Source organism: Nocardia sp. No.11 (genome assembly GCF_038752175.1).
Taxonomy (GTDB): Bacteria; Actinomycetota; Actinomycetes; order Mycobacteriales; family Mycobacteriaceae; genus Nocardia; species Nocardia canadensis.
The window spans coordinates 1-56,942 of record NZ_JBCGFB010000020.1 but is presented as its reverse complement, the minus strand read 5'-3'; the positions used below and the strand labels follow the sequence as shown (position 1 = coordinate 56,942).

The following is a 56,942-nucleotide window of genomic DNA, read 5'->3' as shown; positions in this document are numbered from 1 at the left end:
GATGCCGAAGCCGAGCCCGGCCACGCCCATCGCGGCGGCGATCCACGGATCGTGCAACGTCCCCGACAGCGCCTGGCGGGTCAGCAGGATGCCACCCGCGCCGAGCAAGCACCCGAGGATCATCGGCACCCGCGCGCCGCGACGCGACACCCAGTAGCCCGCCACCAGGGAGCCGATCACGATCGCGACGGCCATCGGGACGAAGATCGCGGCGGTGCGCGCGGCCGAATACGACTGCATCACTTGCAGATACAGCGCGGTAAAGAAGAAGATCGAGAAGATGCCGAAATAGACCGCGAAGGCGACCACCAGCGCACCGCGCACGGCCCGCAGGCGCAAATAGCGGAAGTCGAGCATCGGTGCGCGCGCCCGCTTCTCGACGACGACGAACGCGGCGAACGCGATCGCCCCCAGCGCGAACAGACCCAGCACCGACGGTGCCGTGTAACCCCGATCCTGGCCGACGGTCGCGGCGTAGATCACCGCGCCGAACGCCGTGGCGCCGAGCACCGCGCCGGCCCAGTCGACCGGCGCCTGCTGCGGGTCCGCGCTCTCCGGCACCGACCACCACGCGACGACCATCGCCACCGCGCCGATCACCAGGTTGAACCAGAAGATCGAACGCCACCCGTACAGATCGACCAGCACACCGCCGAGCACCGGCCCCGCCGCCAGCGCCAGCCCCGACACCGCCGCCCACACACCGAGCGCCTTGGCTCGCGCGCGCTCACCCGGGAAGATGTGGCGCAGCACCGACAGGGTGCCCGGCTCCGACGCCGCGGCACCGAGTCCCATGATCGCGCGGCCCGCGATGAGCAGCGCGACGCTGCTCGCGAGCGCGGAGACCACCGATCCGGCGCAGAAGATCACCAACCCGACGATCATGACCTTCTTGCGTCCCCACCGGTCACCGAGCGATCCGCCCGCCAACATCAGCCCGGCGAAGACCACCGTGTAGGCGTTGACCACCCACTGCAGCAGGGTCACATCGGTACTCAACTCACGTCGGATATCGCCGAGCGCAACGCTGACCACGGTGGTGTCCAAGAAGGTCACGAATACCACTGCCACGACTGCTGCCAGAGCGACTCCCGGCCGCGCCGGTGTCCCCGGCGCCGTCCCCATCGGTCTCACGGGCACAGGTTACTGGCGAGTTCCCCCGGACGCCGACCCAACCTCGCCGACGGAGCGAACACACCGGACTTCGACGGTTCCCGTTGGGCGAGCCGACGTCTCGCCGTCACCAGTCGTAGGTCGGCGGGCCGGTCCGGCGTCCAGGTGGCGGCCGAGGCGGTGCTCAGCCGCAGGCGCTCGGTGCGCGGCCGGGCACGGAAGAAGCCGACGAGGCCGAACCCGATCAGCGTGACATCGGCCGACGTAAACTCTTGGGCGAACCGCTCTTCCGCCTCCAGCAGCGCTCGTCCCTCCCCGCAGCACACATCGATCCAGGTGACCGCGGCGTCCTGGTCGGCGCGCAGCCGCTGCGCCGACCACCGGTACGGATCGAAGCCGAGTGCCCTGGCATAGCTGTTGACCCCGACAGCCCGCGCCCGCGATTCATCGCGTTGTTCGCCACCACCGACGACAGTTCCAGCGCGGCGTCATCGAGCAGGCGGGGTGCGGATTCCGTGGTCACCCCGCCATTGTGCCGCTTCCCGCCGACGACTCGTTCAGCCCGACAGCCGCCCGCACCAGACCCTTGAATCCCTCTTCATCGAGCGCGTCCCCCTCCCGCAGATCGATCACCCGCCGGGTGTTCCCGTCCAGCCCGGAGTTGAAAACCCCACGCGGATCAGGCAATCGAGCCCCTTTGGCGAAGGTGACCTTCACGATCTGCTGGTACGTCTCCCCCGTACACACCATCCCGTCGTGATACCACACCGGCACCCCACGCCACTTCCACTCCTCGACGATCCCCGGGTCCGCCTCGTGCACCAGTGCCCGAATCCGCGCCAGCACCTCCCCCCGCCAATCCCCCAACTCCGCGATCCGCTCATCGATCCGTCGCCCAGCCGAACCCTGATCACCCGTCACCGCCATCACCCCGGTCGCTCTCGTCGTTGTCGCAGGTCCGATCCCCGAGTATCCCCCGACCTCCAGCAGAACCCGGTCGGTCCCGCTCGAGCATGTCGACCGGGATAGTCACCTCGACCGGTTCGTCGAGCAGGAGAACTCTGCGATGGACGGTGCGTGCTCGGCAGCGTCGTCCGGACCAATCACGGCCGTGGTGAGACACACCGAGCGGGCGTTGACAAGGTGTCCTGGCTCACACGCATAGCCACGAAGGAGTCTCCATGCGTCTGCTGAAATCCCGTCCGCCCGCGATCCTCGGATCGATCATCGCGGCAGGGGCCCTCATCGCCGCCGGCAGCGGTAGCGCCGCCGCCGCGCCGCACACCGGTGAAGTGTTCCTCACCTTCGTTCGCCACGCCGAGTCCGCGGGCAACACCTCCGGCCTGATCGACACGTCGGTGCCGGGCCCCGGCCTGACCAGGGCTACCTCGCCGCCCCGATCCAGTGGCTGCAGGGCAACCGCGGCGACAAGCGGGCCGTGGTCTTCTCCCACGGCGGCGCCATCATGATCTGGGCCCTCATGTCCGTCAACAACCCGGACATGAGCAAGCTGCGGACCGACCCCCTGCACAACACCGGCCGGGTAGTCGTCAAGGGCAGCCCCGCCAAGGGCGGGAAGCTCGTCTCCTGGGACGGCCATTCCGTCTCCTGAGCCGAACAAGCAGCGGCGGGATCGCGCCGAGAACCGGTCGCGATCCCGTCGCCGAGGTAGTCGTCCAGGCGCTGACCTAACCGACGCCGACGGAGCCGACGACGTTTCACGGCGCGGCGGGCTCCCCGGGGGCAGCGGCGATATGACCGAGCTTCGCCGGATTGAAGACCCAGTAGAGCCGGTCGATCGTCTCGTCGTCGGCCGCACCGACCCCGAGCCAGGCGATGGGGGCTCCGTCGCGGCTGATCACCACCGACGCGCGACCGTTGGCGTCGACCCAGTCGATGGCGACCCCCGTCCAGAAGTGTGAGGCGAAGGCGGCCACGTACTTCGCCACGCGTGTCCGGCCGAATACCGGAATGCGCGAGGCATTGCGCACCGCGCCTCCGCCGTCGGAGTAGCTGGCGACATCGGTGGCGAACAGCGCCTCGAGTTCGTCGAATTCACCGGCGCGCGCGGCATTCAAGAAGGCAGCGAGCAGCCGTCGCTGATGCACGGCGTCGACTGATACCCGCCGATCGGACTCGATGGCCTGGCGTGCCCGGCTCACCAGCTTCCGGGCGGCTGGTTCCTTGATTTCGAGCACTTCGGCGATGCGGCCGTAAGGGTAGTCGAAAGCTTCCCGCAGGACGAATGCCGCCCGCTCGGTCGGTGTCATCTTCTCCAAGACGAGCAGGACCGCGGTCTCCAACGCCGCGGCGCGCTCCGCGCCGAGCGAGGGATCAGCAGTGGTGTCCACCGGCTCGGGCAGCCACGGACCGATATAGGTTTCCCGGCGCACCCGCGCCGTCTGCGTGGCATTGATCGCCTGCCGGGTGGTCATGGTGACGAGGAACGCCGCCACGTCACGCACAGAATCGCGGTCGGCGTAGGACTGCCATTTCACCCAGACGTCCTGGACGATGTCCTCGGCGTCGGCGACACTGCCGAGCATTCGGTAGGCGATACCGAACAGCCGACCCTTGTGCGCGGAGAAATCATCGACGGCTTTGTCCAGGTCGATACCCGTGGGTCCACTCATCGCGCGGTCGTTCCGGCGCCACCGGCAATCGCGTGATTCATATCCCCCGCCTCGATTCGGCCACCGTCGTCCACGACATTACTCGAGCCGGCCGTACGCCGGTGGCGAGTGCACCCACCCGACGCCGTCATTCGACCAATTTGCCTTCCGTCGACACCTCTCGCATGAGCCGGGCGATGTCGTCGGGGATCGCGGGGATCTCCTCGCGTTCGAGCTTGCCGGGACCGGACCACACGAGGTTCACCCGCAGCGCCGGATCCAGGTCGGGGTAATCGGACCGATTGTGGCAGCCACGTGTTTCGCGTCGCTCCAGCGCGGCTTCCAAGGTGGCGCGCGCCGCGAGCACCGAGGACTTCAGATCGAAGGCGTGCGCCAGATCCTGGAACCCGGCGGCGTCGGGATGCACGCCGATATTCGTCATGCGATCCTCGACCTCGTCGAGTTCGGCCAAGCCTGCCCGAATCCCGGTCTCGTCGCGCACCACGCCCGCGTGCTCGGTCATGGTGTCGCGCACGGCGCGTTGCAGGGCCCGTACGTTCTCCTGTCCGTCGACGGCCAGCAGCTCATCGATCTCGGCGCGGGCCTCGACGAGCGCACTGTGGGACCGACGCTGTGCGACCAGCTCGGCCGAGTACCGCGCCGCCGCCTCGCCGACGATCCGGCCGTAGACGAGCAGTTCGATCAGCGAGTTGCCGCCGAGCCGGTTGGCGCCGTGCAGACCACTCGATGCCTCGCCGATCGCGTAGAGACCCTCGACGCCGGTACCGTGATCTTCGGAGCGAACCCACACTCCGCCCATGGAATAGTGCGCCGTCGGCGCGATTTCGATCGGATCGCGAGTGATGTCGAGCATTTGCAGCTCCAACATCGTCTGGTAGACGCGCGGCAGTCGCCGCATGATCGTTTCGCGGGGCAGATGCGAAACATCCAGCCAGACAGCACCGTTCGGTGTTCCTCGACCTTCCTTGATTTCGGTATAGGCGGCCAGTGCGACCCGGTCGCGGGTCGAGAGCTCCATGCGTTCGGCGTCGTAGCGCCGCATGAATCGCTCTCCCGTGGCGTTGCGAAGAATGCCGCCCTCTCCCCGTGCCGCTTCCGATACCAGTGTCCCGGCCGCGTTCTCGGGTTCGATGAGCCCGGACGGGTGGAACTGCACGAGCTCCGGGTCCCGAATCCGGCCGCCCGCGAGTAGGGCGAGCCGGAACGAATCACCGGTGTTCTCGTCACGTCGAGAGGAGGTACGACGCCAGATGCGGGTGTGCCCACCGGCGGCGAGGATTACCGCGTCGGCCCGGACCACGGAGCGCTCGCCACTGTCGAGATCGAAACCGTAGGCGCCGAAAACCACGTTGTCCCGCACCAGAATTCGGGTCACGTAGCAGGTGTCGATGATCTGGATGCCGAGCTGCGCGGCCCGGTTCACCAGGGTCCGCTGGATCTCGAGGCCGGTGTAGTCACCGGCGAACGCGGTGCGCCGGTAGGTGTGCGCGCCGAAGAATCGCAGCGCGATCCGGCCGTCGGATTCGCGAGCGAACGGCATCCCCCAACGCTCGAGGTCCTCGATTCCGCGCGCGGCGTTCTCGGCGACCACCTGGACGGTATCGGGCCGCGCCAGCAGGTAGCTTTCGGTGATCGTGTCCGCCGCGTGCTGCTGCCAGCTGTCCTCGACGTCCATGGTCGCCAGCGCGGCATTGATGCCGCCGGCGGCGAGGGTGGTGTGCGCGTCCGCCTTCGGCCGCTTTCCTACCACCAGCACGTCGATGCCGCGCTCGGCCAGTTCGATCGCCGCACGGAGGCCGGATCCGCCGGTGCCGACGACGAGCACCGACGTCGCGATCTGACGTTCGTCGGATGTGAGCATCGCTTCGTTCCCTTCGACGGGTAGTTCGCGCGGGCGGGGCGATCGCCGCCCGCGCGAACAGTTCAGTTGCTGGTCAGCCACTCCGACAGCCGTGTCTGCGCCAGCTGCGCATCGCTGCCGGGCAGCAGCTCGCGCTGCGGCACCGCCCCGAAATACCGGGCCTCGGGATCGGTGACCACCGTGCGCGCATCCGATCGCGCGCTCAGCACGGTGCGGATCCATTCGTCGAGGGCGATGACCACCGGGCCGCCGACCTCGATGGTCCCGTTCTTCGGCTCGCCCGCCGCCGTCCGTCCGACAGCGGCAGCCACATCGTCCGCGGCCATCGGTTGCATACTGGAACCCGGCAACCGCACCTGACCGTCGACGGTCGCGGAATCCGCGATACCACGGGCGAATTCGAAGAATTGCGTGGCGCGCACGATCGAGTACGGCAGACCCGATCCCTCGATCAGCTCTTCCTGCGCCACCTTCGCCCGCAGATACCCGGAATCCGGCAATCGATCCGACCCCACCACCGACAGCGCGACGTAATGCCCGACACCGGCCGCGGCAGCGGCCTCGAGCAGGTTCGTCGTGGAGGTCCGGAAGAACTCCATCACGTCGTTGTCGGCGAACGACGGCGAGTTGGAGACGTCGATCACCACGTTCGCGTCCTGCAGTACTTCTTCGACTCCCTCACCGGTGAGCGAGTTCACGCCGGTATTGGGTGCGGCCGCAACCGCCTGGTGCCCGTGCTCACCGAGTCGTGCGACGAGCTTGGAACCGATCAGGCCGGTGCCGCCGATAACGACGATCTTCATGCTCATTCCTTTCGTTCGGACGTTGTGCGGGGCCAGCGACACTCCGCTGTATCAAGGACAGGGCAGGCGGTGATTCTGTGACAGTGCTGGTGCCGAGGCCGTTCGATCACGCTCGATCCTGCGGCGCGACGTACTCGAAGGTCGGCCCCGCAGTGGTGTGGCCGTCACCGCTGGGCATCGTCATGAGCGCTTGCGCCTGGGCCTTCAACGCGTACATCGTCCCGACCGCCTCCCGCATCTGCGACGGGCTGCCGTTGAAGGTGTCCTCCAGCAGATACAACAGCAGGCAGTAGGTGTTGTTGAATTCCACCTGCGCGCGGCGGACCGCGCTGCCCTCCGGATAGTCGGCCGTGCGGGGGTTGGGGCGCATCGGCAGCACTTTGCCGGGATCGAACAGGATCGGTGCACCGGTGGGCCCGGACTGCGGCGTATCACCGAGCTGGAACCGCTTACCTTCCTTCAGTTCGACGAAGCGGTAGTAGTGAGCGACCTCGTCGCGATCGGGATGGAAGACGTCCTTCTCGCCGTCCCACACCTCGGTCCGCGCCGCGCCTTCGCCCTGCTCGACGATCTCGGCCAGCGCCGTCAGCGCCGACTTCAGATCGTGTACCGGAACGACCTGTCCGCCGCCACTGGTGAAGTGCATCTCGTTGAGCTGCCGAGCGGGGTCGCCGCAGAAGACGACCTCCTCGCCGAGGGTGTCGACCAGCGTGACGAGACCGAGTTCGACGGCCGCGTAGAACTGCCCGATCGTGTGATAGCCGTCGGATTCGGGCAGCGCGTCCGCCGAGGCGGGCCGTTCGATGTTCAGGAACAATTCGAGGGCTTCGGAACCGAACGGCGCGAGCTGTATCTGTACCGATCGATCGCCGTGCGGCAGCGGATGCGGATAGGCGGGCAGCAATTCGGGCGCGTCGAGCCTGGGCTCGCCCCCTACCGCGTTGAGCAGATTCGCCGCCAGTGCCAAGTGCAGCATCTCCTCGACGAACACGCTGCTGATGACTTGTGCCGCTTCGGCATTGGCGCCCGGCTCCAGCGAATACAGCGCGCACATGTACGGCGGTATCGTCGCGTGCTCGAGCTCGATCGCCCACTGTAGATGCCGACGCAGATCGTCCATCGTCTCGATGGCGTGCCCCGTGCTGATGTCCATGCTCGAACCTCGTCTCGACAGGTGTACCTGCGGTGTCGAGAACTAGGACAGTGCGTCCGGGAGAACTGTGACAAGAACGGGCGACTCGCCGCCGCCGAACCACGACCCAACCACAACGTGGCGTGACCGCGGGTCGGACACAACGAAACAGGTCAGGCCCGGTCTGTGACCGGGCCTGACCTGTTTCTCGAGTGGAGCTAAGGGGACTCGAACCCCTGACCCCCACACTGCCAGTGTGGTGCGCTACCAGCTGCGCCATAGCCCCGTGTTCTGTTGTTTCAGCCGCTCTCGCTGCTGCCTGAATGAAGTTACACCATGCCTCTCGGCGACAACAAATCGGCTGGTAGACGGCGGAAAAGTGGGGTTCTGGGCGGGGCGGGAGTGGCGGGCGTGGGGGGCGGGGAGGGTGGGGACGGAGTAGAATGTGCCGAACCTCACGTGGGGTCAGGGGGCGAGGGTCACGACCCAGTTCGCGTCGGTCCAGTCGATCTTGGTGGTGCCGTCGTAGATGGCGGGGGTGGCGGCCTTGTTGCCGGTGCGGGCGTCGAGGTCGTCGAGGTTCTTCTTGGCGGCGGCGCGGGCGGCGTCGAGCTGGGTGCCGTTGGTGATGCAGGGGCCGACCGACTCGGGGGCGCCGGACTCGACGGCCAGGGTGGCCAGGGCGGGGTTGCTCAGGTCGTCGCCGCCCTCCTCGGGCTGCTTGGTGGTGAACAGCGCCTCGTGGAACTTGCTGTAGGTGGGGCCCGAACCGGCCTGGGCGACACAGAGATTCGCGGCGAACGCGCGGGTGGAGTAGTCCTTGCTCTTGGACTGGGGGTCGAGGAACGTCACGAAGTGGTAGTTCACCGCCAGTTTGCCCTCGTCGATCTTCTGGGCGAGTTCCTGGCCGAAGGTCGTCTCCATGACGCCGCAGGCGGGGCAGATCGGGTCCTCGAAGATGTCGATCGTCTTCGTCGCGTCGGGCTTGCCCAGGCGGATGACACCCTCCGGCGTGGTCGTGACCTGCACGGCGGCGTCGCGCACGGCACCGTAGCCGTCGTTGCGGACCTCGGTGGGCGCCTGCTTGGTCCACTTGAACGCGGCGAACACGAGGAGCCCGATCACGACGACAGCCACCGCGGCCAAGGCGTAGGTGGTGTTGCTGGAAACGGGACGGGGATTGTGCTGGGAACCGACGCTACTCACCCGTCCACAATGCCTCGAGTGCTCGGCGATGTGCCGCCGGGGCGGTCGATCGTGCCGCTGAACTGGGGATCTATCGAGTCGGCGTGTCGGAGTCGAGCGGCTTGCGCAGCGGAACCAGCCCCGCGCGCACCACCGGCACGCCGTCGGGACAGCCATCACAGCTGCATTGCGGGTCCAGGCCGTCGCCGGCGTGGTCGAGATGCTCCGGGTCCTCGGGGTGGCGGATGCGTGACGGCTCGGGCGTCAGCACCCAGACCGTCGCCGAGACCGCGAGCACACCGCCGGTGACGGCCATGCCCACCCCGAACGAGGTGTGCTCGGCGATCCAGCCGATCCCGATCGGCCCGAGCACCGTGCCCAGGTCTGCCGCCATCTGGAACGCCGCCAGCACCGGTCCACCGCGCGAGCGGGTGCCGAGGACATCGGCCAGCGCCGCCTGCTGGGCGGGGCTGAACATGCCGGACCCGACCCCGGCCACGAACGAGGCCACCAGGAACCAGGGCAGCGACGGCGCGAACCCGAGCACCCCGGTGCCGAGCGCGCAGATCGCCGACCCGGCGATCAGGAACGGTTTGCGGCCGAACCGGTCCGACAAGCGGCCCGAGACGAACAGCACGGCCGCGTTGCCCGCCGCGAAGACCGTCAGCGCCACGCCCGCCATGCCGGATTCCTGGTGCAGGGTCTCCACGACCAGCAGCGGGACGAAGGCCATGCGCACGCCGAACACCGCGATGCCGCCGGCGAAGCTCGACAGCAGGATCGCGCGGTAGGCGGGTTCGGACCACGCGTGCCGGAAGGTGAACGCCGGTGCCGCCGCGCTCTCCTCGGCCGCCAGCACCGGCGACTCCCGCAGACCGAGGAAAACGATGAGGCACACGATCAGCAGGGCGGCGGCGTAGATGAGGAAGGGCGCGCGCAGCCCGAGCCCGGCCAAGGCGCCGCCGACCAGCGGGCCGAGCAGCGAGCCGATCAGGAAGCTGGTGGAGTACACCCCGGAGACCCGGCCGCGCGCGGCGGGCGGGGACACCCGGATGATCAGTGCCATCGACGACACCGTGAACATCGTCGAGCCGACGCCGCCGAGCGAACGCAGCACCAGCAGTTGCCAATACGTCTGCGCCAGCGCGCACGCACCCGTCGACAGCGCGACGATCAGGATGCCCGCCAGGTACACCCTGCGCTCGCCCAGCTTCTGCACCAGCCGCCCGCTGGCCGGCGCGAACAGCAGCCGCATCAGGGCGAACGCGCTGACGATCGCCGAAGCCGCCGCGATGCCGACGCCGAACTCGCGCGCGTACTGCGGCAGCACCGGGGCGACCAGCCCGAAGCCGAGCGCGATGACGAACGCCGCCGCGATCAGGACCCAGATCTCGGCGGGTAGCCGGACCTTGGCGGGTGCGCTCACTCGCTCAGCGCCTGGGTCACCATCTCCTCGGCGGCGGCCTGCACCTGGGTGAGGTGCTCGGCGCCGAGGAAGGACTCGGCGTAGATCTTGTACTTGTCCTCGGTGCCCGACGGGCGGGCCGCGAACCAGGCGTTCTCGGTGGTCACCTTCAGCCCGCCCAGCGACGCGCCGTTGCCGCGCGCGGTGGTGAGGATGCCGGTGATCTCCTCACCCGCGATCTCGGTGCCGGTGATGGCCTCCGGGGTCAGCGCGGCGAGCTTGGCCTTCTGCGGGCCGGTGGCCGCGGCGTCGATGCGGGCATAGGCGGGGCTGCCGTACTGGCGCTCGAGCTCGCCGTAGCGGGCCGACGGGGTCTGCCCGGTGACGGCGGCGATCTCGGCGGCCAGCAGCGCCAGCAGGATGCCGTCCTTGTCGGTGGTCCACACGGTGCCGTCCATCCGCAGGAACGACGCGCCCGCGCTCTCCTCACCGCCGAACGCCAGGCTGCCGCTGAACAATCCGGGCACGAACCACTTGAAGCCGACCGGGACCTCGTAGACGTCGCGGCCGAGCACATTGACGACCCGGTCGATCATCGACGAGCTCACCACCGTCTTGCCGATCTTGGTCAGCGCGTCCCACCACATCCGGTTGGCGACCAGGTATTCGATCGCCACCGCCAGGAAGTGGTTGGGGTTCATCAGGCCACCGTCGGGGGTGACGATGCCGTGCCGGTCGGCGTCGGCGTCGTTGCCGGTGGAGATGTCGTAGTCGTCCTTGATGCCGACCAGCGCCGCCATCGCGTGCCGGGAGGACGGGTCCATCCGGATCTGGCCGTCGCTGTCGAGGGTCATGAAGCGCCAGGTCGGGTCGACGAACGGGTTGACCACCTCGAGTTCGAGATCGAACCGCTGCCCGATCTCCTCCCAGTAGTCGACGCTCGCGCCGCCCATCGGGTCGGCGCCCATCCGGATGCCCGCGCCCCGGATCGCGTCCAGGTTCAACGCGTTCGGCAGGTCGGCGACGTAGTGGTCGAGGTAGTCGTAGCGCTCGACGTGGGTGCTCAGTGCCTGCACCAGCGGCACCCGCTTGACCTCGGCCAGGCCGCCGCGCAGCAGTTCGTTGGCGCGCGCGGCGATGGCGTCGGTGGCCTTGGTGTCGGCCGGGCCGCCGTGCGGCGGGTTGTATTTGAAGCCGCCGTCGCGCGGCGGGTTGTGCGACGGGGTGACCACGATGCCGTCGGCCTGGTGCTTGGTGCCGCCCCGATTGTGGCGCAGCACAGCGTGACTGAGTGCCGGGGTCGGGGTGTAGCGGTCGCGCGCGTCGACCACCGCGGTGACGTCGTTGCCCGCGAGCACCTCGAGCGCGGTGGTCCAGGCCGGCTCCGACAGCGCGTGGGTGTCGCGCGCCAGGTAGACCGGGCCGGTGATCCCGCGGGTGGCGCGATACTCGACGATCGCCTGGGTGATCGCCATGATGTGCGCCTCGTTGAACGCGCAATCCTCGCTCGAGCCGCGGTGTCCCGAGGTGCCGAACACGACCTGCTGGCTCGGTTCGGCCGGATCGGGCACCCGGCTGTAGTACGCGGTGACCAGGTGGGCGATGTCCACCAGGTCGGTCGGGCGGGCGGGCCGTCCGGCGCGATCGTGGGCCATGGTGGGTGTTCCCTTCCGTGTCGGCTGCGCGCGGCTGGTCATGAGGATCATGCGCACAACCACTGGGTAAGGGACGCGGCGGCGTATACCGCGGCCAGGCTCGCCGCGACACTGATCACGACGTTGCCCACGGCATACACGTAGGCGCCCTCGGTCACCAGACGGATCGTCTCGTAACCGAACGTGCTGAACGTGGTCAGCGCACCACAGCAGCCGGTTCCCGCGAAGGCGAGCAGCGTACTGCCCGCACTCGCGCCGATCAGACCGCCGAGCAACGCCGAACCGACAATGTTAACGGCAAGCGTGCCCCACGGCAGCCCAGTGGGAAAGCGCGCGGACACCGACCGATCGACCAGGTAACGCGCCGGTGCGCCGAGCATTCCGCCCGCCAGGACCAGTGCCGTCGTCATGCCCGGCCTCCCCGTCCCCGCGCCCACATCTCGATCATCGGATGGCACCTTCCGTCGTCGGATTCATGTGGTCCGCCCCGCCACCCACCTGGTCGCGCCCATGGCCACGACGACAGCGCCGAGCCCGGCGAGCATCGACAGCCCGAGATAGGCCACCGCCGTGGCCGCCGCGCCGGCGTCGATCAGTCTACGAAGCTCGAGGGCGAAGGTGGAGAAAGTCGTGAACCCGCCCAGCACACCGATTCCCAGGAACGGGCGCACCAGCTTCGGCGCCGCCCACAGTTCGGTGACCGTCACCATCAGCACACCGATGGCGAAGCAGCCGACCACGTTGACCGCCAGCGTCGACCACGGGAACTCCCCCGGCCGGACCGGCCACCACTGCGCGACGCCGAAACGCGCGGTCGCACCGAGGCCACCACCCACCGAGATCGCCGCCAGGACGGCCGGATCGAGCGCCGGGGGCCGCGATGCCATGCGCTGCCCTCCCCTGCCGATCCGATGATGGTCGTTGCTCATGGTATCGAGAAGCACCGACAGCCGGACGGGCGGTCGCCCGCAACGACGGCGCGAGCGCGGACTCGGGCAAACTTCCAGCACCCACGCGGCGGCACCCGCCGGGNGAAGCACCGACAGCCGGACGGGCGGTCGCCCGCAACGACGGCGCGAGCGCGGACTCGGGCAAACTTCCAGCACCCACGCGGCGGCACCCGCCGGGAACGCGAAACACGACGGCCCGGACCGATCTCGGTCCGGGCCGTCGTGGCGTTTCCGGCAGGTCAGTGCGCGAGCACCGGCTCGCCTTCGGCGGGCGCGGGCACCGTGTTCGGCATGAGCAGACCGATCACGATCGCGCCCAGCACGAACGTCGCTGTCGCCCACCAGAAGCTGGTGGTGTAGCTCTCGATCGCGCCCTGCGCCATGGTCAGCGGGCCCGGCTGGTGCGAGGACACGTAGTCGGTCATCGCCGAGGCCGCGATCGTGCTCAGCAGCGCGGTGCCGATGGAACCGCCGACCTGCTGGCTGGTGTTGACCATCGCCGAGGCCACGCCCGCGTCGTCGTGGTGCACACCGGCGGTCGCGCCCTGGAACGCCACCGACATCGCGCCACCGAGGCCGAGGCCCAGCAGGATCAGCGCGGGCAGGATGTGGGTGACGTAGCCGGTGTCGAGACCGATCCGGGTCAGCCACAGCATGCCCGCCGCGGCGACCAGGAAGCCGCCGCTGATGACGACCTTCGGCCCGACCTTCGGCAGCAGCAGCGAGGGCGCGGTGGTCGAGGAAGCCACCATGCCCGCGACCATCGGCAGGAACGCGACGCCGGTCATGATCGGCGAGTAGCCCAGGGTCAGCTGCATGTAGTAGGTGAGGAACAGGAAGATCGCGAACATCCCGATGCCCATGATGAACACGGTCAGGTAGGACGCGCCACGAGTGCGGTCGGCCACGATGCGCAGCGGCAGCAGCGGATGCGCGACCCGGGTCTCGATCCAGGCGAACGCGGCCAGCAGCACGGTGCCACCGATCAGGAAGGCCAGGGTCGACGGCGCGGTCCAGCCCTCGGTCTCGGCCTGCGAGAAGCCGTAGACGATGCCGAACAGCGCGGCGGTGACGGCGATCGTGCCCGGCCAGTCGAGCTTGGGCCGGGTGGTCGAGACGTGCTTGGCCAGCAACAGCACGGCACCGACCAGGGCGACCGCGGCGAAGATCAGGTTGACGTACATCGCCCAGCGCCACGACGCCCATTCGGTGAGCGCGCCGCCGAGCAGCAGGCCGATGGCGCCGCCGGCACCGGCGACCGCGCCGAAGATGCCGAAGGCCTTGGCCCGCTCACCGGGTTCGGTGAAGGTGACCGTCAGCAGCGACAGTGCGGCGGGGGCGAGCAGCGCGCCGAAGACACCCTGGCCGACACGGGCCGCGACGAGCATCTCGAAGCTGGTGGCCGCGCCACCGATGGCCGAGGCCAGCGCGAAGCCGATCAGGCCGATGATGAAGGTGTTGCGGCGGCCGAACAGGTCGCTGAGCCTGCCGCCGAGCAGCAGGAGGCTGCCGAAGGCCAGGGCGTAGCCGGTGATGACCCACTGCCGGTCACCGTCGCCGAAGCCGAGGTCGGCCTGGGCCGCGGGCAGGGCGATGTTCACGATCGTCGCGTCCAGCACGACCATCAGCTGGGCGATGCCGAGAACGGCAAGCACCCACCAGCGCAGGGCGTGGGACCCGCGGCGGCCGGTGTCCGCGGCCGCGGGACTCTTCGTCCCGGTCTCGAGTGTGGTGGTCATAACTCCCCTTGTAGGTCGGCTGGGTTCGGTGCGAGTGGCATAATCGGAGATACCGCCTCCGCTTCATTCGAAGCTACCAGATTAACGGAGAAACCACCTCCGCTTAATCCCGTCGATTGGTAGGATGTACCTGTGAATCACGCCACCACGACCGCCTCACCGCCCCGCCGACTGCGTGCCGACGCCGCCCGCAATCAGGCGCGCATCGTCGCGGCCGCGCGTGAACTATTCGCCGATCACGGCCTGGAGATCACCCTCGACGACGTCGCCGAGCGCGCCGGCGTCGGCGTCGGCACCGTCTACCGGCGCTTCGCGAACAAGAAGGAACTGATCGCCGAGGTCTTCGACCAGCACATGGTCGACTTCGCCGACGCCGCCGACGCGGCGATGAACAACCCCGATCCATGGCTGGGCCTGGTGGAGTTCTTCGAGGACGCCTGCAGGCACCTGGCGACCAACCGCGGCTTCGGCGAGGTGATGCTCGAACTCGAGGAGGACCCGGCCCGCTTCGCCGAACTGCGCGACCGGATCCGCCCCTCGGTCACCGCGATCATCGATCGCGCCCGCGACGCGGGTGCCGTGCACCCCGACGTCACCACCACCGATTTCTTCGCGCTGATCCACATGGTGAACGCCTTCGCCGAGTTCGCCGGCCCGGTGAATTCCGAAGTGTGGCAGCGCTATATGGCGATCACCCTCAATGGCGTGCGCACCGACGCGGTACCGCGCAGGCCGCTGCTCGTGGCCCCGCTGACCGATGACGAGGTCGAGCGCGCCAAGGCGGCCGGCTGCCTCGGCCGACGCCGCTGAGCAGTACTTCTTCCCGCGACGAGTAGCGCGCGTCACAGTCCATCCTCTACAGTTGGACACATGACCAAGAGCACCTGGGTGAACTGGGCGGGCGAGCAGCGCTGCTCACCCGCCGTCGTCGCCGCACCACGCGACGTCGAGGAACTGGCCGAGATCGTCACCGCGTCCGCCGCCGCGGGCCGGACCGTGCGCGTCGCGGGATCGGGCCATTCGTTCACCGATGCCGTGCTCACCGACGGCACCCTGCTCGATCTCGGCGGCCTGGACCGCGTGCTCGACGTCGACACCGCCACCGGCCGCGTCCGGGTCGAAGCGGGCCTGACCCTGCACGCGGCGAGCCCGCTGCTGCACTCGCACGGCCTGGCCTTCCCCAACCTGGGCGATATCGACACCCAGACCATCGCGGGCGCGACCGCCACCGGCACCCACGGCACCGGCGCCAAGCTGCGCAATATCTCCGCCGCGCTGCACTCGGTGCAGATCCTGCGTGCCGACGGCACCACGGTCGAGCTCGACGAGGAGACCGATCCCGACGGCTGGCGCGCGGCGCGGGTCAGCATCGGCGCGCTCGGCATCGTCACCGCGGTCACCCTGCAGCTGGAGCCGTCGTTCGTGCTCGACCTCGTCGAGCGACCGGTCCCGATCGCCGACGTGCTCGCGAATCTCGACGAATTCGCCGACGGCAGCGATCATTTCGAGTTCTTCGCCTTCGCGCACGCCGAGGTGGCGATGACCAAGTCGAGCAACCGCAGCGTCGAGCCCGAGCAGCCGCGCGGCAAGGCGGGCGCCTGGCTCAACGACGTCCTGCTCTCGAATCATCTGTACGACACCATGTGCAAACTGGGCAGACGGGTCCCCGCCACAGTCCCGGCGATCCACCGGCTCGCGACCAAGGCGGGCAGCAACAATCGCAAGATCGACCGGTCCTACCGCGTCTTCGCGACCCCGCGCCTGGTGAAGTTCAACGAGATGGAATACGCCATCCCGCGCGAGCACGCGCGGGCCGCGATCGGCGAGATCCTCGACGTGACCAAGCGATTCGGCACCCCGATGCCGATCGAGGTGCGCTGGGTGGCCCCCGACGACGCGCTGCTGTCCCCCGCCGGCGGACGCGAGACCTGCTACATCGCCGTGCACCAGTACGAGGGCATGGTGTGGGAACCGTATTTCCGCGCGTGCGAAGCGGTGTTCGACCGGTACCAGGGCAGGCCGCACTGGGGTAAGCGGCACTTCCAGACCGCCGAGACGCTGCGCACCCGCTACCCCGAATGGGACCGGTTCGCCGAGGTGCGCCGCCGGTTCGATCCCACCGGCGTGTTCGCCAACGACTACGTGAACCGGGTGCTCGGCCCGCTGAGCTGACGCGGCCGAGGCGGACATCCGCCGGACAACAGTGTCGCCGGTCGGCCCCACACCCACCGTGACGGATGGAATGATGGTCGGCGATACCCGAAGCGCCACAAGCACTTCGCCCCTGCGCCGAAAGGGCGACCATGGCCCACACTCCCAGCGTGTTGTTCGTCTGCGTCCACAATGCGGGTAGATCGCAGATGGCGGCAGGTTTCCTACGGGCGATGGCGGGCGACCGGATCGACGTCCGGACCGCGGGCAGCGACCCGGCGGCGGCGCTGAACCCCGCCGCCGTCGCGGTGATGGCCGAGATCGGCATCGACATCGCCGGGGAACGGCCCAAGCCCCTCACCGACGACGCCGTCGGCCTGTCCGATGTGGTGGTCACCATGGGCTGCGGCGAGGTGTGTCCGTACTTCCCGGGGATCAGCTACCGGGACTGGGTGCTCGCCGATCCGGCCGGGCAGCCGATCGAGGTGGTCCGCAGTATTCGCGATCACCTGCGGATCCTGATCGGCAATCTCATCGCCGAACTGGTGCCGGTGCCTGCCCGCTGAGATCGTCGGCGGCGACGTCCGATTCGTTCAAGACGACTCCCCACGACGGTGTCTACGCTGCGGATATGACTCCTCAGCTCGATGTCGTCTCGATCGTCGTCTCCGATATGGCCGCCTCGGTGGCCTTCTACCGCAAACTGGGGCTCGTGTTCCCCGAGGGCGCCGAGTCCGAGGTCCACGCCGAGGCCCACGTCGGCAATGGCCTGCGGCTGGCATTGGACACCGAACAGGTGATCGCCTCGTTCACGCCCGGCTGGCAGCCGCCGACCAGCTCCGGCCGCAGCGGCATCGCGTTCCGCTGCGCCGACCCGGCCGAGGTCGACAAGCTCTGGGCCGAACTCGTCGACGCCGGCTACCACGGTGAACTCGCGCCGTGGGACGCCGTCTGGGGCCAGCGCTACGCCACGCTCGCCGACCCCGACGGCCAGGGCATCGACCTCTACGCCCCGTTGCCCAGCGAATAGGCCGACCAGCCGCCCGGGTCGCGCCGACGCTGCTGATAGCGGCCCAGGATCTCGCGGACCTCGTCGCTGACCGGTGGTTCGCCGGTCAGCCTGGTCCACAGGTGGGTGTCGTGGTCGGCGAGCCTCACCGGCCCGGTCGCGGCGACATCGACGACGAAGGTGAACTGGCGGGTGCGCGCGCCACCACCGGACAGATAGTCGAATTCGCCCAGGTAGTCACTGATCCCGGTGACCTCGAGACCGGTCTCCTCGAAGACCTCGCGCGCCACCGCGTCGTCGAGCGACTCCCCCGGCTCCACGACCCCACTCGGCAGTTCCCAGCGACCACTCAGCGAATCCGATCGTCGGCGGCGGAGGATGAGCACCCGGTTGTGGCGGACGACGACCGCTCCGACGACAAGTCGACGGACTTCGTCTCTTTCGGCCTCGATACGGAGCGTGGAGTACACGGATACGTCGATCATCGGGTTCACATCCTCTCGTCGGTGGTTCGGACTTGCCTGGCACATACGACGGGGCGTGCCCTCTGAGCGTAACTCGCCGGTACGACCTTGCCGAATGAGACTTTCCGGGCGCGGACGGCGCGATCACCCCGCCTGCAGCGCGCGAACTGAACATCCGGCCAGGTCACGGACCTCCCGGGACAGATGCGCCTGGTCGGCGAACCCGGTGATCGCGGCGGTCTCGGCCGCCGGAACACCAGCGCGCACCGCCGCCAGCGCCCGCTGGAACCGCAGAATACGGGCCAGCGTCTTGGGTCCGTAGCCGAAAGCGGCCAGTGAGCGCCGGTGCAGCAAACGCGCGGACATCCCCGCCGCGGCCGCCGTCCGCGCCACCGACGCGCCCGCGGCGATGGAGTCGACGATCCCGGCGAGCGCCGGATCGGGCGGTGCCGTCTCGGCGGCGAATCGCAACGCGATCGATTCCAAGGCCGCAACGCGGTCGGGCGCGTTGTCCACCCGGTCGACCAGGGTGCGGACCCGGCGGCCGGGGAACAGCTCGGCGAGGTCGACCCGTCGATCGAGCAGTTCGACGGCGGGAGTGCCGAGCAGCGCGGGCGCGATACCCGGCGCGAACCGGATACCGACGAACTCCGCGGCCCTGGCGGTGGGCACGTGGACGGCGCGACTGTCCGGACCGGCCACCATCAGCGTGCCCTCGGTCCAGATCAGGTCCATGCAGCCGTCGGGGAACACCGTGACCGGGCCGCTCGGGGCGGTCACCGCGCGCGTCCAGACCACGGCCCGATCCAGCCGCGCGGCGCGTTCCCGGTACTCCGTCACGCTTCGACGGTAACCCCGGCCACCGACGAACCGCTCCGCCGCGCGCCCGCCGTCGATACCCTGACGGCGTCGGGACAGTGAGGTCCCGTTTCGCGAAAGGACGCGGCCCATGCCCGCAGACGACTTGGTCGACACCGTCAACAGCGCCATCGAGGTGGCCGTGCCCGTGGCCGCGACCATGGGCGTCCGGGCGCTCGAGGCGCGGCGCGGTTACGCCGTCACCACCGTGCCGAGCGAGGGCAACGGCAATCACTTCGGCGCCATCTACGCGGGCGTGCAGTTCACCGTCGCCGAGGTGCTCGGCGGTGCGATCACCGCGGGCAGTTTCGACACCTCGGCGTTCTATCCGCTGGTGAAGTCGTTCGACATCTCGTTCCGGGCGATGGCCCGCAGCGATCTGCGCGCGGAGGCCACCCTGAGCGAGGACGAGATCGCGCGCGTCAGCGCCGAGGCCGCGGCCAACGGCAAAGCCGATTTCGTGCTCGAGGCCGTCGTCACCGATGCCGCGGGCACCACGGTCGCCACCTCACGCGGGCTCTACCAGCTGCGAGCCTTCGGGCGCTGAACTCGTAGGGTCGCGGCATGACCGTGCTGCGCTCTGTCCTGCTGTTCCTGCTGGCCGCCGTCGCCGAGATCGGCGGCGCCTGGCTGATCTGGCAGGGTGTGCGCGAGCACCGGGGCGTGGCATGGATCGGCGCGGGCGTGCTGGCGCTCGGCCTCTACGGCTTCGTCGCGACCCTGCAACCCGACGCCCACTTCGGCCGCATCCTGGCGGCCTACGGCGGAGTGTTCGTCGCGGGATCGCTGCTGTGGGCGATGGCGCTGGACGGGTTCCGGCCCGACCGCTGGGATGTCCTCGGCGCGCTGGTCTGCCTGGTCGGGGTCGCCATCATCATGTACGTGCCGCGCGCGGCGAGCTAGGCGTGTCCCCGCGGCCGACCAGGCCTGACTGCCGCCCGGCGCGGAATCGGTCGTAAGATCTGGCGGCACAACGTTTCGGCTCGGCGGAGGGGTGGCTCCATGCAACCGGCAGGATCAGTGCAGCGGCCGCGCGTCGCGGGCTTTCCCGGCCCCGACATCGACGACGAACCCGACGTCTGGTCGGGCGCGGCGATCGACGACGACCGGATCAGAGCACTCGCCGTCGGCGCCTACTACGGGCGCAGCTGGGGCGCGTACTGCGACGGCGTCGCGTTCCTGCCCGAGGAGGACGACAGCACCTCGACCCGGCGCGAGACCGCGATCGAGGGCCTGCACGAATCGTGGGGCGTCGACAACGCCGACGACGCGCGCGACACCATCCGCAGGCTGCTCGCCGGCATGCACGCGCCGCTGTTCGAGCTGGTCCACCCGCTGGCGGTGGCCGCGGCCACCGAGGCCGGCCGGGTCGACCGCGCGGGCTTGGCCGACGAACATCGCGAATTCCTGCACACGCTCTCGGGTTTCCGCGGCTACCGCGGCCCCGCCGGCATCGACCGCGACTACGACGCCTGGCTGCAGGCCATCAAACTCGGCATCACCGAGAGCCTGCCGACGCCGCTGCAGACCGACGCCACCGCCTGGGACCTGGCGCGGCTGGTCTTCATCGCCCGCGCCGCCTGCACCGCCGGGTATCTCACCGAGGACGAGGCCTGGGAACACATGCTGACCGGCCTGGATCGCGCCCGGCAGCACTACCGCAACTGGCGTCAGTTCGGCGACGGTTTCCTCACCGGCGCCATCTTCTGGGCCGCCGCGCAGGATCTCTCGGCCGCCAGGACCCAGATCGCCGAACGCCGGCGGATGATCGCCGGACTGCACCTGCGCCCGTCGAGCCCGTGGCGGCGGGTGGCCCTGCACCGGGGCGCGCCGGTGTTCAGCCCGGCATCGCCAGCATGATGCCCACGGCCTGACGCCGGAACGGATCGTCGGCGACCATCCCCAGCTTGCGCCGCTCCACCAGCAGCTGCCATTCACCGAACAGATCGGCCGAGGACGGCAGCGACGGCGAGATCGACCCGTCGACGTGCTCGATCTCGCAGGCCAGCCGCAGCGCCTCGGCCACCCGGCCGAAATCCTCGGGCTCCCAATCCAGGAAGTCCAGGTCGCTGCCCGCGCCCGACACGCGCAGCGTCACCACCTGTCCCGGCACGGTGCGCACCTCGGCGCCGGTGAGCACGGCGACCGGGAACTCGTAGATCGCCCACGCCGAGACGAACAGCAACCGCAGCGTGGTGATCGCGACCAGTCCCGGCGCACCCTCGTGCCCCGCCTGAGCCAGTTCGAGCACGTATTCGTCCGGGCGTGCGCAGCCGTGCAGGATGTCGATCTCGCGGACCGAGTTGCCCGCGAAGCGCATTCGGCCCGCCGCGGCCGAGACGTCCGGGCGCCGCGGACCGTTCGGGCCGGGAACCGGGCGCGGCGGCACGAGATTCGGGCGCGGCGGGAACACCCGGCGCAAACTGATCAGATCGCGTTCGACCGCCCTGATCAGCACCTGCGCCTGCTCGCGTAGCCCGGTCTCGAGGAACACCGGCACCGGATGCCGGTCGGTCGCCGACCCGTTGACGCGAAACTCCGACGACCGGAAGAACAGCAGCATCGCCAACTGCTCGTCGTCGGTCGTCGCGAGCGCGATCCTGGCCAGCTCGGCCACGCCGACATCGAGCGCGGCCTCGTTGTCGGCCCGCAGCGGTGTCGTCACCAGCCTGCCGTCCGCGTATCGCACCGCGACGCGCGCACCCCACACCTCGATCACAGCCACATCCCTCCTGGCCCGCCCCGCCTCGCAGGATCCTACCGATGGGCTGTCGCGGCGGAAGGGGGCGGCGTAGATTCGACTGCGCTGCTCGGGTGAGTTTTCTTCCACGAAGGGATCGCCGTCATGAGCGTGTCACCCCGGTATCGGGGGCACCGCGGAGCGTCCGCGGTGCTCGCGTTCCTGCTCGTCCTGGCCGCCGCGGCGTGCGGGTCCGACAGCGATTCCGGGTCGTCGACCGCGCCGCCGGACAGTCCCGAGACCACGGCGATCACCGATATCGTGCGCGGCAAGGTGACCGAACTCGGTGTCAGTTCCGCCGTCTACGGCGTCTGGCGGGGTGAGGAACAGCTCGCGCTCGGCGCGTTCGGCGGCTCACCGCTGGGCGTCCCCGCGACCCCCGACATGAAAGTGCGCGTCGGCCAGCCGATGGAGCCGATGCTGTCGACCGTGCTGTGGCGCCTCGACGCCGACGGCGTGCTGAAAATGGACGAACCGATCGCCCGCTGGCTGCCCGATTTCCCCCGCGCGGACAAGATCACCCCGCGCATGCTCGCCGACAGCACCTCCGGCATCGCCGACTACGTGACCGATCCGGAGTTCCTGAAGATCTTCGCCGAGAACCCGATCCGCGAGTGGACCGCGACTCAGCTGTTCGAACGCGCCAACGCCCGTCCACCGCTGTTCGAGCCCGGCACCGACTTCGGCTACGCGCACAGTGATCTCGTCGCCCTCGGCGAGGTCTTGCAGAACGCGACCGGCAAACCCCTGGGCGAGTTGATCGCCGAGCACATCCTCATCCCGCTCGGCATGCACAACAGCAAGGTCGTGTTGAATCCCGCGATCGACGAGCCGTACCTGCACGGGTACACCAACGAACGCAACGGCTTCGAGGACTCCACCTTCTGGAACCCGACCGCCTTCCTGCACAGCGGCAACATGAACGCCCCCGTCGCCGACATCGGCCGCTGGGTCCGCGCCCTGGCCACCGGCGAACGCCTCACCCCCGACCAGTTCCAGCAGATGATGGGCCCCTCCACCGCGGGCCTCGGCCCGTTCACCCCCGAGAAGTACTTCGCCTTCGGCGTGGTCCACCTCGCCGACTGGCTCTACATGAACCCCGCCTACGGCGGCTACGACGGCATCGCCCTCCACGACACCAAGACCCAGACCACGATCATCGTCTACACCACCCACGGCCCCACCTCCCCCGCCACCAACAACGCCATCCCCATCGGCACCGCACTGGCCACCCACCTCGTCCCCGACCGCCCACCCGCGATTCCCGGATGACCGCCTCGCCCTCAGCCACCGATCCGGACGAACCTCGGAGCGATCACCGTCCCACACCAGCGGATGGACCGTTCACTCTGAACGTCGACGACGAGATCTTCACCGTCACGATCTCGCCGGACGGTCGCTCGGGTTATGCCTGGGACTCCGGCCCCAACCCCGGCTACGGATTCGACGGCTTCGCACCGCGGTTCACCCACCCGCCCGACGGCTATCGGCCGAGTGCCGAGCCGATCCGATTCCCGACGTTCGAGGAGCACCGCCGGTCCATCCGCACTTTCCTCGACCAGGTCGACCCATCGACCGGCTACATCGAAGAATGAGCCGAGTCCCACCGAGGAACGGCGGGCGTTGCGCGGCCGGGGATTCGAAGATCACCCGGAGGTGGCAGGCTGTGCTGATGGCCGACGAACTAGAACCCGCCACCGAACACTCCGGTGGCGAAGCAACCGAGTCGCAGGAAGATGCGACCAAGCGGAAGTTCCGCGAAGCACTCGAGCGAAAGAACGGAAAGGCCGGCGTCGGCGGGGCCGCGCACAACGCCGCCAAGGTCCGCGGCACCCAGTCCGCGGCAGGTGGCAAGCGCACCTTCCGCCGCCGCGCGGGCGGCTAGCCGATACGACAAAGCCCCTCACCTGGATGCCAGGTGAGGGGCCTCGAGTGGAGCTGCCGGGAAGTTACTCGAAACACGTCGACCTCCTGCGAAGCCTTTGCGAGCTGGGCGAACGACTGCACGCATGCGGATCACGGAGTTCAACGGATCCGGAGCCTCGAACCTCCAGGGGCGCGAAGAAGCACTTGAAGCCCGAGGAAGTCGCCGAGATTGTGGCCAAGTACGAGGCCGGCGCGTCCATGACTCAGCTGATGGTCGAGCATCAGATGGCGAAGCGGACCGTAGCGAGAACGCTGCGAGAAGCTGGCGTCGCCATCAGAGCGGCAGGCGGACAGCGAGGTCGGCAACCCCGATCGCCGGAAGGGGACGGAACGACCACCTCCAACGGATACACTGCGTAAGCCTCACCGACGGTTCGCAGCCATGGGTCAACAGCCACGCCGTTAGATGGGCGTTCGAAAACCCCGATCTGGAGAATGCTTGCCAGCAACAGCGGGCGCAGGACTCACCTCCACCTCGGTAGCACAAGATCCCAAGCCTTCAAAAAGCATTCACCGCATATCCGCGAAACTGCGCAGCCCTCCCCTTACCGGGTCAGCTTCTCGGCGAGTAAAATTGTGAACCGGATCGTGTTCGCCAACTGCTCGTCAGTCATGGATTCAGCGGGCGACTGGCCGATGTCGAATCCCGCCACGTGGTCGTTGAGGTAGACCTCGACTCTCACCTCGGACACTTCCTGCGCGCCCGGGCGCCGGTCGTAGACCCAGGTCGGATAGCCATACCCGTCGACCTGCCTGTAACCTTGCCCGGTCTTCACATTGGCATTGTCCGTGCGAACCCTCTCGCGTTCTGCCGGTGGCAGTTTGCTGTCTTTGTCCTCGAACAAGGACGCCGCCATGCCCCCGCTGCCTGGCCAATCGAAGGTGCACGTCCTGTGACCCACGCCGCCTTTCTCCATCTTGAATCTCGGATCCTGGGTCCCACCGGTAACACCGGCTATATGGAGTTCGTTCACGAGGTAGTCGTTCCACGGAATGCACAGCTGCGACAGGGCCGTAGCGGTTGCTGGCTCCTCATCTGCAGAGCAGCCAGCGGTCAGTCCCACCGTCAGCGCAACTGCGAGGGCAGACACAGCTATCCGGTTCATCGGACCGACCCCAATCCTTGGCCGTATTGGATGTGATAGTCCTGCAAGTGGTCATGGAATATTCCGCCACGGTGGTTGTTCAGCACATTCGTCAGGTTGCCATTGACCGTGTGATGGTCGCCGCCCTTGGCTGCGAGAAGTTCGTCGTAGCTTTTCAATGTGCCATCGCCGTTGAACATGTAATTGTATGTCGGGCTATGGTCGAGCGCCCCGTGGGATTGGAGCGCTTGCGCGATCTGATAATTCTGACGCGAGGCGTCGTAGGTGTCGTAGCTGACGGTCGTCGCCGGAGTGTCGGGCGGCAGATACACGCCGACGATACTGTTCTTGGCAACGGTGTTGTAAGCATCAACCGCTGGCGCCCACACATCTTTGACGACTGGCGTATATTTCATTCCGGTACTCAGTGCAGACTTTATTCCGTCATAGGCCTCACCCTTGTTGGCGAAGCTGTTGGCACCGTGCGCTTTTGCGTCTTTTCCTCGCTCTTCGGCTTCGGCCGTGAGACCCTGGTCGATCAGCCCCCGGATCACCCCAGCGCGACTGGCGAGCTCGCCATTCGGTTCCTCCGGATTGGCGACTGCCGAATTGGCCCACGCCTGCTGCAGTTCCGACGTTGTCATGAATGCCTGGGCATTGAAATAGGTCGCCGCGTCCTTGTCGGTATCCATGACCGTGAAGACACTCAGAGCTTTGGAGTGATCGTCGTCAGTACCCCAGTAGAAGTTGCGAGTTGCCGTCTTATCGTCAGCAACCCCGGCCATATCAGCGATATACGGACTGAGCGCCGAGGCGATTCCTTGTGTTGCGCGCGGGTTTGTGGCACCGATCGATTCCGAATACGCGCCGTTGACGTTGAGTAGTTCGTCCTTGTGGCCCGCGACGTAGTTGGCCAAACCGGACGCCGCCGCACCGGCGCGATCGGCAACGGCCGTGTCGGGCGACGTGGCGTCGCCCTCTATCCAGCTGAGCATGTCTTGGACTGCGGCACCGTCATCCTTGCTGTACTCGTTCGTCAGCAGCGGGCCGAAAATGTCTTCTCGCTTACCCGGGTCAGCCAGCACCTCGGTGACGGCGATCTTGTCTTCCCCGGCCGTTTCGACCATCGACTGGACAAGATCACTCACGAGACCGTCTTCGGTTTCTCTGGTGACGTTGTGCCCACTCTTGTCAACGAGATCACCGGCAGTATTGAGGAGCTCGCGGTTGATGTCGCTGCCAGGCGCAGTCATCTTGTCGCCGAGCGCCAGCATCGACGTAACCTGCTTGAGCTCGCCACCGTCGATGTTCGAGTGGTGGGTGCGGTTGCCATCTCGAAGTGAGTAGTCACGGGTCAAGACGTTGGAGATCCCGGACGGGATCTGGTTGAGGCCGCCTTGCAGTTGCATCGGGATCCCGGTGGGGCCGATACCGGTGGCACCGACGTTGGGGTTGGCCAGCGTATTGAGTCCATTGACCACGCTCGCGGCATGCACGGTATCGCCGCCGGTGCTCATCTGCTCGGTCATCCAGACCAACCCGTCCTTACCTGCGGTGTTGTAGAACGAATGCAGGTAGGCGAACTGGGCCTCGGTCAGATCGACCTTCTTGCCGGAGTTGATATCCGCGATGTCCTGTGCCGTGAGTCCGGCCTCGGCGAGGCGATCTGCGATGAGCCGCATCTGAGCCGGAGTCGCATTGCGGTCGGCGACAAGCAGACCGTCCTGCACTCCGGTGTTGCCGGAGTCGATGGTGTCCATCGTCCAGGACCCGAGCCCTGCCTCACCCGCGGCTTTCTGCACCATGTCGAGCAGTTCCTGCCCGGCAGCCTGGGCCAGAGCGAGGTCTTCAGCGTTGAATTGGTTGACCAGACCTTTCACCCTGGTCGATGCCTCGACCGCGTAGGTGGCGAGCTGCTCAGCGCTCATCGGGATCGTCTGTCCGGGCGCAGCGCCAGGAATGTCTTTCTTACCCGCCGGGACGGTCACCGTGCCGTCGTCGGCGACATCGAAGCCTTGCCGCAGATAGTCGTCGGCCGCCTTGACCGCGGCCGAGCAGTAGCCATCCATCGCCGAGCCGTGCTTGCGGTAGGCCGCGGCGATGTCGTCGAGTTCGCCGATCAAGGTGTTGCCGGCCACCCGCTCGCCGAGCGCTCGCTGGTTCGCCGCTGTCGCCGCAGCTCCTTTCCAGTTGTCCTGGCTGGCATCGACTTTGACGTACATGTCGTTCATGTGCGTGCTGAACGTAGCGACGAGCGCGTCGATCGCACCGGCCACAGCGTGTGTAGTGGCTTCGGGATGGAAGCCGCGCATGGCGGCCAGACCGACGGTCACGAGTACACGCCTTCCCCAAGATTGCCCAGCAGACCGGCGAACGCCTTGTCGGCTTCCTCGTAGTTCATGCAGCACCTGATTGCCGCGCCGCCCATCGCATTGATCCGCGAGGCGACCGAGGTCAGGGCCGTCTTGACCTGATCACTGGCTGCTGCCGAAACAGCTGCGGTCGCTGTGCCTTTCAGATCGTCGACCCCGACCCGAAAGGGTTCCTTGGTGTCCATTCCCTCGACGGCAGCACCGACGCGCGATAGCTCCATACCGAGTGTGATGAGCACTTCTTTGTTGACATCCAGACCGGTCATAACTCCTGGCCCCTCCCTGATTCAGCAACTCGCTACATGACGTGTCATGCGGTGCTGCTTCTAGCTCACCGGTGGCAGTGCGGCTTCTACGGCTCGGGCTGCCTCTTCGCGCGTCTTACTCAGCACTGCTGTCACGCTCCCCGCCTGCCATCCCGCCAGCCTCCGCCGTCATCACACCCATTCACTTCGTAGGACGCATCTCGGCCCGGATCGGTTCCCCCATCTTCAGAAAGTCGGCGGACCATGGTGGACGGGCGAATGATGCTCCGTCCGCCGATTGCTAAGGGTTGTCCCGTAAGTCCGGGAGAGCTACGTCAGACCCAGTACCCCGTGTCCGCGCTAGGCAGTGTCCTCAAAGCCACATGACCCAGCGTGGCCAGATCCAGCATGCCGTGGAACGAGAGGGACTGCTCCAGGACCCCTACTACGCGGGATGGGTCATCGTCGACGAACAGCTCCGACCGGGTAGGCCGACGCTATCGTCACCCAAGAATTGTTCGATCGGGTTCAGGATGTCCGAGACGTGCGAAGCCGCCGCGGGCAGCGGGATCGCGTGCTTCAGCACTATCTCGAGGGCGACCTGTCTGTGGTCGCTGTCGAGGCGACGGCAGGACCTCGCGATTCATCTACACCGAAGCTCGTGGGCGCAATGGCAAGCGGTACAGCTACTTCTTGTGCCGGGGTCGCCAGGAAGGCGTGTGCGATTTGCCTCACCTCCCCGCTGATCGCGTCGAAGATGCCATCGTCGAGCACTACGGGACGCTCCGCATCCCAGAGGGGTTCCAGACGACGGCGCGTGAGCTCCTCGGCCAGGTCATGACAGACGAACAGGCCAGCGTCCGTCAGATGCACAGCAGTATGACCAAGCAGCTCAAAGACCTCGACGCCAAGGAAGAGCGACTGCTCGACCTGGCCGCCGACGGCACGCTGCCACAAACCAAGATCAAAGATCGCCTGCGGAAGATTCACGCCGATCGGGCGGCTGTCGAAGCCGGTCTCACCGCGACGAACGCTGAACTCGCTGTTGGGGTGGAGATCCTCGAACGAGGGCTCGACCTCCTGGCCGATCCGTGGGATCTGTACCGAACCCGCACCGATGAGGTACGACGCCACCTCAACAGGGCGTTCTTCGAACGCCTCTACCTCGACATCGACGGGGTCGTCGCCGACGAGCTGCAGCAACCATTCGCCGACCTTCATACTGTGGCCGGAGCCAGGATGACCTGCGGAAATCCTTCGATACGACCAGCGCCCAGGAACGGGAAAAGCGGCCCTACTCTCGGCGGGGTCCTTTCGGACCCCGTTTCGAGTAAGACCGCTCTTGTGGAGCTGCCGGGAATCGAACCCGGGTCCTCCGCCGCGTCTTCAGGGCTTCTCCGTGTGCAGTTCGCTAGGTCTCTGCTCGGATCTCCGAGTCTCGCGAACAAGCCCGGATGACGATCCCAGTCGCTGTTGGATGTCCCGTCCGACTCCGCGACCGAGCCGAACGGTAATTCCCTCTAGCTGATGCCAGGGTCCGGGTCGAGGGACGAACCCGGTCTGACAGAGACGACCTGCTACTTAGGCAGCGAGGGCGTACTCGCGCTGATTGGAATCGGCGCTTAATTGGTTGCAACGACGCTTACGGTGGTCTCTTGCCTGCACCGACACGCTTCCCCTGAATCAACGTACGCAGTCGAAACCGTTCAGCCCCGTACGTGCCCGCACCGTGCGGGCTAGTCATGTTAACACTGCCGTCGCCGGGAATCTTCCCGATATTTCTGCCAGCGCGCGGTGTCGCCGATGTGACTCGTCAGCGAACCACACTTATTCGCACCGCCGATCCGGGGAGATGCGCCGGTCGACCGGGGTACTGTTCTCGATCGGCTGGACCGGGACGCGCGAGATCCCGTGTGCGGCTGGAACAAGGAGTTACCTCATGGCATTCACCAGCCGGCTGCGCCGGTCGGCCGCCGTGCCCGTCGTGGCCGGCCTCCTCCTCGCCGCGGCGTGCTCCGCCGGCGATTCGACCGCCGGGCCGGGAGTCACCAGCGCACCGTGTCCCGGATCGACGCACAAGGACCGGGGGTGCATCTACCTCGGTGTCCTGTCGGATCTGGCGAACGGCCCGTTCTCCGCCCTCGGCTCGTCGATGAACGAGGGCCAGCTGGCGTTCTGGAACCAGGTGAACCAGGCGGGCGGCATCGGCGGCTACGACATCGACATCACCACCAACGCCCGCAATACCTCCCTCGACCCACGCACGCATCGCACCGCCTACGCCGAGATCGAGCCGCACGTGCTCGCGTTGGCGATGAGCTTCGGCACCGCCCAGACCATCGCGATGCTCAATCAGATGGACACCGACGACATGGTCAGCGTGGCGGCCACCCAGTGGTCGGGCTGGAACTATCGCAGCGCCGACCGCAATCTGGTGCTCAGCGCGGGCTATTCCTACTGCACGGAGGCGGTGACCGGCCTGGACTGGTTCACCCGCACCCACTACGCCCCGCGCAATATCGCCATCGTCGCCTACCGCGGCAATTACGGCGGCGACTACGCCAGCGGTGCGCTGAAGTGGGCGGTCGCCAACGGTGCCACCATCGCCGACCGGGTCGACACCGGCCCCAACGGCGAGGTCGGCAACCAGGACGGACCGGTCGAGGAGGTCCTGGCCGCCGATCCCGACCTGGTCCTGCTGGCCACCGGTCCCGCCGAGACCGCGGAGATCGTCGGCAAGCTGGTGAAGTCGGGCTACACCGGCCGCTTCCTCGGCTCGCTGCCGACCTGGAACGCCGCGCTGTTGCAGACCGCCGCGGCCCCCGCGCTGACGGCGCTCTACAACTACACGACCCCGGTCGACAGCTGGAACGGCGATAGCGTCGGCGCCCGGCACGCCCGCGCCGCCGTCGATCGCGCACCGGCGAACTTCGGCTATTCGCTGGGCTGGGCGATCTCCTATCCGCTCAAGGCCCTGCTCATCGCCGCGGCCGAAGAGGGCGAGCTGACCCGGGCCGGGTTGCGCCGCACGATCGAGGACCTGCGACCCGATGGCGAGGGCATGGTCGTCATCCATCCGGCGGGCGCGGTCCAACCCGATCTGAGCGGTGAGTGGACCTCGGTGTTCGAACCGGACAAGGCCGCGCCGATGGGCGCCAGGGCGATCGAGGTCGGCTATCAGGGCGAGACCCTGGGCAAGCTGGACCTGCACGAGCCCTGCACCCGGTTGTAGTGGCCTCAGCTCGCGGCGATCATGGCGACCGCCGCGAGCGCGAGCACCATGCCCACCTTCTGCGTCCCGCTGATCCGTTCGCCGAGCAGCACCATCGCCAGCAGCACGGTCGCGGCCGGATACAGCGAGCCGATCACGCTGACCACCGACAGCAGCGACCCGTGGAAGGCGTACAGCAGCGCCGCGTTGGCGATCACATCGAGGACGCCGACCGCCAGCGCCAGCCGCAAGGGTTCCCCGCGCAGGCCGCGGAACTGGCCCGCGGCCAGCGCGGAGGTCCACACGACGGCCGTCGCGGCGGCGCGCTGACCGAGCAATGGCCACAGCCCGGCGCTCGCGCTGGTCTCGTGCAGGAAGAAGAACGCGAAGCCGAACGCGGCGCCCGAGCCGACGGTGAGCAGCGCGACCCGACGGGTGAAACGCAGTTCCCGGCCGCCGATGATCTCCTCGGTCGTCTCGTCCGGCGCTTCCCGGCTGACCAGCACCACCGCGACCAGCGCGAGCGCGATTCCCGCGATCGCGGCGGGCCCCGGTCGCTCGCCGAGGAAGAACCCGGCGATCACCGGGATGCCGGCGACCAGCACCGCGGTCACCGGCGACACCACCGACATCGGACCGTCGGCGAGCGCGGCGTAGAACCACCACACCGCCAGTCCGCTGGCCACGCCCGCGGCCAGGCCCCACAGCATCGATGCCGCGTCCGCGTGCCCACCGACCAACGGCGCGATCAGCAGGACCAGCAGCACCGACCACGGGTAGGACACGACGACCACCCGCAACGCGGTGACCCGCCGGGCGGCGATCCCGCCGAAGAAATCGCTGACTCCGTACCCCGCCGCCGCCACGAGGGCGAGCAGGACGGAGATCAACGCATGCCTTTGACCCGCCGACCGATCTCGCGCGTGACCTCACGCTCGGCCTGCCTGCGGGCGAGGTCCTGACGCTTGTCGTAGTCCTGCTTGCCCTTGGCGAGCGCGAGCTCGACCTTCACCTTGCCGTCGGAGAAGTACATCGACAGCGGCACCAGCGTCTGGTTGCCCTCCCTGGACTTGCCGACCAGGTGCTCGATCTCGCGCTTGTGCAGCAGCAGCTTGCGGGTGCGCCGCGGCGAATGGTTGGTCCACGTGCCGTGGCTGAACTCCGGAATGTGCAGGCCGCGCAGCCAGACCTCGCCGTTGTCGACGGTCGCGAAGGCGTCGACGAGAGACGCCTTGCCTTCGCGCAAGCTCTTGACTTCGGTGCCGACCAGCGCGATCCCCGCCTCATAGGTGTCGAGGATCGTGTAGTTGTGCCGCGCCCGGCGGTTGGTCGCGATGACCTTCCTGCCCTTTTCCTTCATAACGGTCAACTCTAAGTGACCGCGCCAGCCGTTTATTCCAAGGTCCGTCCCACCCTCAGCTCGCCGCGCGCTCGAGGGCGCGGGCCAGGGCTCGGTCGCGTTGTTCCTCGAATCGGGTCGCCTTGGCCTCGAGGTCGAGCAGGTAGGCGTGCAGCTCGTCGCGGGCGCGTTCGCCCTCGTCGCCGAGATCGGTGCGGTCGAAGACCTTCCAGGTGCGCAGCACCGGCTCGAGCACGACGTCGAGGTGCTGGCGCAGGTCGTAGACGCCGTGCTTGGCCAGCATGACCGCGTTGCGACGGAAGTTCGGCTGGTTGAGGCCGGGCATCTGGAAGCGCACGACGACGTCGGTGATGGCGCGCATCGTCGCGTCGGGGGTGAGGTCGAGGGCGGCCGCGCACAGCTTGCGGTAGAAGATCATGTGCAGGTTCTCGTCGGTCGCGATGCGCGCGAGCATGCGGTCGGCGATCGGGTCGTCGCACAGCCTGCCGGTGTTGCGGTGGCTGATCCTGGTCGCCAGTTCCTGAAAGGTGACGTAGGCGACGCCCTTGAGGAACTGCGAACCCTTCTCCGGCTTGGCGATGCCGGCGGTCATGTGCGCCATCCTGGCTTCCTCGAGCGCGACCGGGTCGACCGCGCGGGTCACCACCAGGTAGTCGCGCATGACGATGCCGTGGCGGTTCTCCTCGGCGGTCCAGCGCCCGATCCAGGTGCCCCAGGCGTTGTCGAAGCCGAAGGTGTCGGCGAGCTCGCGGTGGTAGGAGGGCAGGTTGTCCTCGGTGAGCAGGTTGGTGATCATGGCCGCCTTGGCCACCTCGCTGAGTCGCGACTGCTCCGGGTCCCAGTCGATCCCACCCATCGCAGCGAAGTTGCGGCCCTCGTCCCACGGCACGTAGTCGTGCGGGTGCCAGTCCTTGGCCTTGGCCAAGTGGTCGTTCAGGTTCGCTTCGGCGGTCGGTTCGAGCTCGGCCAGGATGTCGCTGTCGGAGAGCTGGAGCGTCAAGATGTCACCTCGGAGTTGGCGGGCGGGAAAGGCGGACCCCCTGCGCCCACCATGCTGTGTGGACGCGTCCGCGGCGGTCACATGACGAAACACTGTGTTCGCTCACAGGAACCGACCCGTCCGGGCTAGGCGGGCGGTAGTGCCGGACCGAACTGATCGATACGCAGGGGCAGGGCGGGCCACGGGGTGCGGTCGGGGGTCAGCTCGCCGACGACCAGCACGCCCGCGGCGTCGAAGGCGGCCCTGGCCCGGTCGAGGTGGTCACCCGAGGTCACCAGCACCGCGGCGCGCAGCTGGTGCTCGGCCATCAGCGCCGGCGTGAAGCGGGCATTGGCCACGGTCGAATCGGCCTGCGGCTCACGCAGGATCCGCGCCGGGTCGATGCCCGCCGCCACCAGCCAATCGGCCATCGCGTCCGCCTCGCTCAGCCCGGCCCGTGGATTGCCGCCCGTAACGATGATCGGCGACCACGGCGCGAACACCGCCTGCACGAGGCCGGCCCGTAACCGCCGGACCAGTTCCGGGCGCACGGTGCCCTCTGGCGTCAGGCCGTAGCCCAGGATCACCACGGCGGTGTCCTCGCCGTAGGTGCCGGGCAGCGACGGCGTCAGAAGGCGGGGCAGGTCTCGCACGCCGATCGGCGACGAGGGCTCCGCGCTGCCCGATGGTGCTGCCGCACAGACGATTCCGGTCGCGGTCAGGACCGCGCACACCCCTCGCGTCACCCAGGTCACCCACACCGTTCCCGTCGCCTCCTCGGGCCGGGACCGATCGCCGCGATCGGTCGAGGAGGCCTACAGTGCGCCGGGAAGCGGGCCGCAGGCAGGGCTATGACCTGCGGCTACCACAGGTCACAGCGCTCGGCGTCATCCACTGGTCCGCAGCATCGCAAACATTCCGGAACCGCTCGGGTACCGAAACGCCGTGGGCGGGCGCGTGGATGAGAGGTCAGCCGCCGGGGCGCAGGGCCAGATAGAGCGCCAGCGCCGAGGCGAAGAGGAGGAGCAGCGCGACGGTCGACCAGCGCGGCCTGCCCCGGTGGACCACCGGCTGGTGACCGCCGAGCAGGCTCGGCGCGACGACCGGGTCGATGTGCCGGTGCGGCAGCGGCGGCAGCGGAGCGTCGGCGCCGCCCGAGCTCGTGCCGCCCGACGAGTCGCTGTCGGAGCCTTCACCGTTCGCCATGGCTCGACAGTATCGCGCGCCACCCCGGTTCGTCGCGCGTTCCTTTTCCGCTCACTGTTCGGCGAGCGCGGCCAGCACCCCCTCGCCGTAGCGGGCCAGTTTGTTCTCGCCGACGCCGCCGACGGTACCGAGTTCGGCGAGCGAACCCGGTTTGCGCGCAACGATTTCGCGCAGTGTCGCGTCGTGGAAGACCACGTAGGCGGGCACGCCCTGCTCCTTGGCGGTGGCTGCGCGCCAGGCCCGCAGCCGCTCGAACAGCGGCAGATCGGTCGCGGGCAGATCGACGGCCGCCTTGGCCGATTTCGCGCTGCGCGCGGGCCGGGCGGCGCGTTCGGGCTCGCGGCGCATCGGCACCTTCTTACCCTCGAACAGCACCTCGTTGCTGGCGTCGGTGAGGGTGAGCACGCCGTACTCCCCCCGCACCGCGAGCAGTCCGCCGGCGAGCAACTGCCGCGTCACGCCCCGCCATTCGGTGTCGCGCAGGTCGGTGCCGATCCCGAACACCGACAGCTCGTTGTGCCGGTGCTGGGTGATCTTCGGATTCGTCTTGCCCAGCAGGATGTCGATCAGGTGGCCCGCGCCGAAGGCCTGTCCGCGTTCCCGCTCGAGCCGCAGCACCGTGGAGAGCAGCTTCTGTGCCGGGACCGTGCCGTCCCAGGTCTCCGGCGGGTTCAGGCACACATCGCAGTTGCCGCAGGGTTGGCCGGGCTGCCCGAAATAGTTCAGCAGCCGCACGCGACGGCAGCCCACCGTCTCGCACAGCGCGAGCATGGCGTCCAGATGCAGTTGCAGCTGTCTGCGGTGCGCGGCGTCGCCTTCGCTCGAGTCGATCATCTTGCGCTGCTGAACGACATCGGCGAGGCCGTAGACCATCCACGCGGTCGACGGCTGGCCGTCGCGGCCGGCGCGACCGGTCTCCTGGTAGTAGCCCTCCACCGACTTGGGCAGGTCCAGATGGGCGACGAACCGCACGTCGGGCTTGTCGATGCCCATGCCGAAGGCGATGGTGGCCACCACGATCAGGCCGTCCTCCCGCAGGAACCTGGCCTGGTTCTCGGCGCGGGTCCGGTTGTCCAGGCCCGCGTGATAGGGCACCGCGCGCACGCCGTTCTCGTTGAGCATCGCGGCGGTCTTCTCCACCGAATTGCGCGACAGGCAGTAGACGATGCCCGCGTCGCCGGCGTGCTCGGCGCGGATGAAGTCGAGCAGCTGCCGGTCGGCGCGGTTCTTCGACTCGATCCGGTACTGGATGTTGGGGCGGTCGAAGCTGGAGACGAACTGCTTCGCCGCACCCAGGTCGAGCCGCTCGACGATCTCGGCGCGGGTCTTCTCGGTGGCGGTCGCGGTGAGCGCGATGCGCGGGACATCGGGCCAGCGCTCGTGCAGCAGCGACAGCGCGAGATAGTCGGGCCGGAAGTCGTGGCCCCACTGCGACACGCAGTGCGCCTCGTCGATCGCGAACAGCGCCACCGTGCCGCGGTCGAGCAGCCGCAGCGTGGACTCCAGGCGCAAGCGTTCGGGCGCGAGATAGAGCAGGTCGAGATCACCGGCGACGAACTGCGCCTCCACCGTGCGCCGCTGATCCGGGGACTGGGTGGAGTTGAGGAACCCGGCCCGCACGCCGAGCGCGCTGAGCGCGTCGACCTGGTCCTGCATGAGCGCGATCAACGGGGAGACGACCACGCCGACGCCGGGCCGCACCAGCGACGGCACCTGGTAGCACAGCGATTTACCGCCACCGGTCGGCATCAGGACCAGCGCGTCACCGCCGCCGACGACCTGCTCGACGATGGCGGCCTGGTCGCCGCGGAAGGCGTCGTAGCCGAAGACCCGGCGCAGGACCTCCTCGGCGGTCTCCGGGCGAGCGGGGGCCGCCGCGCGGCCGGGCGTGGCCGGAGCGAGGTCGTCGAAGTGGAAGCCGCCGGTGTCGTCGAAATCGTGCTCGGAGACATAGCCACCGTCGGACGGGTACGCGTCGTCGGGCGGGAAGTCGTCGACATCGGGGGCCGTGGCGCCGGAATTGCTCACCGGGCCATCCTACGAGCGTGGGCCGGGACCGCAGCCCGTCCGCCGGGCCCGACGACGTGGTTCACCGGCCCCCGCTCACATGTGGATAACCCCGATCAGCCGCGCAAACGGGCGAGGACCTCGTCCTGGAGCAGGCCGTTGCTGGCCACCGCGTCGCCGCCGTGCGGACCGGATCGGCCGTCCAGGGAGGTGAACGCGCCACCTGCCTCACGGACCAGGATGTCGAGCGCGGCCAGGTCCCACAGCGACACCTCCGGCTCGGTGGCGATGTCGACCGCACCCTCGGCGACCAGGCAGTAGTTGAAGAAATCGCCGTAGCCGCGAACCCGCCAGACCGCGTCGGTGAGATCGATGAATCGCTCCCGCAGCCCGCGCTCGTGCCAGCCCGACAGGCTGGAGAAGGCCAGACTGGCCGAGTCGAGAGCGCCCACCGCCGACACGGTGATCGGCTTCGGCGCGCCGGGGTGCACCTGCGCCCACGCGCCCGAGCCCGCGGCCGCCCACCAGCGCCTGCCCAGCGCGGGCGCGCTGACCACGCCGACCACCGGCACACCGTCGACGAGCAGCGCGATCAGGCTGGCCCAGACCGGCACGCCACGAACGAAGTTCTTGGTGCCGTCGATCGGGTCGACCACCCACTGCCTGCCGGTGAACTCCGCGTCGCCGCCGAATTCCTCGCCGAGCACGGCGTCGTCGGGGCGTTCGGCGGCGAGCACGCGCCGGATGACCTGCTCGACCGCCAGGTCGGCATCCGAGACCGGCGTCAGGTCCGGCTTCGAGTCGACCTTCAGATCGACGGCGCCGAAACGCACCCGCGAGATCGCGTCGGCCTCGTCGGCCAGTCGGAGGGCAAGGTCCAGGTCAGCGGAGTAGGCAGCCACACAGCCAGTGTATTTGGGTGCGCGGCGGCTCCCGACGCCGCGGCCCGCGGACGTGCCGCTCGGCCGTGAGCACGCGTGCTCACGGTGGCCGCCGGGTGCGCAGCGCGGCCCCACCGCTGGGCCGAGCACACGCTCAGGCCGCGACCTGCGCCGCCCGCGCCGCGACCAGAGCGCTCGCCCACCAGTGCACCTGATCGAGCAGCGCCTGCGCCGCGGCCTCGAACTCCTGCGGCTCCCGCAGCCGCCCGTCCTCGTCGAAGAGCAGGTAGTAGCGCGGGAAGGACACGTAGTTGCGCACGGTGTGGGCGTTGAGCTCGTTGAACACCTGGCGCAGGTGCTCGATCGCCAGCAGTCCGCCGGAGCCACCGCTGTAGCCGACGAAGCCGATCGTCTTGGCGTCCCACTGGGTGTAGTGCCAGTCGATGGCCGACTTCAGCGCGGCCGGGTAGCTGCGGTTGTAGTCGGGCGTGACGACGACATAGGCGTCGGCGGCGGCCAGCCGTTCGGTGAACTCGGCCATTCCCGCCGGACGCGGCATGTCGGGGTCCACCGCGGGCGGCACCGGCGGCAGCGCGGCGGGCAACTCGGCCTCGGCCAGGTCGATGATGTCGACGTCGAAGCGGTCGTCGACCTGCTGGGCGAACCAGCGCGCGACCACCGGCCCGAACCGGCCCTCGCGGACGCTGCCGATGATGATCGCGAGCTTCAGTGGCTGTGTGGACACCGTGTTCTCCTCTGTCGTCTGCTCGGCCCGATCGGCCGGTGTGTCCACCGTCGCCGTTCGCGACGCTGTCAGGGAGACCACGCTGAGAGTGGTAGTGGCACGGCCACTCTCCGGCCTACGCGAGTGGGTGAGCCCCGCTTCCCCGGACACAGCTGTGCCCCCTCCGTCGGAACGGAGGGGGCACAGGGCGTGACGTCGACCTACTCCCGGGCGTCGGGTCCGTCGCCGGTGCCGTCGAGCGGGTCACCGTCGCGCTGCTCGTAGCGCATCTGAGCCTCGTAGAAGTCGAAGGCGTCGTGCTGCCGGGGTGGCGTGCCGGGAGCGTAGCGCCGCCGCTCCTCCCACCGGCGGACGAAGTAGTCCACCACCGCGTCGATGCGGCGGCGGCCCCAGGGCATCACCAGCATCTGGTAGAAGCCGAACAGGCATTGTCCGGTCAACATCACGACGAGCACATCCAGCACGGACGGCAGATGTGTCACGTGGCCGAAGTCGAATTCGGCGATGCCGTAATAGATCACGATCGCTGCCGAAATGCCGTAGCGCTGTACGAATGTCTTGAAAGCCGCTGGTCCTGTGGTGTACACGCTCTCTCCGTTGTGGTCGTTCCCTTCGGCGCGAAGCAGACAGGCTCCGCACTCAGTTCCATCTGATGGCAGGGAATCCGGGAAAGCACCCTTTGACTGGGGGAATCCAGCGAATCGTCGGCGAATCAGCCGGGGAATTCGTGCACGGCCTGCTCAGCACCGATACCCTCGGTGGTCCGGATCACCGGACCGGCATCCGAGGGCTCAGCGTTCGGAAGAGCCGGATCGTTCGCGGTGATGGGCGCGAAATACTGCCAGCCGTCAGGCAATTCCTCGGTGAACAGGAATATCCCCTGCTGCGGGCGTTCCGGCAGGCAAGCCAGAATCCACCCACCCTGGCGGTCTGTGCACTGCCGCAGGTACTCGACGAAACTGTCGAACTGGGGTGGACGCCAGGTCTTGTCGCCGACCAGGTGCCGCACACCGTGCGCGAACGTCGTATTGATCATTCCGCCGCCCCGAAGGGCGTCGCGCAGGTGTGGCTGCCCAGTGAGCAAGTCCAGCAATCGGCACCCGACACCGACATCATCCATCGACTCCAGCTCGTCTGGGGACAACGGTGTCAGTGCGAGGATCGCGGCGCGCAGGATGCCATGCGGATCGAACTTCTTTCCGGCTTTCAGCGCGGTCTTCTTGATCTGCTTCGGGGTGGGCGAAACCATCCGAGTCCGCGGTGGTTTCGGTGCCGGTCGCGTAAGCCCCTTGGCGGTCGCGACCAGATCGGCTGTGCCCTGAAAACCGTAGTCGGCGGCGCTGAATCCGGCGATCCGACGCTGAAGTTCGCGATGGATGTCCTGGACCGTGTGTTCCTCGCTCCCGTTGTTCAGCTCGGCGATGATGGTGGTCACCACATCGAGCAGTCGATGGCGAGCCAGCGGCATGGTGTAGGTCATATCCGCGAGCCGCGGAGCGATCGGGTATTCGCCGACCAGCCCGATCACCCACCGGCGTTGACGTTGCAGGACGTCGACGGTGGCCGACTGCCGGACCAGGTCGTCACCGACGACGAAAGTCTTCACCCACGCATTCGACAGCGCCTCGAGAATTTCCGCGCTGAGCACCATCGACTGGTCGGCGCCCGCAGCGGGACAATGCCTGACCCGGAATCCGCTGTCGATCGAGAACTGCTCGGCGATCGCCCGCTGGTCGGGCTGAGCACAGTCCGCGACGACGACACGGTGGGCGATGCCGCTGGTCAGCATCAGTGCCCCCGCGGCCGACTCGATATGGTCGAGCACCTCCGCGGGATCTCGGTCGCCTGGTGCGATGCCGGTGAAATGGCGCGCGCTGATGAAAACCGCGACCTCTTTGCTGCTCACATCGACCCCGATTCTCTCGTCGGTTCTTCGGAACTCTTCTCGGCCACCCGCATCCGGACACCGTCGAGCAACCTGCTCGCGTCGGTCCGGCTGAGCAACGGCGGCGCCGAATGCAGGATGTGCAGGATCTTCTCGCCGGTCAGCTGCCGCACCGCACCGAGCTCGAAGCGGTACGAGGACTCCTCGGTCAGGACCGCACCGTCGCCGTCTTCGAGCAATGCGCGCAGCTCGTCCTCGGAGAGCCGTGGATCGCCACCGGCTTCGAAATCGTCGACTTCGCCGAATACCGGACTCTCCGTGTCCGATTCGAGTTCGATGATGCGGTACATGGTCTCGACCAGAACGGAAGGTTCGACGACCACGCTCTGGTGCACCGCGTCCACCAGCGGAGCCGAGACGACGTCGAGCGAGACACCCTGGCAGGCGACCACCAGCATCCCCGCACGCGCCCAGGTACGCGCGTCGGTCAGTGTTACCTCGGTCTCGGCGAGCAGAACGACCAGCGGCTCAGCGGTCGGTTCGCTGCTGCGCACCAGCAGCCGGTTCGCGTGTTCCAGAGTGACGGTGAGCCCCATGGCTTCGAAGACCAGCTTCAGGTACCTCTGTGCCGTTCGGACGTCGCCGCTGGTCAGGTTATCGACCACCGCCTGGCAGGTGTAGTGCTGCACGAGCATGCGCTCACCGATGTCGCCGGCCATCGTCCGGCCGAACTGGATGCTTTTGTCCTGCCGCGCGCGCAGTTCCTTCACGATCTTCGTAAACTCGGGCAGCTCGAAGAGCTGATTCTGCCACTGGTCCAGCTTCTGCTTGGAGGGTGCGACCGCCCGGGGATTCCGGATGTTGCCGCGCACCAGTGCTGTGAGGTCGGCGTGCCGCTTCGCGATAACGGCCGGAACCAGATGGACCAGCCGATCACGGTGTGTCGCACGCAGATTCAAGCGCGAGAGCGGGCCGAGTTCGATCGGCAGACCGTAGGCGATGGCGTCGGACATGCGCTCGAACATCCGGAAATGGTTGTTCTCGGGCAGCACTCCGACCAGGTCGCACACCGTATCGAACACATAGCTCGTGTTCTCGCCGAGAGCCCGGACATCCGAGGGATGAACCGGCGGGCTCGGCGAGGGCGACTTGGACGACTTGTCCGGCCGATGCTGGACCGTCGCTTTGACCGACTCGGCAATGACCGGGAAGGGGCAGCCACGCATCCACAGCAGCAGCACGGTCGCGCGCAACAACGCGTTGATCTCGCTGAGCGAGGGTTCCGGCCTGCTCAGATCGAGCAGGTCGTAGAGCCTGCGCGCAATGGCACCGTCACCGATCAGATCCTCGTTCTGCACCAGTAGTCGCAGACGCGCCGAGAGCTCGGGTGACAGCGTGACGTCCGCGGCTTCGGGGGCTCCGTCCATCAGCCATCTCGCGAGCCGGATCACTCCGCGCTTCTGTTCGGACTCGGCCTCGAGCGGCAGATCACTGCGTACCGCGATCCAGGTCGTGCTGTCCACCACATGCTGGGTCTGTGTCGCCGCGAAGAGCAGCGTCAGGTGTCCCGCGCCCTCGGTCAGCGCCTGCGCCATCCGCTCGATGGACGGCGCGTCCGACAACGGCAGCCCGCTGTGTCCGATCGCACGTCCCAGCGCGGTGATCCGCACCTGACCGTGCCGGGTTCCTTCCAGCAGCCGGGTCTGTACCAGCTTGTCCACGACGCTGCCGGGCGAGATCTGGTCGGCGGCGCCCGGCTCCTGCGCCTTCAGAGAGAGGGTGTACATGGTGTTCACCTCCGCCTCCAGGTCAGTTCGCGGCTGTGACTTGAACACTCGCTTGGAATGCTCGAGGAGCAGGATGGCCAGGGTTTCATCGTCCAATCTGGAGGTGACGGTCAGGCCGCGCTCCTTGTACTTGATGTAGTGCGCGAACACTGCTTCGCGGTCGGCCAGCGCGGCCAGTGCGCGGCGACGGACCGTGTCCAGCCCGCCGGTCTGCTCGATGTGCCGCGCCAGTTGTTCCTCGTCTTCGGCCGCGAACTCATAGTCGCCGTCCTTGGGCGGAGAGTTGGGGATCACCAGGTAGCCGCGCCCCCGTCGGGACACGCCCACCCGACCGGCGTACTGGGTGATACCGAGGCGGCCCGCTCGTCCCAGCCGCTGCGCGACCGCGTTGCGGTCGATGATGGTGCTGGTGCCGACATTGTTCGGGGTGGTGATGGAAGCCACCACCACAACGTCTGCCGGAAGGTTGATACCGAGTTTGAGGGTGTCGGTGGCGAAGAGCAGCCGGATGTTTCCCTCCCGGAAACCCCACTCCATCTCCTCGCGCAGAAACGGGTCGAGGCGGGCGGTATGGAATCCGATGCCGGTGCCGAGGGCCGCGATGACCTGATCCCGCTCGTGACTGTCCGGAATTCGGGTGAACTCGCGGTAACGGTCCTCCGCATCCGACCGGGCGATTCCGGTGCGGAACCGGCCGAGGTAGGGAAGGTCCGGCGGCACCGGGCCGAGTGCCTTGATGCTGGTCGCGGCCTGCTGGATGATCTTGGCGTAGCGCTCGGCATGGTCGCGGGCCTGCACGAAGCACAGGATGCCGCGATTTCGGAACTCGCCACTGTTGTCCCGTTCCGCCAGCAGGTCCAGACACAGCGTCAGCACCCGGCTCTGATACGGGTTGATCGTGCGCAGCTTGCGGGTCGCGTCCATACCGCCCGCGTCAGCGATCGGCCGCAGTTCGGTGGTGACGTCGTCGGTCAGCAGCACCCGTTCTTCCTTGTCCATGCTGCGCACGATCTTCTCCAGCGGCACCGGGCGCACGGTGGCACGGATCACCGCATCGCTGTCGATCTCCAGCCATTTCGCGATCCGCTCGGTAGAGGAGGCGTCGAGTTGGGCAGCCAAGGCGATGATCGGGATACGGGAATGCGCGCGGCGCAGTCTGGTCAGCAGCATCTCCAGGCGGGTTCCGCGGGTGTCCTCGGACAGCATCTGGAGTTCGTCGGCGACCACGACGCCGACATTGTCCAGGCGCATGCCGCGGCTGAGCAGCGCGGCCAGCTTCTCCGGGATCATCACCGCGATGTCGAAATCGCCACGGACCAGCGCATCGTCATGGTCGGGATAGTCGCGAGAGCCCGGCACCACATTCCATTCGAGGCCGGTGCCCTGCTGCCAGTCCTTCCAGTCCTGCACCGCCTGGGTGACCAGGGCCTTGATCGGCATCAGAATGATCGCCTTCTGATTGCGATGTGCGCAGTAGGAGGCCGCGATCCGGCCCGCGTAGCTCTTGCCGCTCGATGTCGGGCCGAGCAGCAGGATCGATTTCTTCTGCAGCATCCGGCGCGCGAGCAATGGCAGCAGCCCTTGCAGAAGTTCCAGTCGGCCGGTTTCGCTGATCCCGTGCTGTACCGCCGGCTCGTCGCTGTTGTCGTCCCGGAACGAGATCATCTGTTGCTCGGCCCGGCGCAGCTTGTTGGCCAGCGTCTTGGGCAGCAATGCCTCCAGGTCGTCGGCGGCGGATGTTTCGCGCCGCAGCGGCAGCAACTGCTGATCGAGGAGCTCTGTCAGATGCCGCAGCGCTGCTTGCGATTTGGGTGGAAACCCGCTGGTGTTCAGCAAGCCGTTCTCCCAGCGTGCCGCTGTGAGCGTCTTGGACATGTCCATCTGCTTGCTCTTGAGCCTCTTCTTCGCTTCGCTGCCGGCTCTGGCAGCGGTCCTGGAAGTAAGCGCGTAATACCACGCGAGGATCGTCATGCGTTCCGGCGCAGAGGCCTCGGGTCTGTCGGCGTATTCCCGTTCAGCGCGACCGATAGCAGGCAGCAGCACCTCGTCGACCAGCTTCCGGCCGAGGTCGACGGCGGGCAGAGCTTGCAGTTCCTCGTGCAATTCCGCGTGCAGAAACCGTTCTGCGGCACCGATCTGCGCCAACACATGGTCGGTCGCGGCGGTCCGCCGACCGCTCACCCCCTGATACTTGGCGAGGCCAAGCAACTCCGCGTACATGGTCCACCACACGAGCCAGTCCCGATCCGGCCCGAACCGTGCCTCGGCGCTGCGGCGACTGCCATCGGTACTTCTGGTGATCCGACCGAGCGGCTGCTTCTCCCAGCCCGGTTCCAGCCACGTGGGAGTGGTGTGCACGGGTGTCATATCGCGGTACCTCCGACTAGTGTGCGCTGCAAGGGATTCCGGGCGGACCACCGCCGTATCGGAGGCCGCGGGACGATCGTTTCGACTGCGCGGCGCGGCGAGCGGCGTGTCGGCCGACGCACCCCTGGAGACCTCCGACATGCCCATACCCGCTCTTCCCTCGATACCGAGCAGGGAGCCGGTACCAACTCCCATTCGACATCGGGGAAAAGGGGAAACAAACGGATCGGCTCGGCCGGTAGAGGAGAAACACGTGGGGAAAATGTCCTTTGGTGCAGTCCGGCAGCACTCGTGTTCCGGCCACTACCCGGCTACGCGACTACCAGCGCGCCGCGCTGGCCGGTTACCGGCCGATTGCAGCGCACACCGTGACAGCGGATGGGTACCGTCGATCGGGTGAGCGACAACGAACTCGGTCTGTTCCTGCGGACCCGCCGCGAGGCCGTCACACCCGCCGAGGTCGGGCTGCCCGCCGGGCCGCGCAGGCGCACGCCGGGGCTGCGCCGCGCGGAGGTCGCGATGCTGGCGGGGGTCAGCGTGGAGTACCTGATCCGGCTCGAGCAGGGTCGCGACCGGCACCCCTCGCCGCCGGTGCTGTCCGCGCTGGCCGAGACGCTGCGGCTGAGCCCACGCGAACGGGTGCACCTGCACCAGCTCACCAAGGGCATGTCCGGTTTCAGCTGCGGCGCCGCCGAGAACGGCCCGAACCGCACGGTCCGGCCGACGATTCGCGCGATCCTCGACCAGCTCGAGCCTGCGCCCGCCGCGATCACCAACCGGTTCACCGAAGTGCTGGCCTGCACCGCCGGCTACCGCACGCTGATGGCGCCCAGCGGGCTGTTCGAGCAGGGCGAACCGGCCAATGTCGCGCGGTTCGTCTTCACCCATCCCGGCGCGCGCGAGCTGTATCCGGACTGGGACGAGGCCGCCGACAAGCTCGTCGCCTCGCTCAAGCAGGGCCCGTTCCGCGCCGACCCGATGGTGGCGGCGCTGGTCGACGAGCTGACCGTGACCGCGGGCGCCCCGTTCGCCGACCGGCTGGCCGCGCTGCCGGGGCTGCCGCCCTCGGGCGGGATCAACCGGATCAGTCATCCCGAGGCGGGCACGCTGCGGCTGGCCTACGAATCGCTGGATCTGTCCATCGACGACGACCAGTCGCTGTATGTCCTGCTGCCCGCCGACGAGGCCAGCGCGACGGCACTGGATCGACTGCTCGGGCGACGTCTTGGCGGCCTGCGCGCCATCGCGAGCTGACCCGCGCGGGTGCGCGTGTTTCACGGTGTCGGAGCCGACCGGTAACCTTGGGAATCGTGCATCCTGACGTTATCGCCGACCTCGCCGAACTCGACACCACGCTCAAGACGGTCGAGTCGGTCCTCGATGTCGAGGAGCTACGCCGTCGTATCGACGAGCTCGAGCACCAGGCGGCCGATCCCGAGCTGTGGAACAACCAGGACCACGCCCAGCAGGTGACCAGCGAGCTGTCGCACGCCCAGAGCGAGCTGCGCCGCGTGGAGGAACTGCGTCAGCGCCTCGAAGACCTGCCGGTGCTCTACGAACTGGCCGAGTCCGAGGAGGGCGCCGCGGCCGAGGAAGCCACCGCCGACGCCGACAACGAGCGCGCCGCGCTGCGGGTCGACATCGAGGCGATGGAAGTGCGCACCCTGCTCTCGGGCGAGTACGACAAGCGCGACGCGCTGGTCAACATCCGTTCCGGCGCCGGTGGCGTCGACGCCGCGGACTGGGCGCAGATGCTGATGCGCATGTACATCCGCTGGGCCGAGCGGCACAAGTACGTCGTCGAGGTCTACGACACCTCCTACGCCGAGGAGGCGGGCATCAAGAGCGCCACCTTCGCGGTGAAGTCGCCCTACGCCTACGGCACCCTCTCGGTGGAGATGGGCACGCACCGGCTCGTCCGGATCAGCCCGTTCGACAACCAGGGCCGTCGCCAGACCTCCTTCGCCGAGGTCGAGGTGCTGCCGGTGGTCGAGACCACCGACCACATCGAGATCCCCGAGGGCGAGGTCCGCGTCGACGTGTACCGCTCCTCGGGCCCGGGTGGGCAGAGCGTCAACACCACCGACTCCGCGGTGCGCCTGACCCACATCCCCACCGGCATCGTGGTGACCTGTCAGAACGAGAAGTCGCAGCTGCAGAACAAGATCTCGGCCATGCGCGTGCTGCAGGCCAAGCTGCTCGAGCGCAAGCGCCAGGAGGAGCGCGCGCAGATGGACGCGCTCAAGACAAACGAGGGCGCCTCGTGGGGCAACCAGATGCGTTCCTACGTGCTGCACCCGTACCAGATGGTCAAGGACCTGCGCACCAACTATGAGGTGAACAACCCCTCGGCGGTGCTCGACGGCGACATCGACGGCTTCATCGAATCCGGAATCCGTTGGCGCATGCGGGAACAGGCCGACGCGTAGCCACCTGTTCGCTCGGCCGGTGTGACGCTGTTCGCGTTTGACCGGGCACCGTGACCCCGCTGTAACCTTTCGGGTGTGTGTTCGAGCGAACCGGAACTGTGCCAGCGCAAGCCCCGTCGACTCTCGGCCGGGGCGAGGCGATGAGCGGCGTCCTGGCGATCAACACGGCACCGGAGATCACCGCGTGGCTGCGGTCCAGCGGGCTCGAGATCGTCCTGCTGGTGGTCGGCGCGATGCTGTTCGGCCGGTTCGCGGCGTTCGTGCGCGACCGGGTGACCACCAAGATCGACGCGGGCTTCCACTCGAGCGACGCGCTGGTCCGCACCGAGGCCGCCAAGCACCGGCACGCCCTGGCCCAGGTGATCACCTGGGTGGTGCTGACCATCGTCTACGTGCTGGTCGGCATGGAGGTGCTGCGCAGGCTCGGCTTCGCGGTGACGGGTCTGGTGGCGCCGGCGGCGGTGCTCGGCGCGGCGCTGGGTTTCGGCGCGCAGCGGATCGTCCAGGACATCCTGGCCGGGTTCTTCCTGATCACCGAGCGTCAGTACGGTTTCGGTGACGTGGTGCGGATCGCGGTCACCGGATCGGCCGACGCGGCCGAGGGCACCGTGGAGGACGTGACGTTGCGCATCACCACGCTGCGCAACTCCGACGGCGAGGTCATCACCGTCCCCAACGGGCAGATCGTGAAGGTGACCAACCTGTCCAAGGACTGGGCACGCGCCGCGATCGACGTGCCGGTGTCGGCGCAGGCCGACATCACCAAGATCAACGAAATCCTGCACGAGGTGTGCACCAAGGCCTACCAGGACCGCCGCCTCAAGCCGCTGCTGCTCGACGAACCGTCCGTGATGGGTGTGGAAGATCTCTCGCTCGACGAGATGAACATCCGGATGGTTGCCCGCACATTGCCGGGCAAACAATTCGAGGTGGGGCGCGAGCTGCGCGTGCGCGTCGCGGCCGCCCTGCGTAAGGAAGGAATCAGTGAAACCACGTAAGTCGACGGCGATCCTCATGGCCACCTGGGTGTCCACGTTCGTCGTCTATCTGTTCGTCAAGCCCGCCGACACCACCAGCACCGGACCGGTCTCGCTCCTCAACGCCGTCCCCACCTGGGTCGATCAGACGCCATAGGGTTGCTCGACGCCTCGCCGAGGCCGTCGGGGCCCGGTCACCGGGGAGGTCGCTGGCTACACTGGCTCCCCGTGATCACCATGCGCAACGTCACCAAGTCGTACAAGACCTCGACGCGGCCGGCGCTGGACAACGTCTCCGTCGAGGTGGACAAGGGCGAATTCGTCTTCATCATCGGCCCGTCCGGTTCGGGGAAGTCGACCTTCATGCGACTGCTGCTCAAGGAGGAGTCGCCGACCGCGGGCGAGATACGGGTGGCCGATTTCCGGGTCGACCGGTTGCCGGGGCGCAAGGTGCCCAAGTTGCGCCAGCGGATCGGCTGCGTCTTCCAGGATTTCCGGCTGCTCCAGCAGAAGACCGTGGAACAGAACGTGGCCTTCGCGCTCGAGGTGATCGGCAAGCGGCGTCAGTTCATCGAACGCACCGTGCCCGAGGTGCTCGACATGGTCGGGCTCGGCGGCAAGGGCAATCGGCTGCCCTCGGAGCTGTCCGGTGGTGAGCAGCAGCGCGTGGCGATCGCGCGCGCGTTCGTCAACCGGCCGCTGGTGCTGCTCGCCGACGAGCCCACCGGCAACCTCGACCCCGACACCAGCGCCGACATCATGGCGCTGCTGGAACGGATCAACCGCACCGGCACGACCGTGTTGATGGCCACCCACGACAACCACATCGTCGACGCGATGCGCAGGCGGGTGGTGGAGCTCGACCACGGCAGACTCGTGCGTGACGAAGCGACCGGTGTCTACGGGGTGGGGCGATAATGCGACTGAGTTTCCTGTTCACCGAGGTCGCCGACGGTCTGCGCCGCAACCTGACGATGACCATCGCGATGATCCTGACCACCGCGGTCTCGCTGATGATGCTCGGCGGCGGCATGCTGTCGGTGCGGATGGCCGACAAGACCGAGAACTTCTTCATCGGCAGGCTCGAGGTGCGGTTCTATCTCGACGACGCCGTCTCCGACACCGACCCGGACTGCGCCGCCGACCCGTGCAAGTCGCTGCTCGCGGATCTGAAGGGCACCTCCGGCGTGGAGAGCGTGCAGTTCCTCAACCGCGCCGACGCGCTCGAGGAGGCCAAGAAGCTGTTCGCCGATCAGCCCGAGATGGTGCAGTACATCGCCGACTCACCGCTGCCCGCCTCGCTGCGGGTGAAGATGACCGACGCCGATCAGTACCAGCACATCTACGACAGCTTCGCGACCAGGCCGGGCGTGCGGATCGTCGCCAACGACAAGGAGTTCGTCGACCGGCTGGTCAGCCTGTTCGACGGCCTGCGCAATGCCGCGTTCGGTCTGGCGCTGGTGATGGCGCTGGCGGCGATGCTGCTGGTGCTGAACATGGTGCAGATCGCCGCGTACACGCGGCGCACGGAAGTCGGCATCATGCGCCTGGTCGGCGCGACCCGCTGGTATACCCAGCTGCCGTTCCTCTTGGAGGCGGTGGCGGCCGCGTTCGTCGGCTCGGTGCTGGCGATCCTCGGGCTGGTCATCGCCCGGCCGCTGGTGATCGACCGCGCGCTGGGCCCGCTGTTCGACAGCAATGTGTTCCCGCGCATCACCGGCGACGACATCGCCGTGGTCGCGCTGACCATCGCCCCGATCGGCATCGTGTTCGCCGCCGTGACGGCCTATCTCACCCTGCGCTTCTACGTCAGGGAGTAGTCCCGACACCGCGCCGGCGGGGACCTGTTATCGGGTCCCCGCCAGCGGCGTCTGTGCGCCGAGTGAGGCGTCGAGTTGCGCGGTGAGTTCGGTGCGCTGGCGGTCCAGATCGGCGATGCGCCGGTCCAGCTCGGCGGTGCGCTCGGACATGATCCGCACCGACATCTCGCATGCCTGCACCGGTCCGTCCGGTTCGGCGCACGGCATCAGCTGAGCGATGTCCTCGGTGGTGAGGCCTGCCGCGAGCAGCTCGCGGATCTTCGCCACGGCCGCCACCGCCGATTCCGGATAGCTGCGATAGCCGTTCGGGTCGCGGTGCGGATGCAGCAGCGACTGCTCCTCGTAGTAGCGCAGCAGCCGCGTGCTGACCCCGGTCCGGTGCGCGAGCTCGCCGATCAGCATGTGATCGCCCGCACGTTCGCCTTGACCTTCACACCCATGTGAATCCCTAACCTCCGGCGCATGACAACGATTCCCCTGCGGACCACCGTCCACGGCTCCGGCCCCGGTCTCGTGCTCGCCCACGGCGCCGGTGGCGCGATCGCGAGCAACTTCGGCGTCGTGCTCGCCGACCTGGCCGCCGAGCACACGGTGGTCGCCTCCGACTATCCCGACGACGACACCCCGCTCGACCTCGATGCCCTCGCCGACGCACTGGTGGCGGCCGCGGTCGAGGCGGGCGTGCCGACCTTCACCGTCATCGGTTTCTCCCTCGGCACCGCCGTCGCCGTGCGCGCGGCCGCCCGGCATCCGCAGCGGGTCACCGGCCTGATCCTCACCGCCGGGTTCGCCGCCCCGGACAACCGCGCCCGGCTGGCCGTGCGGGCCTGGCAGGAGCTGCTCGCGCGCGACGCCTCCGACAGCTTCGCCCGGCTGGTCCTGCTGACCGGGTTCTCGCCGGAGTTCGTCAACGCGCTGCCCGCGGCCGCGGTCGACGAGCTGGTCGCCCAGACCGCCGCCTCGATCCCGGGCGGGACCAGGCAGCAGGCCGCGCTCATCGAGACCGTCGACACCACCGCGGACCTGGCGGGCATCACCGTGCCGACGCTGATCGTGAACACCACCGCCGATCTCCTCGTCGACCCGGCCAATTCCCGTGCCCTGGCGGCCGCGATTCCCGATGCCGAGTACACCGAGATCGACGCGGGTCATGTGGTGATGGCCGAGCAGCCCGACGAATGGCGCAAGGTGCTGCTGGAGTTCCTGACGCGACACGGTCGGTAGTCCGCGGTCAGCCGAGGGCGCGCAGCCGCGGCCACACCTGCGACCACGGCCGCACCGGCTCGCGGCAGGCGAACAGCGGTGCGCCCTGCTCGTCGTTGTCGAGGCCGAGTCCGTTGTCGAGCACGCCCGCCGGTTCGACGACCGCGCACAGGCCGTCGAGCCGGTCGCGCTCGATGCCGACGGTGAGCACCGTGGTCGCGGTGTCCGGCGGCGGGCCCCACCACCAGTAGGCGTTGTGACCCGAATACGGTGTCGGCAGACCGTATTCGGCGCCGTAGCGTTCGATGGCACCCGCTTCGCCGTAGTTCGCGGTGAGCACGGCGGCCCCCGGTGGCCGGGCGGCCGCGATCTGCGCGACATAACCGGACCAGCCGACGGTCTCCCCCGCGTCGTAGTTCACCGCGAGCACCGGCGACTCCGGCAGCTGCGCGACCGGAAGCACCGGCAGGAACAGCACCGCCGACAGCACCGCGTTCACCGCGACCACCGAACCCACTGCCCCCCAGCGCTTTCGCGAGTCCCCGAGCACCGTGGCGAGCCCGACCGAACCGGCGGCGAGCAGCACCGGATACATCCCACCGAGGTAGTACGCCTTGCCACCCGCCACCAGGAACAGCACGAACAGCAGGCCGTAGGCGAGCGCGAACGCCTGATACCGCGAGCGCCACAGCCGCCACAGTCCGTATCCCCACAGCGGCACCAGCAGCGGGCCGAACAGCCCGAACTGCAAGAGCACGAACATGATCGGCGAATCCGAGGTCCCCGACGACCCACCCGCGATCGCCCGGCTCAACGCCCACTGCGGCCAGCCGTTGTCGGCCTGCCACCACAGATACGGCGCCGCGAGCACCGCCGAGATCCCGAGCGCGACCGCGAAATACCCGGTGGCGAAGACTCTTCGCCGACCGGTCAGCAGCAGCGCGGTGGCGAGCGCACCGACGGGCACGGCGATCAGCACCTTGTTCTGCACCGCGAGCCCGGTCACCGCGCCGACCGCGAGCCACCATCGCGGATCGGCTCCGCGCACCAGCTTCAGCACCAGCAGGCAGATCAGCGACCAGCCCGCCAGGTCGAACACCGTGGTTCCGAACAGATGCCCGGCCGCCTGCACCATGGCCGCGCTCGCCACCGCGGCGGCCGCCAGCGCCCGCGCGCCGCGTCCGCCGCCCAGTTCTTTCGCCATGAGCCCGGCGCAGACCACGACGAAGGTCGCGGCGGCCACCGCTGGCAGCCGCAATACCCACAGCGCATCGGGGTCGATCGTGGCCATGAGCCGGGCGAGCGCGGGTGTCAGCGGGGGCTGATCGGGATATCCCCAGTCCAGCCGGCGGCCCGCCGCCAGGAAGTACATCTCGTCACGGTGGTAGCCGTAGCGCGTCGTGGTGATCAACAGAACAAGGGCGAAAACCGACGCGATCACGGTCACTCGTCCAGACTGACACGAAATCCCCGATTTCGCGGACATCGACGAGCTTCTTACTCCAGAGTAAGATAGTCTTACCGAGGAGTAAGATAGCTGGGGTCCACAGCGCCCCGACAGCCGAGGAAATCAGGTGATGATGAGCACTCGAGACAGCGCGACGAAGCGACGTCCGAACGACACGTCCGCGGTCGGCCTCAGCCAGCCCAAGCGGGACTGGATGGGCGCCGCCATGCGCGCTTTGACGACCATTACCGGGTCGGAGCTCGCCGAGAAGTACAACCTGCGCAAGCCCATCGAACGCGTCACCTACGAGGGCACCAAGACCGGGTTCCGCACCCTGGGCGCGGCGACCCGGACCTTCGCCAAGGTCACCGGCGGCGGCCAGCCCAAGCGGCTGCCCGACAACGAGGCCAAGACGAAGGACTACTTCGACCTCACCCCCTCCGACGAGCAGCAGATGATCGTCGAGACGGTGAAGGACTTCGCCGGTGAGATCCTGCGCCCGGCCGCCTACGAGGCCGACAACGCGGCCAAGGCGCCGCGCGATCTGCTCGAGCGCGCCGCCGAACTCGGCATCACCCTGATCAACGTGCCCGAGGAGCTCGAAGGCGCGGCCAGCGAGCGTGGCGCCGTCACCAACGCCCTGGTGGCCGAGGCCCTCGCGCACGGCGACATGGGTCTGGCGCTGCCGATCCTGGCGCCCAGCGGCGTGGCCGTCGCGCTGTCCCAGTGGGGCACCGACGCCCAGCAGCAGACCTATCTGCCCGCCTTCACCGGCGAGAACGTGCCGCAGGCGTCCGTGGTGATCAACGAGCCGCGCGCGCTGTTCGACCCGTTCGCCCTGCAGACCAAGGCCACCCGCTCCCCCAGCGGCTTCCGCCTCTCCGGCGTGAAGAGCCTGGTCCCGGCCGCCGCCGATGCCGAACTGTTCATCGTGGCCGCCGAGCTCGACGGGCGCCCCGCGCTGTTCATCGTCGAGTCCGACACCGCCGGACTGTCCGTCGAGGCCGACCCGAGCATGGGTCTGCGCGCCGCGGGCCTGGGTCGCCTGGTGCTCGACAACGTGGCCGTCGGCGCCGACGCCGTGCTCGGCGACGGCGACGCCAAGGCGCGCGCCGAGGAGTACGCCGACGCGGTGCAGCTGGCTCGCCTGGGTTGGTCGTCGCTGGCGATCGGCACCGGCCAGGCCGTGCTGGACTACGTGATCCCCTACGTGAACGAGCGCGAAGCGTTCGGTGAGCCGATCTCGCACCGTCAGGCGGTCGCGTTCATGGTCGCCAACATGGCCATCGAGCTCGACGGTCTGCGGCTGGTGACCCTGCGTGGCGCCTCGCGCGCGGAGCAGGGTCTGTCGTTCGCCCGCGAGGCGGCGCTGGCGCGCAAGCTGGCCACCGACAAGGGCATGCAGATCGGCCTGGACGGCGTGCAGCTGCTCGGCGGTCACGGCTTCACCAAGGAACACCCGGTCGAGCGGTGGTACCGCGACCTGCGAGCCGTCGGCGTTGCCGAGGGCGTGGTGCTGGTCTAGTCGGTCCGTCTTCGATACCCAGGAGAATTCCATGATCAATCTCGAACTCCCCAAGAAGCTGAAGGCGAGCGCCAACCAGGCCCACCAGGTCGCCTCCCAGATCTTCCGTCCCATCTCCCGCAAGTACGACCTCGCCGAGCACGAGTACCCGGTCGAGCTCGACACCATGGCCGCCATGATCGAGGGCCTGTCGGACTCCGGCACCCAGAAGATCGGTGGCGCCGCCGGCGGTCGCGGTGACGAGGCCGACGCCGACGTGGTCGCCAACGCCAACGGCGGCAACATGTCCGCGCTGCTCAACGCGCTGGAGACGTCGTGGGGCGATGTCGGCCTGATGCTGACCATCCCCTACCAGGGTCTGGGCAACGCCGCGATCGCCGCGGTCGCCACCGACGAACAGCTGGAGCGCTTCGGCAAGGTGTGGGCCGCGATGGCCATCACCGAGCCGTCCTTCGGTTCCGACTCCGCCGCCGTCACCACCACCGCCGTCCTCGACGGTGACGAGTGGGTGCTCAACGGCGAGAAGATCTTCGTCACCTGTGGTCAGCGCGCCACCCACATCGTGGTGTGGGCCTCGGTCGACAAGAGCCTGGGTCGCGCGGCGATCAAGTCCTTCGTCGTCCCGCGCGACGCTCCGGGCCTGTCGGTGGCGCGGCTCGAGCACAAGCTCGGCATCAAGGCCTCCGACACCGCGGTGCTGCTGCTGCAGGACTGCCGCATCCCGGCCGACAACATCCTCGGCTCGCCGGAAGTCAACGTGGAGAAGGGCTTTGCCGGGGTCATGCAGACCTTCGACAACACCCGTCCGCTGGTGGCCGCGATGGCCGTCGGTGTCGCCCGCGCCGCGCTCGAGGAACTGCGCACCATCCTCACCGAGGCCGGTGTCGAGATCTCCTACGACACCCCCGCGATCAATCAGCACGCCGCCGCCGCCGAATTCCTGCGCCTGGAAGCCGATTACGAGTCGGCCTATCTGCTCTCGCTGCGCGCGGCGTGGATGGCCGACAACAAGAAGCCGAACTCGCTCGAGGCTTCCATGTCCAAGGCCAAGGCGGGCCGCACCGGCACCGACGTCACCCTCAAGGCCGTCGAACTGGCGGGCACCCTTGGCTACTCCCAGCGCCTGCTCCTGGAGAAGTGGGGCCGCGACTCGAAGATCCTCGACATCTTCGAAGGCACCCAGCAGATCCAGCAGCTGATCGTGGCTCGCCGCGTGCTCGGAAAGACCAGCGCCGAGCTCAAGTGAGCTGGTAGACGGCGCGAAACCGGTGCGAGCCGCGATGACTCGCACCGGTTTCGCGTTGCGGGAAGTTGTCGGGGCGGCTGACTAAGGTGACACCGTCGCGTGCCGCGGGGCAGGCAGAAGCGAGGGTGGCATGGGCTGGACAGCGAACGGACTGCTCGTCGAAGGGGCGGTCGATCCGACGCGGTTGCCGGGGCACCCCGGCGGTAGCGGCGAGACCGTCGATCTGGCGCAGGCGTTCTCGCGTCCGGTCGACTACGCGGTCGCCGAGGTGGACGGCTGGACGTCGATTCTGGATCCGCACATCCTGGTGACCTTCGACGACGACGTGGTCCTCGCGCTCGCGGAAACTCGCCGCGCACTGGCCTATGTCGCCCACAGCGTGTCGGACGTCTACGGATTCACTTGGTACTCCGGCGGTCAGCCGATTCGGCGAATTATCTACTCCGCCGGCGAGCTCGCCGACGAATCCGGCGAGGTACTGCCCGACGAAGCCCGGCTCGAAGCCGCCATCGACGAGGACTTCACCTTCGACATCATCGCCGGGCTGACCGGACTCGGCTGGGGCAAGATCGCCGACGCCACCTATCGCGTGTGGACGGCCTGAAGACGGATCGACCAACGCCGCGGGGCCGTGTGGATCAGCCGAACCGGACATCAACCCCGAGCAGTCGCCGAACCCTTCAGCCCTGGTTGACCGGACATCTCCGTCTTGGGATGATCTGACGATGACTTCTCTTTGCCGAAAGGCCGATGGCGCGTAGGCCGCCGGGCCGGATGCGGGCCGTACCACTGGCGCATCCGCCGATCTCTCCAATCAGGAACAGACGTGTCGTCGCCGGGGTTTCCGCGCGGACGCAGCACGAAATCGCGCAGTTCGAGGATGCCCGGTGGTGGCCGGGCGCGGTCGACGAAGCGTTGACGAGTTGGGTTGCCAGGGTGCACGGGCCACGGCGGTGGTTGCTCGAGCTCAGTCGCGGGCCAGGGTGTGGTGTACCGGAATGTTGTCCCGCGGTGAACAATTCACGAGAAGTCCTCGAGCAGGCCTTGTGCGCGCTGCCCCGCGCGGCGGCACGGGAACTCCGCGTTCTCGTCCGCCCGCTCGACGAGCGTTTCCTCTCCCGCACGCACCCCGATCCGACCGCCGCGCCGGATAGTCCCTGGTGGCAGCGGCGCTGCTGAGCCTGCCCCGTCGAGACCCGATCCGCTCCCCGCTCAGAGGGCTGTCTGGTCGTCGAGGTGCAGGCGGCGGTCGAGGCGGTGGGGGTCGACGTCGAGGAGTTTGCGGTCCCAGTGGGCGAGGTCGGCGGCGGCGGCGTAGGTGGTGTCGAGGAAGTGCAGGAGGGTGGCGTCGGGGTCGTCGGACTTGCGGACGACGTCGTACGGGAGGACGAATTCGCCCAGGGTGGAATCCCATTCGGCGCCGTCGGGGCCCGCGGGCTTGGTGGAGTAGCCGTCGGGCGCCGGGTAGGCATAGGCGTAGAAGGTGCCCTCGTTGCCGCCCGCCCAGAAGCCGGCGCTGGCGCACTCGCGGGAGTAGGCCTCCTCCATGACCCAGTCGGCGCAGTTGGGCGCGCCGCCGGGGTGCGGCGGCGCGGTGCGGCCGGAGAAGCGGGTGCAGGCCAGGTCCAGGGAACCCCAGAACACGTGCACCGGACTGGTTTTCCCGGCGAAGCCGGCGCGCCAGAGCTGGAAGACCCGCTCGGCCTGGACCAGCTGCTGCCAGAACAGGTGCACGGCGTCGCCGTCGTAGGAGTGATGGGTGGTGTCCTCGGCGAACGGGATCGCGGGGTCGACCTCGTTGGGTGAGGCCTCGATGTCGACGACGATGTCGAGCCGGCCGAGGACATGGCCCAGCTCGGCGTAGAAGTCGGCGACGGTGCGCGGGCGCAGCGCGATCATGGCGCGGCGGCCGTCGCTGGTGCGCAGGACGAGTTCGTGGTCGACGAAGTCGAATTCGATGTCGAGCAGGCGGCCGTCGACGGGGATCGCGCCGGTCGCGAGTCCGCGCGCGGAAACCGCGAAGGTGACGTTCCACCAGTGGTTCACCAGCGGCGTGCCCGCCATCTTCAGCTTGCCGATGATCTGGGTCCACATGTGCAGGGTGTCGCGGGTGTCGCTCCAGGAGTCGACCCGCAGGGTCGGCCACACGGCTTTGGCGGGAGTCAGGGTCATCGTCGGTCCTCGCTCTCTCGGTGCCCGACCGGCGCGGGCGCACCGTTCACTGACAGCCAGGGAGCTGGCTGACTGGTCAACCGTCCGACATGTTCTGCGATGCCCCATCGTACGTCGGCGCAGGTAACGGGCACGGAAAGAGCGAATCACGGACCCGCACAGTTGCCTGAGACTCGGAGTCCCATATAAAGTGAGAGCTGGGCCACCCCGAAGGAGACACCGCTGATGCTGTCCACCACGCTCAAGAACACCGCGACCGATCCCGAGTACCACGAGATCCTGCGCAACCTGTCCGACGGTTCGGTGAACCGGCACTTCGACCCGTATGTCGATATCGACTGGGAGTCGCCGGAGTTCGCCGTCCATTCC

At 68.1% G+C, this 56,942-nt stretch carries 58 protein-coding genes, 1 tRNA gene and 1 other RNA gene (1 of these 60 running past the window's edge); 25 read left to right on the top strand and 35 right to left on the bottom strand.

The features are described from left to right. On the bottom strand, window positions 1–1,056 hold the 5' portion of the coding sequence (locus V8688_RS09340; RefSeq protein WP_342800623.1) for an MFS transporter. Its footprint begins 420 nt before the window's first position; 1,056 of the gene's 1,476 nt are visible here — the first part of the coding sequence; its start codon is at window positions 1,054–1,056; the stop codon falls past the left edge of the window. A 576-nt stretch (window positions 1,057–1,632) separates the two neighbouring features. Then, complete coding sequence (locus V8688_RS09335; RefSeq protein ID WP_342800622.1) at window positions 1,633–2,034, bottom strand: DUF1801 domain-containing protein; 402 nt, start codon at window positions 2,032–2,034, stop codon at window positions 1,633–1,635. Between the two features lie 260 nt (window positions 2,035–2,294). On the opposite strand from V8688_RS09335, the gene V8688_RS09330 reads away from it, so the two are divergent. Further along, window positions 2,295–2,582, top strand: a complete 288-nt coding sequence (locus V8688_RS09330; protein ID WP_308248432.1) for a hypothetical protein — start codon at window positions 2,295–2,297, stop codon at window positions 2,580–2,582. Next, complete coding sequence (locus V8688_RS09325; protein WP_308248433.1) at window positions 2,579–2,725, top strand: hypothetical protein; 147 nt, start codon at window positions 2,579–2,581, stop codon at window positions 2,723–2,725. Before V8688_RS09330 ends, V8688_RS09325 begins: the two co-directional genes overlap by 4 nt. Window positions 2,726–2,831: 106 nt before the next feature. Here V8688_RS09325 and V8688_RS09320 read toward each other — a convergent pair whose 3' ends face one another. The 11 genes from V8688_RS09320 to V8688_RS09270 all read right to left on the bottom strand — a co-directional run bounded on the left by V8688_RS09320 (window position 2,832) and on the right by V8688_RS09270 (window position 14,476). After that, window positions 2,832–3,746, bottom strand: a complete 915-nt coding sequence (locus V8688_RS09320; RefSeq protein ID WP_218717596.1) for an RNA polymerase sigma-70 factor — start codon at window positions 3,744–3,746, stop codon at window positions 2,832–2,834. A 127-nt stretch (window positions 3,747–3,873) separates the two neighbouring features. Further along, on the bottom strand, window positions 3,874–5,607 hold the full coding sequence (locus V8688_RS09315) for an FAD-dependent oxidoreductase (RefSeq protein WP_218717597.1): 1,734 nt from the start codon (window positions 5,605–5,607) through the stop codon (window positions 3,874–3,876). Between the two features lie 62 nt (window positions 5,608–5,669). Then, window positions 5,670–6,410: an SDR family oxidoreductase gene (locus V8688_RS09310; RefSeq protein WP_342800621.1), complete on the bottom strand. Its 741-nt coding sequence runs from the start codon at window positions 6,408–6,410 to the stop codon at window positions 5,670–5,672. A gap of 106 nt (window positions 6,411–6,516) precedes the next feature. Continuing rightward, window positions 6,517–7,563, bottom strand: a complete 1,047-nt coding sequence (locus V8688_RS09305) for a ferritin-like protein (protein WP_218717599.1) — start codon at window positions 7,561–7,563, stop codon at window positions 6,517–6,519. 192 nt (window positions 7,564–7,755) lie between these two features. Next, window positions 7,756–7,828 (bottom strand) — tRNA-Ala (locus V8688_RS09300). Window positions 7,829–8,007: 179 nt separating this feature from the next. Further along, window positions 8,008–8,748 carry a thioredoxin domain-containing protein gene (locus tag V8688_RS09295; protein WP_342800620.1) on the bottom strand — a complete coding sequence of 247 codons (741 nt, stop codon included), beginning with the start codon at window positions 8,746–8,748 and terminating at the stop codon, window positions 8,008–8,010. A 70-nt stretch (window positions 8,749–8,818) separates the two neighbouring features. Next, a complete protein-coding gene (locus V8688_RS09290) occupies window positions 8,819–10,153 on the bottom strand; it encodes an MFS transporter (protein ID WP_218717601.1) in 1,335 nt (444 codons plus the stop codon). Beyond that, complete coding sequence (pgm, locus tag V8688_RS09285) at window positions 10,150–11,787, bottom strand: phosphoglucomutase (alpha-D-glucose-1,6-bisphosphate-dependent) (RefSeq protein ID WP_218717602.1); 1,638 nt, start codon at window positions 11,785–11,787, stop codon at window positions 10,150–10,152. The genes V8688_RS09290 and pgm overlap by 4 nt, the downstream gene beginning before the upstream one ends. Before the next feature lie 47 nt (window positions 11,788–11,834). Further along, window positions 11,835–12,197 (bottom strand): CrcB family protein, encoded by a 363-nt coding sequence (locus V8688_RS09280; protein ID WP_218717603.1) that lies wholly within the window; start codon window positions 12,195–12,197, stop codon window positions 11,835–11,837. 63 nt (window positions 12,198–12,260) lie between these two features. After that, entirely contained in the window at window positions 12,261–12,674 is a 414-nt protein-coding gene (gene crcB / locus V8688_RS09275) for a fluoride efflux transporter CrcB (protein WP_218717604.1), read from the bottom strand. 302 nt (window positions 12,675–12,976) lie between these two features. Then, entirely contained in the window at window positions 12,977–14,476 is a 1,500-nt protein-coding gene (locus V8688_RS09270) for an MFS transporter (RefSeq protein WP_218717605.1), read from the bottom strand. A gap of 132 nt (window positions 14,477–14,608) precedes the next feature. Between V8688_RS09270 and V8688_RS09265 the strand changes: the two genes are divergently transcribed. The 4 genes from V8688_RS09265 (at window position 14,609) to V8688_RS09250 (ending at window position 17,657) form a co-directional block, all read left to right on the top strand. Further along, window positions 14,609–15,286, top strand: a complete 678-nt coding sequence (locus tag V8688_RS09265) for a helix-turn-helix domain-containing protein (RefSeq protein WP_316575791.1) — start codon at window positions 14,609–14,611, stop codon at window positions 15,284–15,286. 60 nt (window positions 15,287–15,346) lie between these two features. After that, a complete protein-coding gene (locus V8688_RS09260; protein WP_316575792.1) occupies window positions 15,347–16,648 on the top strand; it encodes a D-arabinono-1,4-lactone oxidase in 1,302 nt (433 codons plus the stop codon). A gap of 131 nt (window positions 16,649–16,779) precedes the next feature. Then, window positions 16,780–17,193, top strand: coding sequence for a heat-shock protein HtpX (locus tag V8688_RS09255; protein WP_218717608.1), 414 nt, complete (start codon window positions 16,780–16,782; stop codon window positions 17,191–17,193). A 65-nt stretch (window positions 17,194–17,258) separates the two neighbouring features. Then, the gene (locus tag V8688_RS09250) at window positions 17,259–17,657 is read left to right on the top strand and encodes a VOC family protein (protein ID WP_342800619.1); all 399 of its coding nucleotides are present in this window, start codon (window positions 17,259–17,261) and stop codon (window positions 17,655–17,657) included. Here the strand turns inward: V8688_RS09250 and V8688_RS09245 are convergent. Continuing rightward, window positions 17,633–18,121, bottom strand: coding sequence for an NUDIX hydrolase (locus V8688_RS09245; RefSeq protein ID WP_342800618.1), 489 nt, complete (start codon window positions 18,119–18,121; stop codon window positions 17,633–17,635). The two genes, V8688_RS09250 and V8688_RS09245, sit on opposite strands and share 25 nt — an antisense overlap. A gap of 123 nt (window positions 18,122–18,244) precedes the next feature. Beyond that, window positions 18,245–18,940, bottom strand: coding sequence for a DUF6597 domain-containing transcriptional factor (locus V8688_RS09240; protein WP_218717611.1), 696 nt, complete (start codon window positions 18,938–18,940; stop codon window positions 18,245–18,247). 109 nt (window positions 18,941–19,049) lie between these two features. Here V8688_RS09240 and V8688_RS09235 point away from each other — a divergent pair, with 109 nt between their 5' ends. The 3 genes from V8688_RS09235 (at window position 19,050) to V8688_RS09225 (ending at window position 20,818) form a co-directional block, all read left to right on the top strand. Beyond that, entirely contained in the window at window positions 19,050–19,505 is a 456-nt protein-coding gene (locus V8688_RS09235; RefSeq protein ID WP_342800617.1) for a DUF4442 domain-containing protein, read from the top strand. 17 nt (window positions 19,506–19,522) lie between these two features. Continuing rightward, complete coding sequence (locus tag V8688_RS09230; protein ID WP_218717613.1) at window positions 19,523–19,861, top strand: YnfA family protein; 339 nt, start codon at window positions 19,523–19,525, stop codon at window positions 19,859–19,861. 117 nt (window positions 19,862–19,978) lie between these two features. After that, window positions 19,979–20,818, top strand: coding sequence for a DUF1266 domain-containing protein (locus tag V8688_RS09225; protein WP_218717614.1), 840 nt, complete (start codon window positions 19,979–19,981; stop codon window positions 20,816–20,818). Here V8688_RS09225 and V8688_RS09220 read toward each other — a convergent pair. Continuing rightward, window positions 20,796–21,683: a hypothetical protein gene (locus V8688_RS09220; protein ID WP_218717615.1), complete on the bottom strand. Its 888-nt coding sequence runs from the start codon at window positions 21,681–21,683 to the stop codon at window positions 20,796–20,798. The two genes, V8688_RS09225 and V8688_RS09220, sit on opposite strands and share 23 nt — an antisense overlap. A 120-nt stretch (window positions 21,684–21,803) precedes the next feature. Here V8688_RS09220 and V8688_RS09215 point away from each other — a divergent pair, with 120 nt between their 5' ends. The 3 genes from V8688_RS09215 to V8688_RS09205 all read left to right on the top strand — a co-directional run bounded on the left by V8688_RS09215 (window position 21,804) and on the right by V8688_RS09205 (window position 23,583). After that, entirely contained in the window at window positions 21,804–22,970 is a 1,167-nt protein-coding gene (locus V8688_RS09215; RefSeq protein WP_342800616.1) for a serine hydrolase domain-containing protein, read from the top strand. Next, entirely contained in the window at window positions 22,967–23,293 is a 327-nt protein-coding gene (locus V8688_RS09210) for a hypothetical protein (RefSeq protein ID WP_342800615.1), read from the top strand. Before V8688_RS09215 ends, V8688_RS09210 begins: the two co-directional genes overlap by 4 nt. A gap of 77 nt (window positions 23,294–23,370) precedes the next feature. Beyond that, window positions 23,371–23,583 carry a DUF5302 domain-containing protein gene (locus V8688_RS09205; protein ID WP_218717618.1) on the top strand — a complete coding sequence of 71 codons (213 nt, stop codon included), beginning with the start codon at window positions 23,371–23,373 and terminating at the stop codon, window positions 23,581–23,583. A gap of 586 nt (window positions 23,584–24,169) precedes the next feature. Here the strand turns inward: V8688_RS09205 and V8688_RS09200 are convergent. The 5 genes from V8688_RS09200 to ssrA form a co-directional block, all read right to left on the bottom strand. Then, window positions 24,170–24,715: a hypothetical protein gene (locus V8688_RS09200; protein WP_342800614.1), complete on the bottom strand. Its 546-nt coding sequence runs from the start codon at window positions 24,713–24,715 to the stop codon at window positions 24,170–24,172. 11 nt (window positions 24,716–24,726) lie between these two features. Then, window positions 24,727–27,042 carry a hypothetical protein gene (locus V8688_RS09195; protein WP_342800613.1) on the bottom strand — a complete coding sequence of 772 codons (2,316 nt, stop codon included), beginning with the start codon at window positions 27,040–27,042 and terminating at the stop codon, window positions 24,727–24,729. Next, entirely contained in the window at window positions 27,039–27,347 is a 309-nt protein-coding gene (locus tag V8688_RS09190) for a hypothetical protein (protein ID WP_342800612.1), read from the bottom strand. The genes V8688_RS09195 and V8688_RS09190 overlap by 4 nt, the downstream gene beginning before the upstream one ends. 564 nt (window positions 27,348–27,911) lie before the next feature. After that, a complete protein-coding gene (locus V8688_RS09185; protein WP_342800611.1) occupies window positions 27,912–28,547 on the bottom strand; it encodes a hypothetical protein in 636 nt (211 codons plus the stop codon). A 121-nt stretch (window positions 28,548–28,668) separates the two neighbouring features. Further along, window positions 28,669–29,040: a transfer-messenger RNA gene (gene ssrA / locus V8688_RS09180) on the bottom strand. A 225-nt stretch (window positions 29,041–29,265) separates the two neighbouring features. On the opposite strand from ssrA, the gene V8688_RS09175 reads away from it, so the two are divergent. Continuing rightward, complete coding sequence (locus tag V8688_RS09175) at window positions 29,266–30,558, top strand: ABC transporter substrate-binding protein (RefSeq protein ID WP_255587475.1); 1,293 nt, start codon at window positions 29,266–29,268, stop codon at window positions 30,556–30,558. A gap of 5 nt (window positions 30,559–30,563) precedes the next feature. Here the strand turns inward: V8688_RS09175 and V8688_RS09170 are convergent, their stop codons facing one another. From V8688_RS09170 to V8688_RS09120, 11 genes are all read right to left on the bottom strand, one after another. Then, window positions 30,564–31,427, bottom strand: a complete 864-nt coding sequence (locus V8688_RS09170) for an EamA family transporter (protein WP_218717619.1) — start codon at window positions 31,425–31,427, stop codon at window positions 30,564–30,566. Continuing rightward, on the bottom strand, window positions 31,424–31,897 hold the full coding sequence (gene smpB, locus V8688_RS09165; protein ID WP_110036321.1) for an SsrA-binding protein SmpB: 474 nt from the start codon (window positions 31,895–31,897) through the stop codon (window positions 31,424–31,426). The genes V8688_RS09170 and smpB overlap by 4 nt, the downstream gene beginning before the upstream one ends. A gap of 55 nt (window positions 31,898–31,952) precedes the next feature. Continuing rightward, entirely contained in the window at window positions 31,953–32,897 is a 945-nt protein-coding gene (locus V8688_RS09160; protein WP_342800610.1) for an acyl-ACP desaturase, read from the bottom strand. A gap of 125 nt (window positions 32,898–33,022) precedes the next feature. Next, on the bottom strand, window positions 33,023–33,622 hold the full coding sequence (locus V8688_RS09155) for a YdcF family protein (protein WP_342800609.1): 600 nt from the start codon (window positions 33,620–33,622) through the stop codon (window positions 33,023–33,025). Between the two features lie 223 nt (window positions 33,623–33,845). Then, complete coding sequence (locus V8688_RS09150) at window positions 33,846–34,082, bottom strand: hypothetical protein (protein ID WP_218717622.1); 237 nt, start codon at window positions 34,080–34,082, stop codon at window positions 33,846–33,848. Between the two features lie 51 nt (window positions 34,083–34,133). After that, complete coding sequence (recQ, locus tag V8688_RS09145) at window positions 34,134–35,921, bottom strand: DNA helicase RecQ (RefSeq protein ID WP_316576353.1); 1,788 nt, start codon at window positions 35,919–35,921, stop codon at window positions 34,134–34,136. Window positions 35,922–36,205: 284 nt separating this feature from the next. Then, the gene (gene hisN, locus V8688_RS09140) at window positions 36,206–36,991 is read right to left on the bottom strand and encodes a histidinol-phosphatase (protein ID WP_342800608.1); all 786 of its coding nucleotides are present in this window, start codon (window positions 36,989–36,991) and stop codon (window positions 36,206–36,208) included. A 133-nt stretch (window positions 36,992–37,124) separates the two neighbouring features. Continuing rightward, window positions 37,125–37,715: an NAD(P)H-dependent oxidoreductase gene (locus tag V8688_RS09135; protein WP_218717625.1), complete on the bottom strand. Its 591-nt coding sequence runs from the start codon at window positions 37,713–37,715 to the stop codon at window positions 37,125–37,127. 200 nt (window positions 37,716–37,915) lie between these two features. Then, window positions 37,916–38,302, bottom strand: coding sequence for a hypothetical protein (locus tag V8688_RS09130; protein WP_342800607.1), 387 nt, complete (start codon window positions 38,300–38,302; stop codon window positions 37,916–37,918). A gap of 125 nt (window positions 38,303–38,427) precedes the next feature. Next, window positions 38,428–39,621 (bottom strand): hypothetical protein, encoded by a 1,194-nt coding sequence (locus tag V8688_RS09125; protein WP_342800606.1) that lies wholly within the window; start codon window positions 39,619–39,621, stop codon window positions 38,428–38,430. Beyond that, entirely contained in the window at window positions 39,618–43,754 is a 4,137-nt protein-coding gene (locus V8688_RS09120) for a DEAD/DEAH box helicase (protein WP_342800605.1), read from the bottom strand. The genes V8688_RS09125 and V8688_RS09120 overlap by 4 nt, the downstream gene beginning before the upstream one ends. A gap of 396 nt (window positions 43,755–44,150) precedes the next feature. Between V8688_RS09120 and V8688_RS09115 the strand changes: the two genes are divergently transcribed. The 6 genes from V8688_RS09115 (at window position 44,151) to ftsX (ending at window position 48,980) form a co-directional block, all read left to right on the top strand. After that, complete coding sequence (locus V8688_RS09115) at window positions 44,151–45,008, top strand: helix-turn-helix transcriptional regulator (protein ID WP_342800604.1); 858 nt, start codon at window positions 44,151–44,153, stop codon at window positions 45,006–45,008. A gap of 56 nt (window positions 45,009–45,064) precedes the next feature. Then, complete coding sequence (gene prfB / locus V8688_RS09110) at window positions 45,065–46,183, top strand: peptide chain release factor 2 (protein ID WP_342800603.1); 1,119 nt, start codon at window positions 45,065–45,067, stop codon at window positions 46,181–46,183. Between the two features lie 140 nt (window positions 46,184–46,323). Next, window positions 46,324–47,181 (top strand): mechanosensitive ion channel family protein, encoded by an 858-nt coding sequence (locus V8688_RS09105; protein ID WP_218717628.1) that lies wholly within the window; start codon window positions 46,324–46,326, stop codon window positions 47,179–47,181. After that, the gene (locus tag V8688_RS09100; protein ID WP_218717629.1) at window positions 47,168–47,317 is read left to right on the top strand and encodes a hypothetical protein; all 150 of its coding nucleotides are present in this window, start codon (window positions 47,168–47,170) and stop codon (window positions 47,315–47,317) included. Before V8688_RS09105 ends, V8688_RS09100 begins: the two co-directional genes overlap by 14 nt. A gap of 71 nt (window positions 47,318–47,388) precedes the next feature. Beyond that, window positions 47,389–48,078, top strand: a complete 690-nt coding sequence (ftsE, locus tag V8688_RS09095) for a cell division ATP-binding protein FtsE (protein ID WP_218717630.1) — start codon at window positions 47,389–47,391, stop codon at window positions 48,076–48,078. Continuing rightward, window positions 48,078–48,980: a permease-like cell division protein FtsX gene (gene ftsX, locus V8688_RS09090; protein WP_218717631.1), complete on the top strand. Its 903-nt coding sequence runs from the start codon at window positions 48,078–48,080 to the stop codon at window positions 48,978–48,980. The genes ftsE and ftsX overlap by 1 nt, the downstream gene beginning before the upstream one ends. 27 nt (window positions 48,981–49,007) lie before the next feature. Here ftsX and V8688_RS09085 read toward each other — a convergent pair whose 3' ends face one another. Beyond that, entirely contained in the window at window positions 49,008–49,382 is a 375-nt protein-coding gene (locus V8688_RS09085; RefSeq protein WP_342800602.1) for a MerR family transcriptional regulator, read from the bottom strand. 60 nt (window positions 49,383–49,442) lie between these two features. On the opposite strand from V8688_RS09085, the gene V8688_RS09080 reads away from it, so the two are divergent. Continuing rightward, entirely contained in the window at window positions 49,443–50,204 is a 762-nt protein-coding gene (locus V8688_RS09080) for an alpha/beta hydrolase (RefSeq protein WP_316575809.1), read from the top strand. A 7-nt stretch (window positions 50,205–50,211) separates the two neighbouring features. Here the strand turns inward: V8688_RS09080 and V8688_RS09075 are convergent, their stop codons facing one another. Beyond that, window positions 50,212–51,630: a glycosyltransferase family 39 protein gene (locus V8688_RS09075; protein WP_342800601.1), complete on the bottom strand. Its 1,419-nt coding sequence runs from the start codon at window positions 51,628–51,630 to the stop codon at window positions 50,212–50,214. 130 nt (window positions 51,631–51,760) lie between these two features. Here V8688_RS09075 and V8688_RS09070 point away from each other — a divergent pair, with 130 nt between their 5' ends. The 4 genes from V8688_RS09070 to V8688_RS09055 all read left to right on the top strand — a co-directional run bounded on the left by V8688_RS09070 (window position 51,761) and on the right by V8688_RS09055 (window position 55,580). Further along, window positions 51,761–53,155, top strand: coding sequence for an acyl-CoA dehydrogenase family protein (locus V8688_RS09070; RefSeq protein WP_218717635.1), 1,395 nt, complete (start codon window positions 51,761–51,763; stop codon window positions 53,153–53,155). A gap of 31 nt (window positions 53,156–53,186) precedes the next feature. Further along, window positions 53,187–54,401 carry an acyl-CoA dehydrogenase family protein gene (locus tag V8688_RS09065; protein ID WP_218717636.1) on the top strand — a complete coding sequence of 405 codons (1,215 nt, stop codon included), beginning with the start codon at window positions 53,187–53,189 and terminating at the stop codon, window positions 54,399–54,401. A 130-nt stretch (window positions 54,402–54,531) separates the two neighbouring features. Further along, window positions 54,532–55,005 (top strand): hypothetical protein, encoded by a 474-nt coding sequence (locus V8688_RS09060; protein ID WP_218717637.1) that lies wholly within the window; start codon window positions 54,532–54,534, stop codon window positions 55,003–55,005. 407 nt (window positions 55,006–55,412) lie between these two features. Then, complete coding sequence (locus tag V8688_RS09055; protein WP_218717638.1) at window positions 55,413–55,580, top strand: hypothetical protein; 168 nt, start codon at window positions 55,413–55,415, stop codon at window positions 55,578–55,580. Window positions 55,581–55,613: 33 nt separating this feature from the next. Here the strand turns inward: V8688_RS09055 and V8688_RS09050 are convergent, their stop codons facing one another. Further along, complete coding sequence (locus tag V8688_RS09050; RefSeq protein WP_218717639.1) at window positions 55,614–56,573, bottom strand: DUF5996 family protein; 960 nt, start codon at window positions 56,571–56,573, stop codon at window positions 55,614–55,616. A 225-nt stretch (window positions 56,574–56,798) separates the two neighbouring features. Here V8688_RS09050 and V8688_RS09045 point away from each other — a divergent pair. Then, a partial coding sequence (locus V8688_RS09045; protein WP_342800632.1) for a diiron oxygenase occupies window positions 56,799–56,942 on the top strand: 144 nt, incomplete at its 3' end.

Coding starts and splice junctions, on each gene's coding strand:
- smpB (WP_110036321.1), bottom strand. CDS start 31,897: ATGAAGGAAAAGGGCAGGAAGGTCATCGCGACCAACCGCCGGGCGCGG.
- crcB (WP_218717604.1), bottom strand. CDS start 12,674: ATGGCATCGCGGCCCCCGGCGCTCGATCCGGCCGTCCTGGCGGCGATC.
- V8688_RS09150 (WP_218717622.1), bottom strand. CDS start 34,082: ATGGCGAACGGTGAAGGCTCCGACAGCGACTCGTCGGGCGGCACGAGC.
- V8688_RS09215 (WP_342800616.1), top strand. CDS start 21,804: ATGAGCGTGTCACCCCGGTATCGGGGGCACCGCGGAGCGTCCGCGGTG.
- V8688_RS09325 (WP_308248433.1), top strand. CDS start 2,579: ATGATCTGGGCCCTCATGTCCGTCAACAACCCGGACATGAGCAAGCTG.
- V8688_RS09270 (WP_218717605.1), bottom strand. CDS start 14,476: ATGACCACCACACTCGAGACCGGGACGAAGAGTCCCGCGGCCGCGGAC.
- V8688_RS09320 (WP_218717596.1), bottom strand. CDS start 3,746: ATGAGTGGACCCACGGGTATCGACCTGGACAAAGCCGTCGATGATTTC.
- V8688_RS09070 (WP_218717635.1), top strand. CDS start 51,761: ATGATGAGCACTCGAGACAGCGCGACGAAGCGACGTCCGAACGACACG.
- V8688_RS09060 (WP_218717637.1), top strand. CDS start 54,532: ATGGGCTGGACAGCGAACGGACTGCTCGTCGAAGGGGCGGTCGATCCG.
- V8688_RS09330 (WP_308248432.1), top strand. CDS start 2,295: ATGCGTCTGCTGAAATCCCGTCCGCCCGCGATCCTCGGATCGATCATC.
- V8688_RS09250 (WP_342800619.1), top strand. CDS start 17,259: ATGACTCCTCAGCTCGATGTCGTCTCGATCGTCGTCTCCGATATGGCC.
- V8688_RS09085 (WP_342800602.1), bottom strand. CDS start 49,382: ATGCTGATCGGCGAGCTCGCGCACCGGACCGGGGTCAGCACGCGGCTG.
- V8688_RS09205 (WP_218717618.1), top strand. CDS start 23,371: ATGGCCGACGAACTAGAACCCGCCACCGAACACTCCGGTGGCGAAGCA.
- V8688_RS09185 (WP_342800611.1), bottom strand. CDS start 28,547: ATGAAGGTCGGCGAATGGTTGCTGCAGCTCGTCGGCGACGACCCCGTC.
- V8688_RS09305 (WP_218717599.1), bottom strand. CDS start 7,563: ATGGACATCAGCACGGGGCACGCCATCGAGACGATGGACGATCTGCGT.
- V8688_RS09230 (WP_218717613.1), top strand. CDS start 19,523: ATGACCGTGCTGCGCTCTGTCCTGCTGTTCCTGCTGGCCGCCGTCGCC.
- V8688_RS09120 (WP_342800605.1), bottom strand. CDS start 43,754: ATGACACCCGTGCACACCACTCCCACGTGGCTGGAACCGGGCTGGGAG.
- V8688_RS09315 (WP_218717597.1), bottom strand. CDS start 5,607: ATGCTCACATCCGACGAACGTCAGATCGCGACGTCGGTGCTCGTCGTC.
- V8688_RS09235 (WP_342800617.1), top strand. CDS start 19,050: ATGCCCGCAGACGACTTGGTCGACACCGTCAACAGCGCCATCGAGGTG.
- V8688_RS09190 (WP_342800612.1), bottom strand. CDS start 27,347: ATGACCGGTCTGGATGTCAACAAAGAAGTGCTCATCACACTCGGTATG.
- V8688_RS09280 (WP_218717603.1), bottom strand. CDS start 12,197: ATGACGACGGCACTGGTCCTGGCGGGCGGAATGCTCGGCGCACCGGCG.
- V8688_RS09255 (WP_218717608.1), top strand. CDS start 16,780: ATGGCCCACACTCCCAGCGTGTTGTTCGTCTGCGTCCACAATGCGGGT.
- V8688_RS09210 (WP_342800615.1), top strand. CDS start 22,967: ATGACCGCCTCGCCCTCAGCCACCGATCCGGACGAACCTCGGAGCGAT.
- V8688_RS09105 (WP_218717628.1), top strand. CDS start 46,324: ATGAGCGGCGTCCTGGCGATCAACACGGCACCGGAGATCACCGCGTGG.
- ftsX (WP_218717631.1), top strand. CDS start 48,078: ATGCGACTGAGTTTCCTGTTCACCGAGGTCGCCGACGGTCTGCGCCGC.
- V8688_RS09080 (WP_316575809.1), top strand. CDS start 49,443: ATGACAACGATTCCCCTGCGGACCACCGTCCACGGCTCCGGCCCCGGT.
- V8688_RS09245 (WP_342800618.1), bottom strand. CDS start 18,121: ATGATCGACGTATCCGTGTACTCCACGCTCCGTATCGAGGCCGAAAGA.
- V8688_RS09310 (WP_342800621.1), bottom strand. CDS start 6,410: ATGAAGATCGTCGTTATCGGCGGCACCGGCCTGATCGGTTCCAAGCTC.
- V8688_RS09260 (WP_316575792.1), top strand. CDS start 15,347: ATGACCAAGAGCACCTGGGTGAACTGGGCGGGCGAGCAGCGCTGCTCA.
- V8688_RS09050 (WP_218717639.1), bottom strand. CDS start 56,573: ATGACCCTGACTCCCGCCAAAGCCGTGTGGCCGACCCTGCGGGTCGAC.
- pgm (WP_218717602.1), bottom strand. CDS start 11,787: ATGGCCCACGATCGCGCCGGACGGCCCGCCCGCCCGACCGACCTGGTG.
- V8688_RS09065 (WP_218717636.1), top strand. CDS start 53,187: ATGATCAATCTCGAACTCCCCAAGAAGCTGAAGGCGAGCGCCAACCAG.
- V8688_RS09175 (WP_255587475.1), top strand. CDS start 29,266: ATGGCATTCACCAGCCGGCTGCGCCGGTCGGCCGCCGTGCCCGTCGTG.